Origin of the sequence: Stenotrophomonas sp. (assembly GCF_035634915.1) — a bacterium.
Classification (GTDB): Bacteria; Pseudomonadota; Gammaproteobacteria; order Xanthomonadales; family Xanthomonadaceae; genus Stenotrophomonas.
In genome coordinates, this window is the sequence record NZ_DASQCB010000010.1 from 172,563 (window position 1) to 230,233 (window position 57,671).

Genomic DNA, 57,671 nt, shown 5'->3' on the forward strand with positions numbered 1-57,671 from the left:
GCTTGCGGGCGAAGTTGCCGACCATCGCGTCCTTCGGCTCGTCACCATAGGGCGAGGGATAGTTGCCGGCGATCCTGTGCGGCATCGCCTGCACACCGGGCAGCAGCGTGCGGATCGGCGAGCGGAACACGACCAGCAGTTCGTTGTCCCTGGCGCGCAGCTGCCCCTCGACACGCGCATGCCAGGTGCGGTGCGCGTTGTCCGCACGCAGCAGCGGCCTGCCGTTGAGGGAGACCTCGGCATAGGTGTCCAGTCCATCGAAGCGCAGTTCGGCATTGCGCTTGGCCAGCGTGGCCGCGTCCACATCGAAGCGCGCGCGATACTCCCAGTCGGCCAGGCCGATCCACTGCAGATCGGCTTCGGCGGCGCCCACGTAGGGATCGCGGATCAAATCGTGGGCCAGCAGGTCGGTGTGCACGCTGCCGGGCACCGTGGCCGTCCGCCACTGCTGCAGGCCCGGATGGGCGGCGCCTTGGGCATCGCCGGGCAGCAGGCGGAATTCCCACTGCGCCTGCAAGGGCGCAGCGGCGGCGGGGAACGCAACCGCCGTGATCAGCAGCAGGAGCAGACGGACAACGAGGGAAAGGCGATGCACGTGATGCTCCTGGTGGTATCCGGCAGCGCCGGGCCATGCCCGGCGAACCTTCCTCAACGAACGACGTTCAACACTTCGTAGCACGCGCCCATGGTGTGGTAATCCACCTTGCCGGCCGGGCTCTTCTCGTCGCTGTACTTGCGGTTGTCGGCATCGAGGATGCGGAACCAGGCGCCGTACTGGTGGTCGACGAAGTGCTCCCACGAGTACGCCCAGATGCGCTCGTACCACTGCCAGTAGCGGTCATCGCCGGTGCGCTGGGCCATCAGCGCGGCGGTGGCCAGGGTTTCGGCCTGCACCCAGAAGTACTTGTCGTCGTCGCAGACGAAGCTGTCGCCCCCGATCGGCGCGCCGTCCATGCCCGGCTGGCGGCGCGATTCCGGCGCGAAGCCGTAATACAGGCCACCACGTGCCTCGTCCCAGCTGCGCTCCACGGCCACATCGAACAGATGCTGCGCGGTCGGCACCAGCCAGTCGGCCTGCACGTGGCGGTCCAGGATCAGCAGCAGCTTGGCCCACTCGGTCTGGTGGCCAGGCTGGAAGCCCCACGGGCGGAACAGGTGCTTGGGATTGTCCAGGTTGTAATCCCAGTCGATCTCCCAGTTCACATCGTAGTGTTCCCAGACCAGGCCACCGGCCTTGGCGGCCTGGCGTCGGGTCATGTTGTCGGCCAGCTGCAGCGCACGCTCGACGTAGCGCTGTTCACCACTGGCCTCGAACGCCGCCAGCATCGCCTCGCACATGTGCATGTTGGCGTTCTGGCCACGGTAGCCGGTGAAATTCCACTGGCCATCGGCCTCATCCTTGTACAGGCCGTGCTGCGGCTCCCAGAAGCGCGCTTCCAGCAGCTGCCAGGTCTCGTCCATCCACGCGCGGGCCTGCTCGACACCCGCCTTCAGCGCGCAGCTGTAGGCCAGCAGCACGAAGGCCACGCCGTAGCAGTGGTTCATGTCGTCCTCGACCTTGCCGTCGCGCAGGGTCCAGGCGTAGCCGCCGGTAGCCGGGTTGCGGTGCACCTCGCGCAGGTAGCGCACGCCGTGCTCGACCGCCTCGCGGTATTCGGCATTTCCGAATTCGCGGTAGGCCATCGCATAGTTGAAGACGAAGCGCGTGCTGCTCACCAGGTGGCGGTGGCCGGCATCGTAGATGCTGCCGTCATCGCGGAAGTAGTGGAAGAAGCCACCGTCCGGATCGATGCAGCGGGGGTGGTAGAACGCCATGGTGTCGGCGATGTGCGCGCGCAGGAAGGCGGGCGAACGGAAATCGGGCGAGGTGCTCATGCGGAAAAGTCCTGTGCGTGCAGCAGCTGCTGCACTTCAGCGAGCGAGGGCATCGCGGCGAACGCGCCCTTGCGGGTTACGGCCAGCGCGCCCACCGCGGCGCCGAAGCGCAGCGTGGCGGCGATGGCCTGCGGGTCCTGGCAGAACGCAGCGAAGCCTGCACCTGCCCCGCCGCGCTCCAGCAGGCCGACCAGCACACCACCGACGAAGGCATCGCCGGCCGCCGTGGTGTCGACCGTGGCGACGTTGAAGCTGGTGACCTGGCCCTGCTGCTCACGGGTGTACCAGTGCAGTGTGGCGGCACCATCGGTGACGATGACCCAGCGCGCCTGTGCGGCCAGCAGGCGCTGCAGGACCACCTGGTCACCCTCGGTGCCGTACGGCGCGGCAAGGTAATCCAGTTCCTCGCGCGACAGCTTGACCAGGTCGGCACGTTCCAGCGCCTGCCACAGCCACGGCGTCGGGTCGACATCCGCCGGCCACAGCGCCGGGCGCAGGTTGAGGTCCAGACTGACCACCGCACCGGCCGCGCGGGCGCGGTCCATGCCGGCGAAAGTCGCCTCGGCGATGGCCGGTTCGGTCAGGCTGTTGGAGCAGACGTGGAAGCACTGTGCGCTGTCCAGGCAGGCGGACTGGAAATCGCTGTCACGGAACAGCAGATCCGCCGCCGGCGGGCGGTAGAAGCTGAAGCTGCGCTCGCCGGTCGCGTCCAGGGCGACGAAGGCCAGCGCGGTCTTGGCCGCGTCGGTACGCACGATGTAGTCGGTGCCCACACCGTGCTCGACCAGGCTCTCGGCCAGGAAGTCACCGAACATGTCGCGGCCGAGCATGCCGACGAACTGGGTGGTCGCACCCAGCCGCGCGGCGGCCACGGCGACGTTGGCCGGCGCACCGCCGGCGTACTGCAGGAACGCGCGCGGCGTGTCGGCCGAGACCGGCGGCTGCGCTAGTAGATCGATCAAAATTTCGCCGAAGCAGACAATGGCACCCATTCCGGACTCAGCCTCCCTGCGCTGCGGAGGCCGGCGGGCGCGAGCCCACCAGACCGTAGAAGATGATGTAGACGTAGCAGACCACCGGCAGCACGAAGCTCAGGTGCAGACCGATGCGATCAGCCAGCATGCCCTGCAGCAGCGGGATCACCGCGCCGCCGACGATGGCCATGATGAGCAGGCTGGACGCCTTGTTGGTCAGCGGCCCCAGGCGTTCGATGGCCAGCGAGAAGATGGTCGGGAACATGATGGAATTGAACAGACCCGTCGCCACGATGCCGTACAGCGCGACCTTGCCGCCCGACGCCAGGGTGACCGCCAGCAGCACCACATTGGCCACCGCGAAACCGGCCAGCAGGCGGCGCGGCGAGAACTTGGCCAGCAGCCATGCGCCAGCGAAACGGCCGACCATCGCGCAGCCCCAATAGGCCGACACGTACTGCGTGGCCTGCTGTTCGGTCATGCCGCCAATCTCCGGCAGCGCCAGGTAGTTCACCATCAGGCTGCCGATGGACACTTCGGCGCCGACGTAGAAGAAGATGGCGAGGACGCCGAACAGCACGTGCGGGTGCTTCAGGGCATCGAGCAGCGTGTGGTGGCTGGTATCGGCCTGCTCGGTCGATTCAGTCAGGCTGGGCAGGCGGAACAGGTAGACGAACACGGCCAGCAGCGCCAGCGCGATCGCCAGGCCCACATACGGGCCCTGCACCGACTGCGCCTCGGCGGCACGGTAGGCAATCTGCTCGGCCACCGGCATTGCGCCGATCTCATCGCCGCTCTTCACCGCGGTGCTGAGGATCAGGAAGCCACCGAACAGCGGCGCCAGTGTGGTTCCCAGCGAGTTCAGCGCCTGCGCCAGGGTCAGACGGCTGGAGGCGGTCTGTTCCGGGCCGAGCAGCGCGACGTAGGGATTGGCAGCGACCTGCAGCACGGTGATGCCGCTGGCCAGCACGAACAGCGACGCAAGGAACGCTTCATAGGTGCGCAGCGCCGCCGACGGCCAGAAGCCCAGCGCGCCTACACCGGCAATCAGCAGGCCGGCGATGATGCCATTCTTGTAGCCCAGGCGCGCCACCAGCCGACCGGCCGGCACCGACATCAGGAAGTACGCGCCGAAGAAGGTGAACTGCACCAGCATCGCGCGGGTGTAGTTCAGCTCGAACACCGCCTTCAGGTGCGGAATCAGCACATCGTTGAGGCTGGTCAGGAAACCCCACATGAAGAAGATGGTGGTGGCGACCGCCAGCGCAGAACGGGCGTTCATGACCGGAACCTGGCTGCTGGAGGAGCCCGATGGGCGGGGCGTTGCGGAGATCGGCATGCGGTTCGCGCCTCGATGCGCGGAAGGTCGTTGTTGCGTGGAAGGAGTGTGCGTTGAACAGGATCAGGTGGGTCGGGCCGCGCTGCTTTCGCGGATGCGCAGCTGCACCGGGGCGACCGTGCGCCGCGGCGGCGCATCCGGGTCGTCCAGCCGCTGCAGCAGCAACGCGGCCGCCTGCCGGCCACGCTCGCGCGGGTCGGCGGTCAGGGTGGTCAGCGGCGGCACCGCCACCGATGCCTCGGAAATATCATCGAAGCCGGTGACCGCGAAATCGCCACCGGGACGGATGCCGCGCGAGTTCAGGCCCAGCATCAGGCCCAGCGCGACGGTGTCGTTGTAGCAGACCGCCGCGCTCGGCCGGTGGCCATCGACGAACAGCTCATCGGTACGCGCTGCGGCTTCCAGGCGGTTCGGTGCAGATTCGATCATCCAACCCGGCGGCAGCGTCAGCCCGGCCTCGGCCAGCGCCTGCTGGAAACCAGCGCGGCGCTGGTGGCACGAGCTGGAATCGGCATGGCCGCCGAAGAAGGCGATCTGGCGATGGCCGCGTTCGATCAGGTGGCGGGTGGCGAGGTAGGCACCGTGCTGGTTGTCCAGGGTCAGGAAGTCCCAGTCGGCGCCGCCCAGCTCACGGTTGAACAGCAGCACGTTGGCATTGGCACCCAGCGCCTGGCGCACCAGGGCGGCATCGCTGCCCTCGGCCGGCGACAGGATCAGGCCGGCCGGGGTGTGTTCCATCAACGTGGACAGCACCGCCTGCTGGCGCTCGGGCGATTCGCCGGTACTGCCGAGCAGGGTCACATAGCCGCGCCCACCCAGTGCCTCGTCCACGCCAGAGGCGAATTCGGCGAAGAACGGGTTGGACAGATCGTTGATGACCAGCGCGATGCTCGACGAGGTACGACGGCGCAGGTTGGCCGCCGCACGGTTGTAGACATAGCGCTGGCGGCGCAGCTCGGCCTCGACCTTGGCCCGGGTATCGACGTTGACCAGCGGGCTGCCGCGCAGCACCAGGGACACGGTCGCGCGCGAAACGCCGATGGCACGGGCGATGTCGGTCACCGTCACCGCCTTGCCGGAACGCTTGCTGGAACTGTCGCTGGTGTCGTTCATCGTCTTCCCGGACTCCGCTGGAAGCTCAAGCGTAATGGATCGGGGCCGCCTCATGGCGTGCCGTTCGCTGGGTTGCCTGCAACGGCACCGCCCCGATCATCGCAGCTGGCTGCCTGGTGCAGCGCACCAGGAGACCGGCAGGTCGGCCACGGCCGTGCCCCAGCCCTGGGTCGGTGCCTTGCCATCCAAGGCGAAACGCAGGCGCGGACCCTGCTGCAGGCGGTTCCAGTCCAGCCACACCGGTGCATGGGCCTGGCCATCCACCTGCACGCCCTGCACATACTGCAGCCGGCGGCCATCGGCGCCCGGCGCGTCGATGCGCAGGGTGCGGCCGTTGCCCATGTCCACTTCCACCTTGGCAAAGCGCGGCGTGTGCAGCAGGAACTCGCCGCTACCCGGCACCGCCGGGTACATGCCGATGGCGCTGAACAGGTACCAGGCCGACATCGTGCCCAGATCGTCATTGCCGGTCACACCATTGGGCGCGTTGGTGAACAGCTGCTGCGCGGCACGCAGCACGTTGGCGGTCTTCCACGGCTGGCCGATCAGGGTGTACAGCCAGGGCGAGTGCAGGTCCGGCTCGTTGTTGGGGTTGTAGCGGAACTGGTTGTAGTAGCTGTACGGCCCCACCACCCACTCCTTGCGGGCGGCATTGAGCGGATCGGCTTCCAGCGCATCCATCGCGAAGAAGGCATCGAGGCGGCGGCCGGCCTGTTCGCGGCCGTCCATCGCTTCGACCAGGCCCGGCACATCCTGCTGCGCCAGCCACTGGTACTGCCACGCGGTGCCCTCATGGAAACCATGCTGCGAACGCGGGCTGTAATGGCCGTCGGCCGGGGTGTACCACTGGCCGTCCTCGGTACGCGGGCGCGGGAAGCCGGTGAAGCCGGTCTCGGCGTCACGCACCTGTGGGTCCCACACCTTGTGCCAGTTGCGGCCGCGTTCGCGCAGCGTCGCCGCATCCTGGGCGTGGCCGAGGCCATCGGCCATCTGCGAGAGCGCGCAGTCGGCCACCGCATACTCCAGCGTGGCCGAACCACCGTGATGCGGATCGACATCCATGCCCTTGGAGGGGAAGGCGCGGTCGTAGGCCACGTAGCCCTTGTCCAGGTAGGTGGGGTTGCCCGAACGGCCGGCCATGCGCGAGTTCAGCGGCGGCGTACCGAAGGCATTGCGGCGCAGCGCATCCCAGGCCTGCGATTCACGGCCCTTGAGCGCGCCGAAGCGCCACAGGTCGACCATGAAGGGCGTGACCGGGTCGCCGGTCATGATGTTGGTTTCGAAGTTGGCATAGCCCCAGCGCGGCAGCCAGCCGCCCTGCTCGTCGATGGCCAGCAGGGTGCGGCCGATGTCGCGTGCCACGTCCGGGCGGGTCAGCGCCAGCCACTGGTTCTGCGCGCGGTAGGTGTCCCACAGCGAGAAGTACTCGTAGTAGGTCCAGCCATCGGCGCGGTGGATGCCATCGTCGTAGCCGCGGTAGCGGCCGTCGGCATCGCTGCCGGTGAGCGGCTGCAGCAGCGCGTGGTACAGCGCGCTGTAGAACACGGTGCGGTCATCGCCGCTGCCACCCTGCACGCGCACCCGCGCCAGCTCCTGGCGCCAAGCCTGCTGGGACAGCGAGCGCATCTTCTCGAAGCCGATCAGCGCCCCACCCTGCATGCCCTCGGCGCGCAGGTTGGTGCGCGCCCCTTCGGCATCCACGTGCGAGATCGCGCTCACGGCGGTGACCGACTGGCCCTTGGCCAGGTCGAAGGTCAGCCAGGCACCGTTCGGCTTCTGCTCGCCTTCCATGCTGTGCCGCGCGTTGGGCAGGCCACCGGTCTCGCCCCAGGTGCCGTGCGCCTTGAACGGGCGATCAAACTCGACGCGGAACCAGGTGGTGTACTGGTGGCCGCCGCAGAAGCTCTTGGTGACCAGCTTGCCTTCGACCACGCGGTCGCCGACTACGTCGACCACGCTGCCGATGACCGAATGGCGCTCATTGGCCTGGCCGACGTTGATCATCAGATGGCCGTCGCCGCTGCGCTGGCTGAAGGTGTAGCGCTCGGCCGCTGCGCGGGTACGCGCGGTGGCCTCAGCGTCGATGCCGCCGTAACTGGTCAGGCGCACCTTGTAATAGCCGGCCTGGCCGACCTCACCGTCGTGGGTGTAGCTGGAGGCGTAGGCCTTGTGATCGAACTGCTTGGCGTTGGCGGTATCGAAATCGCCGCCCGGGCCGATGCTGCCGGTGACCGGCAGGATCGAGACCTGGCCGCCCTGCTCCCAGCAACCGGCGCCGGACAGGAAGGAATGGCCGAAGCCGCGGATCTTCTCGTCGTCGTAGCGCCAGCCCGAGTAGTGGCTGCCGATCGGGCTGACCTGGATGAGGCCGAACGGTGCCGAGGCGCCGGGGAAGGTGTTGCCGTCATCCTTGCCGCCGATGAAGGTGTTGACCTCGCGCTCCAGCGCGGCCGGTGCGGCCTGCAGCCAGGGCGTGACGGCCAGTGCCAGCAGGCAGGCGATGCGCGCCAGCGGGCGATGGGACAGTGCCGGCGAGCGGCGGGCAGACAGACGGCGGGACAACCTGGTCACGGACAGGACTCCTTGGCGGCAGGGCGGCATCGAAGCGCCGGCCGCGGTGGCCGAACGCCTCGTTTCCATCGGTACAAATCCGCACCCCGGCGGATTTAGATCGATTGAAGTAAAGCAGGGAGCGCCCATCCATGCATTCTGCGCCGCAGCAAAAGAGGGGGTTTTCTCTCTGAAGGGCTTGCAGCCCTGCACCTGCTTCAAGCCGGAGCCGAAGCAAAAGCAGAAGCTGGCTTTCCGTGGGTTGGCGGGGTGGGTCCGGTTGAGGGGGACGCCGTAAACCCATCCATGGGGGCTTGGTCGCCGCATCCATGCGGCTCACACCCCCTCATCCGGACCCACCCCGCCTTCGACAGTTTTCTGCGATCTGTCGGACTTCAAACCTTCAATTTCGACGTCTGACAGATTTCACCGACGAATGGAGCGATGTTCCAACCGTCACCAGGAAACTGTCGGGGGTGGGGCGGTGTGGGCTGGCAGGACCGCAGGCGCCATGGATGGCGCCTACGAGCCCCCATGGAAGGGTTTACGGCGTGTCCTGCCGGCCCACACCGCCCCGCCCATCCAGCAGCAAGCCAGAGCTGCCTTTGAACTTGAAGTTGACGTTGCCGTGGCTTGAAGCAGGTGCAGGGCTGCAAGCCCTGCCGAACCACCCTCCCCTTTGCGCATGTAAACGATTCCAGCGCATTTCAGCGAATCATCATTCGGCAGACACGTCACTGCAATATTGCGCAGCAGCATGCGCAACCCCGCCAGCCATGCTAAAAATCGCCCCGCCATCGCTTAGATCGATCCAAGCGAATTCAGGGATGGCCCGGAGTTGGGGACCGGAACAGCACGTACCCGAGCACCAGCGCGCCGCCCCAGGCAGCCGCGCGGCTTAAGCAGAAATCGGCACCACAGATTAGATCGATTCAAGTTCCGCGTCAGTCACCGGATCAATCCAGGAGAGAGGGAGAGATGGCAATGAAGCATTCAACTCGCAAGCACGGTCGCGACACCTTGTCGCTCGCCGTCGCGCTGGCCCTGGCCGCAGCCGTCGCGCCGACCGGCGCCGCTGCCCAGCAGGCCCCCGCACAGCCGACCACCGGCGGCAGCGATGCCACCACCCTGGACAGCGTCCAGGTCACCGGCTACCGCTACGCGATCGAAAAGAGCCTGCAGCAGAAGCGCGACGCCAACGCCGTGGTCGAAGTCATCACCGCCGAGGACGTAGGCAAGTTCCCCGACAAGAACGTCGCCGATTCGCTGCAGCGCGTGCCCGGCGTGGTCATCACCCGCGACGGTGGCGAAGGCAAGAGCGTCAGCGTGCGCGGTCTTGACCCGGATCTGACCCTGACCCAGTTGAACGGCAACTACATCGCCACCTCCGAAACCAATGACGAGGCCAGCCGTTCGTTCAACTACACCCTGCTGCCGTCGAACATGCTCTCCAGCGCCGAGCTGTTCAAATCGCCGGAAGCACGCATCGATGAAGGCGGCATCGGCGGCACGGTCATCCTGCACACCCGCCGTCCGCTGGAGATGGAATCCAACTCCGGCTATGTGACCCTGGAAGGCGTCTCCTCCGATACCCACCAGGATGTCGATCCGCAGGCGTCGGCGCTGTACTCGTGGCACAGCAAGGACGAACGCTTCGGCGTGCTGGTCGGCGTGACGCAGCAGAAGCGCACCAGCCGCACCATGGAAGTGACCACCGAGAACTACCAGTGGTATGGCACCGACGTCGACGCCCGTGATGTCAACGGCAACGCCCTCACCCAGGGCGGTATCAACTACTGGTGGGGCAATTCCGGCTTCAACGACCAGTACGGCAACAACTACAGCGACTTCTTCATGCCCACTTCGGTGAACTTCGCCGTGAAGGAAGAGAAGCGCGAGCGCAAGGGCGGCCAGCTGACGTTCCAGTTCAAGCCGGTCGACAACCTGACCCTGACGGCCAACTATTTCCGCTTCCAGCTGGACGGCGACTATACGCAGAACATGCTCAAGGTGCCGGAATGGAACATGGCCCGCTACAACGGGGACGGCAACTGGGCCGGCGGCCGCCTGCTCAATGGCCTGACCTTCGACCCCAGCGGCACCGTGGTCACCGGCGCACAGTTCGAGAAGCTGCCGGGCAAAACCTACTACTGCAGTGAAGACGAAGCTGCAGCCGCGGGCCTGGCCCCGGGTGGCTGGGGTCCGGACGACTGCACCATCCCGACCCCGCAGCTGACGGGTGGCTACAGCCGTGAGAAGGCCCTGTCGCAGACTGCCGACCTGACCATCGACTGGGACATCAGCCCGCTGTGGAAGGCCTCCTTCAGTGGTGGCCGTACCTGGTCCGAAGGCGGCCCGTCGATGAACTTCCGCATGTCGGCCAAGCCGCGTCGCCGCGTCAATGGCGTGTGGGAATCGGGCAACCAGTACACCGCGTGGGACTTGACCGGCACGCCGACGCTGACTGTCTCGCCGAACCTGCAGGAGGTGCTGATGAATGGCATCGCCGAGGTGGACACCGGATCGACCGATTCGTCGTGGATGCAGACCGAGGTCAAGCAGAGCCACTTCCAGGCCGACGTCACCAAGATGTTCGAAAGCGGCTGGCTGGATTCGATCCAGTTCGGCGCCAAGTACCGTGATGGCAAGGTCCATCGCAACACCGGCAACACCTACTGGGTCTGCCAGGGTGCTGATCCGAGCGACTACGACAGCCGCTACCAGGCCGGCTGTGACAATACCGCCGGCATCGCCCAGCCCGGCTTCTTCCTGTCCAACCCGATCAGCGGCCTCGGCCACGGCTTCAATGCCAACGTGTTCCCGGGCATCAACTACCCGGCCTACATCGATTACCTGAACAGCACCTACGGCCAGTCGCACAACCGCGTTGAGGACGATTTCGTCTACAACGTCAACGAAAAGATCTATTCCGGCTACCTCCAGGCGAACTTCCGTACCGAACGCCTGCGCGGCAACGTCGGTGTGCGCGTGGTGCGTACCGAGCAGTTCGCCCAGTCCAGCGACTCCATCGAACGCTTCAACGATTACTTCCTGGACAATGCCTCCGGCGCACCGATGTCCTGTGATGATCCGGCAGCGGCCGCCTACCCCACCTACGGCTGCGAGAGCGGCTTCGTGCGCCTGCCCGACAATCTGGCCCGCGAAAAGACCTACGAGCTGATCGGCTCGGACCGCACCTACACCGACGTGCTGCCCAGCTTCAACATCGCCTGGGACATCACCGATACGCTGGTCCTGCGCGGCGCAGCGTCGAAGGTCGTGGCACGCCCAAGCTACACCAGCATCGCCTCGCCGGGCAGCCTGAGCTATTACAGCGCCGAGTACGTCAACGACCGCCGCGTCGCCGGTGGCGCACCGACCGAAGGCTGGGCCGGCAGCGGCAGCAACAAGAACCTCGAAGCCTTCAAGGCCACCCAGTACGATCTCGGCCTGGAGTGGTACTTCATGCCGGGCGCGGTCGCCGGCGTCGGCCTGTTCCGCAAGGACATCAGCAACTTCACCGTGCCGATCGTGCGTGACGTGCAGATGGAAGTCGGCGGCGAGATGGTAACGGTGCAGGACTACAGCACCCAGGCCAACGGCCGTGATGCGGTATCGCAGGGTGTGGAACTGTACGGCCAGTACACCTTCGATTTCGGCCTGGGCGTGCAGGCCAACTACACCTACAACGACACCAACCTGGCGTCGATCGAACTCAATGGTGAGAACCTGGGCGCATCGCCGCTGGTGGGCAGCGCCAAGAACCAGGCCAACCTGACGGTGTTCTACGAAACCGACCGGTTCCTGGCCCGCGCCTCGTACAACCGTCGCGGTGAAGTGGTTGGTGGCCTGGTCAATGGCATGACCCAGTACACCGAACCGTACGATCAGCTGGATCTGAACGTGGCCTACAACTTCACCGAAGCGCTGACCTTCACCGCCTCGGTGCTCAATGCCACCAAGTCCGAACAGCGCATCTACCTGGGCAACGACACGCAGTCCCGCCTGATCTCCAACCTGTATTCGGGCCGGCAGATCTACTTCGGCGCGACCTACAAGTTCTAAGCCCCAGCGCAACGGTCCTCCACGGCAGCCACGCTTTCACAGGTGGCTGCCGTTTTGTTGTGCGCGACCGCGGAAATACGCCGTTGTAGAGCCGAGCCCATGCTCGGCTGCGCTTCGCTTTTTGTAGAGTCGAGCCATGCGCGACCGATCGTCGAACAGCAGTCGAGCATGGCTCGACTCTACAAAAAAAGCGGGTTACAGCGCGGCGTCCAATGCCTTGCGCAATGCCGCCACCGTGGCGGTGCTGGTCTGGCTCCAGTCCGGGTCGAGCCCGCGCAGCACCGGGTTCTGGAACTGCATGGCCGAGCGCCGCAGGGCCTTGGCCGAGGCGTGCAGTTCGCTGCAGCCGGTCTGCCGGGCGACGCCGGCGATGTTGGCCGGGCCCAGACCGGCACCAGCCATCACGCCGATACGCCCCGCCGACTGGATGACGAGCGCGGCGAGCACCTTGCTGCCCGCCTCCGCGCTGACCTCCCCACCCGATGTCAGCACACGCTGGCAGCCCAACCCGATCACCTGCTCCAGCGCCGCGGAAAGATCACGGGTGGCATCGAAGGCACGATGGAAGGTCACCTGCAGCGGACCGGCGGCCTGCACCAGTTCGCGGCACAGCGGCAGATCGATGTCCCCCTTCGCGTCCAGTGCGCCGATCACCACGCCATCGCAGCCCAATGCGCGGCACTGTGCGATGTCACGCAGCATCAGTTCGGTTTCAAGAGCGTCATAGTGGAAATCACCGGCGCGCGGGCGTACCAGCACGAACAGCGGAATGGTCAGCCGCTCGCGGGCCATGGCGATGCTGGCAAACGACGGCGTGGTTCCGCCCTCGGCCAGGTTGTCGAACAGTTCGATCCGGTCGGCACCGCCCGCCTGTGCGGCAAGCGCCGAGGCCACCGAATTGCTGGCGATCTCCAATCCCAGCCGCGCGCTCACGCCTGGGTGCTCGTGTAGATCGACGGCGAATCGCGCAGGTCATCCTGGCGCTGCGCATCGCATACCGCATAAACGAAGCCGCGATGCAGCGCGTACGCACCCACCTCGCCCCGCTTGTTCATCGCCAGGAAGCAGACCTGCAGTGTCCTGCTGGCTTCCGGCCGCTTGCGCACCACCCGGTCGATGGCCTCGCGGCAGGCCTGGGCCGGCGTACGGCCCTGGCGCATCAGCTCGACCACCAGGAACGAGGCCGCATTGCGGATCATTTCCTCGCCAACGCCCGAGGCCGTGGCTGCGCCCACCTCGTTGTCCACATACAGGCCCGCGCCGATGATCGGGCTGTCGCCCACCCGGCCGTGCAGCTTCCAGGCCATGCCACTGGTGGTGCAGGCGCCTGCGAGGTTGCCCTTCGCATCCAGCGCCAGCATGCCGATGGTGTCGTGGTTGTCGCTGTTGCCGGGGATGCCGCGGCGCTCGGCGTTGATCTGCGGCTGGTACTTCTCGGTTTTGAGCCACTCGCGCCAGGCGGCTTCGGCCTGCGGCGTCAGCAGGTGCTGGCGCTCGAAGCCCTGCTGCACCGCGAACTGCTGCGCGCCCTCGCCCACCAGCAGCACGTGCGGGCTGTTTTCCATCACTTTGCGGGCCACCGATACCGGGTGCAGGATGTCGACCAGCGCGGCAACCGCACCACAGCGGCCATCGCCATCCATGATGCTGGCGTCCAGGCTCAGCACGCCGTCGCGATCCGGGTTGCCGCAATGGCCGACGGTGGGATTGCACAGCTCGCTCTCGGCCCAGCGCGCACCTGCTTCGACTGCGTCCAGGGCGCTGCCACCGCTGGCCAGCACCGTCCACGCCGCCTGGTTGGCCGGCACGCCGAAATCCCAGGTTGAAACGACCTTCGCCCCGCCCTGCGCGCGCGCCTGCACGCCCGGCAATGCCGCCATGCCTGCGGCAAGTGCTCCGGCCTGAAGGAACTGCCTGCGATCCAACATGTCCGCCTCCGTCGTCCGTTCGGCCGTCGGCAGGCTGCCGGCAGCCCTTGCTGTTGTTCTTATGCCGGCGTGCGTGCCGCGTGCCAGACCGCCGCGCCGAGTACGCCCAGCTGGCCGTGCTCGACGCGCCACACCGGCACCTGGCGCAGCACGCCGGTCAGCACGCCCTTGTTGAGGAAGCGCTCGCGGAAGCGGCCATCGGCGAGGAAATCCTGCACGTGCGCGGAGATGCCACCGGCCAGATAGACCGAGCGCGCGCCCACGGCAATCGCCGCGTCACCGGCCAGGCTGCCCAGCCACGCGCAGAACACCTGCAGGGTCTCCACCGCCAACGCATCCTCACCGCTGCGCGCCGCGCCGATCAGTGCCTCGGTGCTGCTCCACTGCGGGGTAACGCCACGCAGTTCGCACAGGCAGGGATAGAGATTCATCAAACCGCTGCCGGACAGCACGCGCTCGTTGTCCACGTGCGGCCAGCGCTGCAGCAGCATGCCCAGCACCTGCAGTTCCAGCGCGTTGCCGGCACCCAGTGCCGCGTGGCCCAGTTCGCTGGCCAGCACCGGCCGCTCGCCATCGGCAAAGCGCAGCGCAGCGCCCAGGCCGGTACCTGCGCCCAGTACCAGCGCCGGGAACGCCTGCGCCGGATCGGCATCGCCGTTCAGCGGCACCAGGGTGTCCGCCTGCAGATAGGGAATGGCCAGCGCCAACGCTTCGAAATCGTTGATCAGCTGCAGCGCCTGCAGCCCGGACTCGGCACGGGTTGCCGACAGTGACACTTTCCAGGACAGGTTGGCGTTGATCAGAACATCGCCATCGAGCACGCCGGCAATCGCCACCACCGCCGAGCGCACCGGCTGGCCGAGGCTGGCGGTGAAATCGGCCAGGATCGCGGCCAGGCTTGAGTGGTCGGCGCAGGCGTAGGTGCGATAGCTGCCCAGGCGCGGGGTCTGGCCCGGCATCGTCTCAGCCAGGGCCAGGCGGGCAAAGGTGCCGCCGACGTCGGCCACCACCAGATGATCGGGCGCGCCGTGGATGGCGGAGCTGCCGGCGGAAGTGCCGACAGAACAGGGACGTACCGGGGACGCGGCTGCAACGTTCACTCTGGCCTGCTTGAAGCGGTTCAATCGTACCGATTCTCAGGCATTGCAGTGCTGTTTGCCATCACTGGGGGGTGGCGCAGCGCAGCAGTGCAGCAGCGCGCACCCGATGTGGCGCTGCTGCCTGGCCACCCGGCAGGCTCAGGGCTGCGCCGTCTGCAGGCTGTAACGGGTGGTGGCGGTGAACACCGCGCCATCAGGCTGGGTCGAGCGCACCTCCACCTTGTGGCTGCCCACCTCGAGGTTGGTCGGCAGCGCGCCACGCCACAGGTGCGGCGATGCGGTGGCTTCTGGCGAGCGGTCGTAGCCACGCAGCGCGTCGGCGGTATCGTCGGCCACGTTCTCCACCAGCAGGCGCGGATCAGGCTGGCTGACCTGCTTCATCGGCTGCCAGGCGCCGCCGTCGACACGGAACTCGACCACGCTGGTGTCTTCGCCCATGTACACGTTGGCGTACACGCCCCATGCCGGGTAGGCGCCCTGGCGCAGCACCTTGGGCGCATGCAGGCCGATCTGCTCGCTGGCCGGGGCACCGGCCACGCGGTACTGCAGGCGGTAGCTGCCGTTACCGGCCACGTCCAGCAGCGCGTAGCCCTTCGGCGTGCCATCGCTCATGGTGCTGTCCGGCACGCCCGCAGCATTCTTCACGCCCGACCAGAACGCGCCGCAGTTGGCACCGACGTTGTATTCGTGCAGCGGCTTCTCACCCTGCCAGCCCTCGGCCTTGCCGTGGTAGACGTGCTGCTGGGTGTGGCTGTGGCCGCTCAGCACCAGCACGTTGCGGAAGTCCTTGAGCAGGTCGAACAGGCGCTGGCGGTCGGCGTGGCGGAAGGTCTCGCGACCCGGCGCGGCGTCGAACAGCGGGATGTGCATGCCCAGCACCAGCAGGCGGTCCTTGCGCAGGCCCTTCAGGTAGCCGGCCAGGAAGGCGAACTGGTCCTCGCGCACGCCACCGACGTACTTCGGCTTGGCGTTGGGGTCATAGACCACGTCATCGAGGAACACGAAGCTGGCACCGCCCTCTTCCACCGCGTAGGTGTCCGGGCCGTAGATGTTGCGCCAGCTGTCCAGCGAGTGGTCGTCGTTGGCGGCATCGAAATCCAGGTCGTGGTTGCCCGGCACATGGAACCACGGCACGCCCAGTGCGGTGGTTACCTTGTTGATGGCCGGGTACAGGCTCAGGTCGTCGTTGACGATGTCGCCCAGGGTGGTGCCCAGGCGCGCCTTGGTCTGGCCCACCAGCGGCGCCACGATGGACTGCTGGTAGTAGCCGATGTCCTTCAGGCTGGCCGTCTGCGAATCGGTGAAGACCAGCATCTGGAAGCCGCGGCGGCTGTCATGGCGGTCGGACTGCAGGGCGAAATCCCAGCCACGGTCGGCCGCGCCGGTGGAGGCGATGCCGCCGTACTTCAGCGCCGGCGAACCATTCGGGCGGTAGTGGCGCCAGAAGGTCGGCAGGCCGTCGGCCGCCTTCGGGAAGCTGTAGGCATCGGGCTTGATGACGAACACGGTCTGCCCGTCGCGCACCGGCAGGCTGTAGCTGCCATCGGCAGCGGTCTTGACGATGGTTTCGCCGTTGGAGACCTGCACTCCGGCCAGGCCCGGATCGGTCGCGCCGCGCCCAGGCCTGCCGTCGCGTTCGAGATAGACCTTGCCACTGACCACCGTGTCGGCGGCCCAGGCCGGCGAAGTCAGCAACAGGCAGCACAGCCAGGCGGCGGGCAGTTTCATGGGGGCGGTCCGGGAAAGAAAGACCGCCCATTGTAGATTCCGTTGATGACATCGCGCACGCGGTGTCGCCCGGTAGGTGCGGACCGTTGTTCCGCACGCCCCCATCAACGATGGCGCATTTCCAGCACATCGCGGGCGTCCTGCAGCGACAGCCCGCGCGCGCGCAGCAGCACCAGCAGGTGATACAGCAGGTCGGCCGACTCGCCCAGCAGGGCCTCGTCGTCCTGCGCCACCGCGGCCAGCGCGGTTTCCACGCCCTCCTCGCCCACCTTCTGCGCGATGCGGCGGATGCCGCCTTCGAACAGCGAGGTGGTGTAGCTGCCCGGCGGACGCTGCGCTTCGCGCACGGCCAACAGCTGGCCCAGGCCGCCCAGGAAGTCCTTCGGCGCGCCATCGAAGCAGCTTTCAGCACCGGTGTGGCAGGTCGGGCCGGCCGGACGTGCCAGCACCAGCACGGTATCGGCATCGCAGTCCACGCTGATCGACTGCACCGCCAGCACGTGGCCGGACTGCTCGCCCTTGGTCCACAGGCGCTGCTTGCTGCGGCTGTAGAAGGTCATGTGCCCGGTCACCCGGGTGATGTGCAGCGACTCGGCGTTGACATAGCCCAGCATCAGCACCTGCAGGGTGTCGGCATCCTGCACCACGGCCGGCAGCAGGCCGTCGCCCTTTGCCCAGTCCAGCGATTCCAGCGCCTGCGGCGACGGGCGTACTTCAATAGACATCTCGAACCTCGATCTGCTGTTCGCGCAGGTAGCGCTTCAAATCTGCGATGGCGATAACGCCGCTGTGGAACACGCTGGCAGCCAGCGCGCCGTCCACGTCGGCCTGGTCGAACGCCTGGGCGAAATGCTCCATCGCACCGGCACCGCCAGAAGCGATGAGTGGCACGTTGCACAGCGCACGGGCCTGGCGCAGCTGCTCGACATCGTAGCCACGGCGCACGCCGTCGCTGTCCATGCAGTTCAGCACGATCTCACCGGCACCGCGGCGCTGCGCCTCGACGATCCAGTCCAGCGTGCGCAGCGGCACGGCCTGGGTCTTGCTCGGGTCACCGGTGAAGCGGCGCACCCGCCACTGGCCATCGGCCTCGCGCACCGAATCGACACCGACCACCACGCACTGCACGCCGAATTCCCCGGCCAGTTCAGTGATCAGTTCCGGGCGTCCCAGCGCGGGTGAGTTGATCGACACCTTGTCGGCACCGGCAAACAGCACCCGGCGCGCGGTCTCGACGCTGTCGATGCCGCCGGCCACGCAGAACGGGATGTCGATCAGGCGTGCGATGCGCTCGATCCAGGCCACGTCCACCGAGCGCGCCTCGGGGCTGGCGCCGATGTCATAGAACACCAGCTCGTCGGCGCCCTGGTCGCGGTAGCGCTGGGCCAGCTCGGCGATGTCGCCCATGTCGACGTGGTCGCGGAAGCGCACGCCCTTGACCACGCGGCCATCGCGCACGTCCAGGCAGGGAATGATGCGGCGGCTCAACATTCCAGTGCCTCGCCCAGGTCCATGCGCTGTTCCAGCAGCGCCTTGCCGAGGATGGCACCGCCGCAGCCGGCCGCGCGTGCTTCGGCCACGTCGGCCACGTCACGGATGCCACCGGAGGCCTGCACCGCCACGCCCGGCAGCAAGGCCGCCAGGTGCGTGTACAGGCTGATGTTGGGGCCGGCCAGCATGCCGTCGCGGGCGATGTCGGTGCACAGCAGGTGACGCATGCCGGCGCGCGCGTAGCGCTGGGCCAGGTCGTCCAGGGTCACCCCGGCATTCTCGGTCCAGCCGTGCACCGGCAGCTGCCACTGGCCCTGCGCGTCCTGGCGGGCATCGAGTGCAATCGTGATGCGTTCGGCGCCGAACTCATCCAGCCAGCCCAGCACTTCATCGGGGCGGCGTACGGCCAACGAGCCGACCACCACGCGGTTGGCACCGGCATCGAGGATACGTGCCACGTCATCACGGCCGCGCACACCGCCACCGGTCTGCACCTGCAGCGACGTGTGCTGGCGGATTGACGCCAACAGCGGGGCCAGGGTGTAGCCACCGGCACGGGCCGCATCCAGGTCGACCAGGTGCATCCACTGCGCGCCCTGCGCGGCAAACGCCTGCGCGCGCGGCAGCGGATCGTCGCCGTAGGAGGTCTCCTGCGCGTAATCGCCCTGGCGCAGGCGCACCACGCGGCCTTCGCGGATATCCAGTGCGGGGTAGACGGTGAAACTCATGCAGCAGTGCCCTCGAGGAAATTGCGCAGCATCAGCGAACCGGTATCGCCGGAACGCTCGGGGTGGAACTGGGCGCCGAAGTAGCGCCCCTGTTCGATCACGGCGGTGAACAGGCCGCCGTGGTCACAGGCGGCGACGGTGTGGGCGTTCAGCGGCGCGGCATAGCTGTGCACGAAGTACGCGCTGGAACGGTCCGGCACGCCCTGCAGCAGCAGCGACGGGCGCAGCGCCAGCAGCCGGTTCCAGCCCATGTGCGGCACGCGGATGCCACAGGCCGGCACCAGCTTGCGCACCGTGCCGGGAATCAGGCCCAGCGCATCCACGCCGGTCTCTTCGGAGCGCTCGAACAGCAGCTGCATGCCCAGGCAGATGCCCATCAGCGGCACCTCCAGGCGGCGCAGCGGTTCAACCAGGCCCTGCGCATGCAGGCGCTGCATACCCGGTGCGGCCGCACCGACGCCGGGCAGGATCACCCGCTGTGCGCCGACCAGGCCATCGGCATCGCGTACCAGGCGCACGTTGGCACCCAATCGCTCCAGCGCGTAGCGCACCGACCCGAGGTTGGCACCGCCGGCATCGATCAGTGCAACCTCGCTCACAGCGCCCCCTTGGTGGTCGGCAGCGCGGTGCCCTGTCGGGCCAGCGCCGGGCGCAGTGCACGTGCCAGCGCCTTGAAGCAGGCTTCCACCTTGTGGTGGTCGTTGTCGCCGCGCACCTGCAGGTTGAGGTTCAGGCCGCTGGCATCGCACAGCGAACGGAAGAAGTGCGGCACCAGCTCGGTCGGCATGTCGCCCACGCGCTCGCGCTTGAACTCGCCTTCGAACACGAAATACGGGCGGCCGCTGAAATCCAGCGCGGCGCTGGCCAGGGTCTCATCCATCGGCAGGGTGAAGCCGTAGCGGCCGATGCCGCGCTTGTCACCCAGCGCCTCGCGCAGCGCCTGGCCCAAGGCCAGCCCGGTGTCTTCGATGGTGTGGTGCTCGTCGATGTGCAGGTCGCCCTCGGCCCGGATGTCCAGGGCGAAGCCGCCGTGCTTGCCGATCTGCTCCAGCATGTGGTCGAAGAACGGCAGGCCGGTCGAAATGTGCGCGTCGCCGACGCGATCCAGGTCCAGTTCGACGCGGATCTTGGTTTCCTTGGTATTGCGCTGGACCACGGCGGTGCGCGGTGCATCGGCCAGGGCGTGGGCGATGCCCGCCCAGTCCCACTCGCCACCGAACTGTTCGGTGCGCAGCTGGAAGCCACGGATGTTGAGGTTGTCGGCGAACTGCAGGTCGGTGATGCGGTCACCGACCATTCCCGAACGCGCCCAGTCGATGCTGCGGTCCTGCAGGTAGGCGGTCATCAGGCCGATGCCCGGCTTGCGGGTGGGTGCGTTGTCCTGCGGCCAGCTGCAGTCCACCAGCACGTCACGGAAGCGGATGCCCTGGCTTTCGAAGATCTGCAACATCAGATCGTTGGGGCCATCGAAACTGGCGCGCGGGTAGCTCTCGCTGCCCAGGCCGTCCTGGTTGGTGACGATGACGAACTGGTAGCCGGCGTCGCGCAGCTTCAGCAGCGCCGGGATCACCTGCGGCACGAAGCGCAGCTTTTCGTAGGCGTCGATCTGGAAGTCGGCCGGCTCCTCGATGAGGGTGCCGTCGCGGTCGATGAACAGAATGGGGGTCATGCAGCAGCCCTCCGGGCCGACAGGGCCGCGAGCACGCGGTCGTTTTCTTCGGGGCTGCCGATGCTGATGCGCAGGGCATCGCCCAGCTGCGGTGCGGCGCGCTGGTCACGCACCACCACGCCGGCGGCCAGCAGCGTATCGAACGCGGCCTGCGCATCGGCGAAGCGCACCAGCAGGTAGTTGCCGGACGAGCGGTACACGCGGCGCACGCCGGGCAGGCCCGGCAACGCGGCGAACAGTCGGTCGCGTTCGGCGATGACCGTGGCCACGCGCTCGGCGGTACGGGCCAGCGCCGCCGGCCGCAGGGCCTGCACGGCCAGCTCGGCACACGGTGTCGGCACCGGGTACGGCGCTTGGCAGCGACGCAGCACGGCAATCAGTTCCGGCGCAGCAATCAGGGTGCCAATGCGGGCCGCAGCCAGTGCGTGCGCCTTGGACAGCGTGCGCAGCACGGCGAGGTTGGCGTGCGCGGCCAGTAGCGTGGTCGCCGACGCGCGCTGCGCGTATTCGACGTAGGCCTCGTCGACCACCACCAGGGCCTGCCCGCGCAGCGCGGTGGCCACGCGTTCGATTTCGGCCAAGCCTATATCGCTGCCGGCCGGGTTGGACGGCGCGCACAGGAACACCAGCTTGGCGCCCTGCGCCTGTGCCGTGCCGATGACCGCGTCGAGGTCGGCACGCAGGCCGTCTTCGCCATCGACCAGCGGCACGTCGATCAACGGCGCACCCTGCAGGCGCGCACAGACCGCGTACATGCCAAACACCGGCGAGGTCATCAGCACACCGTCGCGGCCGGGCACGCACAGGGCGCGCACCAGCAGGTCGATGGCCTCGTCGCTGCCCCGCCCGACCAGCAGCTGCTGCGGCGGCACGCCGTACAGCGCCGCCAGGCCTTCGCGCAGCGCCAGCGGCTGCGGCTCGGGGTAGCGCCGGCTGCTGCCGGCACTGTCGGCCGGATTCGCCCAGGCCGATTCGTTGGCGTTCAACCACACCTCGCCCTGCACGGTCGCGCTGCGCGCCGAGCTGTAGCCGGCGAAGGCCTGCAGATCCGGGCGCACCAGCGCCAGCACGTCATCGATGGCGGCGCTCATGCGGCGGCCTCCATGCGCAGGGCCACCGCGCGCTCATGCGCATCCAGGCCTTCGGCGCTGGCGATGATGCGCGCGCAGCCGCCGATCGCGGCCAGGCCGGCAGCGCTGGCGCTCTGCACGCTGATCAGGTTCTGGAAGCTGGCAACGCTGACGCCGCTGTAAGCACGCGCGGCACCGGCGGTGGGCAGCACGTGGTTGGTGCCGCTGCAGTAGTCACCCAGTGCTTCGGGGGTGTAGTCGCCGAGGAACACCGAGCCGGCGGCCTGCACCTGGCCCAGCCAGTCACGCGGTTCGCGCAGGGCGAGGATCAGGTGCTCGGGTGCGTAGCGGTTGCTGATCGCGAAGGCATCCGCCAGCGTATCGACCTGGATCAGGCGCGAGGCCGACAGGGCCTGACGTGCGATCTCCTGGCGCGGCAGCAGCGCGACCTGGCGCTCCACTTCCGCCTCGACCGCCGCCAGCATCGCCGCATCGTCGGTCAGCAGCAGCACCTGCGAATCCGGGCCGTGCTCGGCCTGCGACAGCAGGTCCGCTGCCACGAACGCCGGATTGGCGCCGGCATCGGCGATGACCAGCACTTCGGAAGGACCGGCCGGCATGTCGATGGCGGCGGCGCCATCCTGTGCGACCTGCTGCTTGGCTTCGGTGACGAAACTGTTGCCCGGCCCAAACAGCTTGTCGCAGGCGGGAATGCTGGCCGTGCCGTAGGCCATCGCGGCGATGGCCTGGGCGCCGCCCAGCTTGAACACGCGCTGCACGCCGGTCAGGCGCGCGGCCACCAGCACCGCCGGATCGGCCGTGCCATCGGCGCGCGGCGGCGTGCACAGCACCACCTGCGGGCAACCGGCCAGCTGCGCCGGCACACCCAGCATCAGCGCGGTGGACGGCAGCGGTGCGCTGCCGGCCGGCACGTACAGGCCGACGCGACCGATCGGCCGCAGCATGCGTTCGCAGACCACGCCGGGCGCGGTTTCCACCGCATAGCCCTTGCCCATGCCCGCTTCATGGAAGCGCGTGATGCGCGCGGCGGCGTCGACCATGGCCTGGCGCAGTTCGGCCGGCACGGCGGCTTCGGCCGCGGCGAACTCGGCCTCGCTCACTTCAAACGACGTCAGTTCGACGCGATCAAAACGTGCGGTGATGGCACGCAGCGCCTCGTCGCCCTCTGCGCGTACCTGCGCGATCAGCGCGGCCACGGCATCACGGGTCTGCTGCGCCACGGTCTGCACCGGGCGGGTCAGCGCCGCGCTGCGGGCGGCTTCATCGAGTTGTGACCAGATCAGACGATTCATGCCAGCGACCGCTCCACGCTCAGTACCATCAGGCCCTGTGCGCCGGCGCGCTCCAGTTCTTCCATGCGCTGCCAGGTCAGCGGACCCGGGCACATGGTCTGCAGGCGAAGTGCACCGCCATCTGCAGGCAAACGCACCAGCGGTTCGGCATCGGCCAGCAGCTGCGCCAGCGCATCCACGCGGTCCTCGCTGGCGCGGAACATCAGCAGCTTGCGATCCTGCTTCTGCACCACGCCGTCCAGGCGCCGCAGCAGCATGCTCCGCAGCCCGGCGCGGGCATCGTCCGGCACGCGCACCGCACCGGCCAGCACGGCTTCGCTGTCCAGCAGGTTGTGCACCGGGGTGAGCTGGTTGGCGCGCAGGGTGGCGCCGCTGGAGACCAGGTCGCAGATCAGTTCGGCGGTGCCCAGGCGCGGGGCGATTTCCACCGAGCCGGAGAGTTCGACCACCTGTGCGTCCACGCCCTGTTCGGCCAGCCACTGCTTGAGGATGGCCGGGTAGCTGGTGGCGATGCGGGTGCCGGCCAGCTGCGCCGGGCCTTCCCACTGCCATTCCTCGGGCACGGCCAGCATCAGCCGGCACTGGCCGAAGCCCAGCCCGCGCAGGGCCTGGTAGGCGTCGGGCAGGCCGATCTGGCGGCGCGCGGCGGCCTGCTCGTCCAGCTCGTTGCGGCCGACGATGCCGAGGTCGCAGACGCCATCGGCGATCAGGCCGGGGATGTCGTCGTCGCGCACCAGCAGCAGATCCACCGGCAACGATTCGCCATAGCAGAACAGCTTGTCGCGGCTCTCGCGCCAGCTCAGGCCACAGGCGCTGAGCAGGTTACGGGCGGGTTCGGCCAGACGGCCACTCTTCTGGATGGCGATACGCAGCCGGTCACGTGCCGGCGCTGCCTGGGTTGCACTCATGGGGGAGGTCTCGAAGTTCGGTACGGGGCGCGGATCAGCGCGAAGCAAGGCGGTCGACGGCGGCGGCATAGCCTCGATGGCCATGCTCGAGGGTGCGTGCCACCCGTCCGGTGGTGGTCACGCTGACGCCGGTGCGCTCATGGATCTCGCGGTAGGGCACGCCCTGCTGCAGCAGGGGGACGACCTTCCAGCGGTCGGCCATGGCTTCAAGCTCGGCGGGGGTGCAGAGGTCGCGCAGGAAGGCGAGCACCTGGTCGGGTTCGCGCAGGGCGGCAAAGGCCTGGGCCAGGGATTCAAGGTCGGCCTGGGGGTCTTTGGCGGCGATGTCGGGGCGGGCTTTCACGAGGTGGAGTTCTTGCATCAATGTAATAGCGCGCTAGTACATTAGCGCATTCTTGCGCAGTGCGTCAATTTTTGAGGTTGGTCGCGGCAGGGCTGCGCCCTGCACCTGCCGAAGCCGAAGCCACGGCAAAAGCTGGTTTACTGGGGGATGGCGGGGTGGGTCCGGTGGCAGGGGACGCCGTAAACCCGTCCATGGGGGCTTGGTCGCGGCATCCATGCCGCTCACACCCCTGCCACCGGACCCACCCCGCCTTCGACAGTTGGCTGCAAGCTGTTGGGAGAGCCTGGGGTCGGATCCGTTTTCCGGAGGAAAACGGCTCTGACCCCGGAGCGCGGTCCGGAAACGACAACGCCCACCGGGTGGTGGGCGTTTCGTTCAACCTCTGGATGCTGCCAGAGGCAGTTACATCACCTTCGACTGTTCCAGCTCGACCTGCAGGGTGCTGGCCAGTTCGTCGCGGGAGACTTCGAACTGCTGCTCGCGCACCAGGTCCTTCACTGCGACCACGCCACGAGCCAGCTCGTCCTCACCCGCCAGCACCACGAAGCGGATGCCTGCCTTGGCGGCGTATTGGAACTGCTTGCCGATCTTCTTTGGCTCCATCTGCACTTCGGTGTTGATGCCACCGCTGCGCAGGCGGCGGGCGATGTCCAGCGACTGCGCCATGCCCTGCTCGTCCATCAGCGCGACCAGCGCCTGCACGCTGCTGGCTTCGATGCCGTCGATCAGGCCGGCTTCGCGCAGCTGCCAGAACAAGCGCGACAGGCCGATGGAGATGCCCACGCCCGGCAGCTTGGACTTGCTGTAGTGGCTGGCCAGGTCTTCATAGCGGCCACCGGAGCAGATCGAACCGATCTGCGGGTGGTCGGTCAGCGTGGTCTCGTACACGGTGCCGGTGTAGTAATCCAGGCCGCGGGCGATGGAGAAGTTCAGGCAGTACGCGGTTTCCGGCACGCCCAGCGCCTGCACCAGCTGCAGCACCTCGCGCAGCTCCGCCACACCGTTGCGCAGGGTTTCCGACGATGCGGCACCGGCTTCCAGCGCAGCCAGCTGCGCCAGCGCGTCTTCGTGGCCCTTGGAGCGCACGGCAACGAACGCCAGGATCTTCTCGACCTGCCCGGCCGGGATGTCGAAGTCCTCGCCCACCAGCGTTTCGCGCACGTAATCGGCGCCGCGCTTGTCCAGCTTGTCCACCTCGCGCAGCACGGCCAGCTGGCGCTCGCCCTCGGCCACGCCCAGGCTTTCAAAGAAGCCGCGCATCAGCTTGCGGTTGTTCAGCTGGATGCTGAAGTCACCGATGCGCAGTTCGGAGAACACCGCATGGATGACAGCCAGCACTTCGGCGTCGTAACGCACGCTCAGGCTGTCCTTGCCGATCACGTCGATATCGCACTGGTAGAACTCGCGGAAACGCCCGCGCTGGGCGCGCTCGCCGCGATACACGCGCTGCATCTGGTAGCGGCGGAACGGGAAGGTCAGCTCGTGCTCGTGCTCGGCCACATAGCGGGCCAGCGGCACGGTCAGGTCGAAACGCAGCGCCATTTCCGGCAGCGAACGGTCGCCCGATTCGGCCGCGTTGGCCAGCGCACCGGTGGACTGCACGAAGTACACCTGGCGCTCGGTCTCGCCACCGGACTTGGTCAGCAGCACGTCAGACAGCTCGAACACCGGGGTTTCCACCGGCAGGAACCCGAAGCGCTCGTAGTTGCGGCGGATGACGTCCAGCATGCGCTGGAACGCAATCTGCTCGCGCGGCAACAGTTCAAGGGTGCCGGGCGGGGTACGGGGCTTGATCACGGGCGGAACTCCTGCAGGAACGGGAACGTGGGAGGGGGCGACATTCTACCGCCCCGCATCACTCAGCCGCCGATCAGGGGCCATCAGGCCGCATGAAGTATCATAAAGCCCTCCCCGCCCGTGATACGCCCCCGCACCATGTCCCGGCCTGCCGGCGCCCCGACCGCCACCCACGACGCCGCCGCGCCGTCCTGCAGCACGCTGGACTGCCTGCACTGCTCGGTCCGCCACCTGGCGGTCTGCTCGGCGCTGTCGCCCGATGAAGTGCAGGCACTGGAACAGGTGACCGTGCCGCAGCAGGTGGGCATGGGCAGTACTCTGGCCCGCACCGGCGAGGAACGGCAGCATGTCTATACATTGACGGCCGGCGCGCTGCGCCTGGTGCGCACGCTGCCCGATGGCCGTCGCCAGATCCAGGGCTTCGTGTTGCCCGGCGATTACCTGGGCCTGAGTGGCAGTGACCACCACCGCCACGATATCGAGGCCATCGCTGACAGCCGCGTCTGCCGCGTCGCCCTGCCGCAGATGAAGGCGCTGCGCGGCCGCTACCCGCACCTGGAGCGCAAGCTGCTGCAGCGCGCCTGCCAGGAACTGGATGCCGCACAGGATGCCGCGCTGGCCCTGGCCCGCCTGCAACCGGCGGAAAAACTGGCCGACTTCCTGTTGCGCCTGGCCGCACGCGAGGCCAGGCTCGGTGGCGATGGCCTGCGCGTGTCGCTGCCGATGGGCCGCGGCGATATCGCCGACCACCTTGGCCTGACCATGGAAACGGTCAGCCGCACCTTCACCAAACTGCGGCAGCAGGGCCTGATTGCCCTGCCCCATCTGAACGTGGTGGAGATCCTCGACGAGGACGGGTTGCGCGCACTGGCGGGCGAAGGGCTGGCCTGACGGTCGCGACGCTCGCCGGGCATGGCCCGGCGGCGTTTGATCAACGCAACAACACCCCGCGCAGCGCCGCGTAATCCGCTGCCAATGGCTCGGCATGCGCCGGCCGCTGCAGCAGCGCCTCCAGTGCCGGCGGCACTGCCACGGGCTCGCCGATCAACGGCTCCACCACTGCTTCGAACTTGGCCGGGTGCGCGGTGGACACCACCGCCCAGTCGCCCTTGGCCCCCCGCGCGCGCAGATCCTGCAGCACCTTCACCGCAGTAGCGGTGTGCGGGCAGAACAGTTCGCCGCTGCTGGCATGTGCGCTGGCAATGGTGGCACGGATGGTCACATCATCCACCGCGAACGCACGGAACGCCGCGCGCAGCTCGCCATCATCCTCGGCATACAGCCAACGCAGGCGCTCGAAATTGCTTGGTGCCCCCACATCCATCGCGTTGGCCACGGTGGCCACACTGGCCTGCGGCTGGTAGTCGCCACCGTTGAAGTAGGCCGGAAGCACCGCATTGGCATTGGTGGCCAGCACGATCTGGCCGATCGGCACGCCCAGTGCACGTGCCAGCACGGCGGCCATTGCATTGCCCAGGTTGCCGGTCGGCACCACCAGGTTGAGGCGGCGTCGCGTGCGCGCGTGATGGGTCAGCGCCGCGTGCGCGTAGTAGCTCATCTGCGGCAGCAGCCGGCCCAGGCTGATGCTGTTGGCCGAACTCAGCGGCACCTGTGCCTGCAGGTCCGCATCGGCCAGTGCCTGCTTGACCATCGCCTGGCAATCATCGAACGAGCCGGCCACGCGCAGCGCCTGGATGTTGTCGCCGAAGCAACCCAGCTGGTGCGCCTGGCGGGGCGAAACACGGCCATCGGGATACAGCACCACCACGCGCACACCGGGCTGGCGATGGAAGGCCGCCGCCACTGCGGCACCGGTATCGCCGGAGGTGGCCACGACTATCGTCAGGTCACGATCCTTGCCCGCCTGCAGGCGCGACAACGTGCCGGCCAGGAAGCGCGCGCCGATGTCCTTGAACGCGGCGGTCGGGCCATGGAACAGCTCCAGCACATGATCGCCGTCGCGGCCAAGCGGGCGCAGCGGCACCGGGAAATCGAACGCCTCCTGGCAGATCGCCGGCAGTGCGCCCTGCAGTGGGTCGCCTTCGAAGAACGGCGCCAGCAGATCGGCGGCGGTCTCGGCGAGGGTGGCACCGGCGTGCAGTTCGCGCGGCGCAGGCAACACCTCAGGTACGTACAGGCCGCCGTCCGGGGCCAGGCCGGCGGCGATGGCGGCACTCAGGCCAACAGCGGGTGCATGGCCTCGGGTCGAAACGAATTGCATGAGATCGGTATCCAGCAAGGGGGAAGGATTCAGCACAGTCGCGCTCCGGCAGCATCCAGCGGTGATACCCAGGCATCACTGCCGAAACCGGCTGCGGCAAAGGCCGCGCGCACCGGCGCCGCAGCGGCATGGGCCTGGTCTGCATCTTCAAACCAGGCAAAGACGCTCGGGCCGGCACCGGAAATGCCCGCACCCATTGCATTGGCTGCCAGTGCGGCATCGCGCGCAGCCTCGAAGCCGGCAATCAGCGCGGCGCGACGCGGCTCCACCAGCACATCACGCAGGCCGGCACGCACCAGACCCGCATCGCTGCGATGGCAACCACTGAGCACCAGCGCAAGGTTGGCGCTCTGCGCGACGAATTCGCCCAGCGCATAGCTGCCCTGCAGTGCCGCACGCGCGCGTCGGGTCTCCAGCACCGCATGCGGATGCACCAGCAGGCTGTGCCAGCTGGCCGGCACCGGGATCGGCAACAGGCGCTCGGCCGTGCACAGCGCCAGCCCGCCCAGCAGCAGCGGGCCGACGTTGTCGCCGTGGCGCCCACCGCTGGCCACCGCCTCGCCATCCAGCGCATGCGGATACAGCGCCTCGCGCGACAGCGGCGTGTCCAGCAGGGCATTGGCAGCCACCAGTGCCGCCACGCACGAGGCCGCCGAACCGCCCATGCCCGAGCCGAACGGAATGCCCTTGTCGATCTCGACCGCGAAGCCATACGAAAGACCCAGGCCCTCGCGCAGCGAGATCAGCGCGGCGCCGGCTGTGTTGCCCGGCGCATCCAGCGGCAGCTCGACGGCACTGCCGCGGATGGCGTCGATGCGCACGGTGGGCTCATCGATGCGGCGCACCGTCACGGTATCGCCGATGCCGGCAATCGCATGGCCGAGAATGTCAAAGCCCACCGCCACGTTGGCAACGGATGCGGGCGCGAATGCGCATGCAATCACAGCCGCGCTCCTTCGCCGGCGGCCACGCGCAGCAGATCGGCGAACACGCCGGCAGCGGTGACCTCCGGTCCGGCTCCCGGGCCCTGCACCACCAGCGGGTTGTCGCAGTAACGACGGGTGCGGAACTGCACCACGTTGTCGGTCAGGCGCAGGTTGGCGAAGGTATGGTCGGCCGGCAGTTCCTGCAGGCCCACCGATGCACCATCGGCACCCAAGCGGGCGACATAGCGAAGCACCGCACCACGCGCCCGGGCCGCTTCAAGGCGCTGCAGCAGGCTGGCATCGGATTCGCCCAGGCGGGCCATGAAGTCGTCCACGCTGCCATCGCGCAGCAGCGCTGGCACCAGGCTTTCCACCTGCACCTGTTCCAGGCTGAGTGCGTGGCCGGCCTCACGGGCGAGGATCACCAGCTTGCGGGCCACGTCCACGCCGGACAGGTCGTCGCGCGGGTCCGGCTCGGTGTAGCCCATCGAACGCGCCTGCGCCACCAGCTTGGAGAACGGCTGGCTGCCATCGAAGCGGTTGAACAGCCACGCCAGCGTGCCGGAGAAGATGCCCTCCACCGCCAGCACTTCATCGCCGGTATCGACCAGGTCGCGCAGCGTGGTGATCACCGGCAGGCCGGCGCCTACCGTGGCTTCGTAACGGAAGCGCGCGCCACTGGCGGCGGCAGCGGCGCGGATGCGCTGGTAGCGCGACAGCGGACCCGAACCCGCCTGTTTGTTCGGGGTGACCACATGGATGCCGGCCGCCAACCAGCCCTCGTAACGCTCGGCCACTTCGGCGCTGCCACTGCAGTCGATCACCACCGCATGCGGCAGGTGTGCGGCCAGCAGGTGCTCGGTGAATCGGTCCAGATCGCTGGCCTGCCCATCGTCGTGCAGCGCCTGCCGCCAGTCGGCGTGCAGACCATCGGCCTCCAGGCGCATGCGCGAACGCGACGCCAGTGCCCGCAGGCGCAGGTCGACGTTGGCCTTGGCCAGCAGCTGCGTGCGCGCGGCCAGCAGCTGGTCCAGCAGCGCCGCACCGACATTGCCCGGCCCGATCACGCCCACCGCGAAGGTCTGCGGCGAGAGCCAGAAGCCGGCGTGCGCGGCACGCAGGGCGCGCGTTGCATCCGCGCTGGCCACCGCAACCGAGATGTTGCGCTCGGACGAGCCCTGCGCGATCGCCAGGATGTTCACCTGGGCCCGGCCCAGCGCCTCGAACAGGCGCGCGGCCACGCCGGGCTGGCCGGCCATGCCATCACCCACTGCCGCCAGCACGCTGACGCCCTCGCTCACCTGCACGCGCTGCACCTGGCCCACCGCCAGTTCATGGGCGAAGGCATGCAGCAGCGCCTCGCGGCCACGTGCGGCTTCAGCGGTGCGTACCACGCAGCAGATCGAATGTTCGGAGGACCCCTGCGAGATCATCACCACCGACACCTGGGCCTGGCGCAGTGCCGAGAACACCCGTTCGGCCGTGCCCGGCACACCCATCAGACCGGTGCCTTCCAGGTTCAGCAGGGCCAGGTCGGGACTCAGCGTCAGGCCCTTCACCGGCCCGCGCGGCGAGCGCTCGGCGCTGATGCGTGTGCCCGGGTGCGCCGGATGGAAGGTGTTGCGGATGAAGATCGGCAGGCCCAGGCGGATGGCCGGCGACATCGTCTGCGGATGCACGACCTTCGCGCCGAAGTAAGCCAGTTCGCAGGCCTCGTCATAGCTCAGCGCTTCCAGCTGCACGGCCTCGGGCACCAGCCGCGGATCGGCCGAAAGCACGCCATCGACATCGGTCCAGATATGCAGTTCGTCGGCGTTGAACAGCGCAGCGAAGATCGCACCGGAATAGTCACTGCCGTTGCGGCCCAGCGTGGTGATGCGGCCCTCGCGGTCGCGGGCGACGAAACCGGTGGCGACCACGCGCGACTGCGGGTGCTGCAGGCGCCATTTCGCCAGGCGGTCGGCACTGGCCTCCCAGTCCACGTCCACGCCCAGTTCGCCGTGGCCCACCACCAGCACATCGCGGGCATCGAGCACCGCGCAGTCTTCGCCGAGCGCCTGCAGATGCATGCCCAGCAGCTGCGCGGAAAACACTTCGCCCAGCCCCTGCACGCGATCCAGCACCTCGCGCGGCAGCTCACCGATCACCGCCAGCGCGCCGAGCACTTCGGCCAGGTGGTCGAAGCGCACGTCGATCCATTCCACGGTCTCGCCCACCTGCTCGCCGAGCAGGGCCACGGCCGCCCCGCGATGGCGCGCACGCAGCGCATGCCAGGCTTCGCGCCACCCTGCATCACCGCGCGCGGCCAGTTGTGCCAGCTCGATCAGGGCATCGGTGACGCCCTTCATTGCCGACACAACGGTGACCTGCAGCGGCTCGGGCCGGGCCAGCAGCAGGCCGGCCACATGGCGGTAGCGTTCGGCATTGGCCACCGAGGTGCCGCCGAACTTGTGCACGACGGTGGACGGCGCGGCCAGGTCGGCCGGGGCAGCGGGATGGGCGGGGGCGTGGAAAGACATGCAGACCTCGGTAGGAGGCCCCGTCGCATGCAGGTGGAGGGTTTCCCCGTCACCTGGATGGTGCGGGGCCGTTGTTTTCGGGAGTTACACGAAGACGACGGGCCGCACCAGGGCAGTGGTGACGGTGGTGGTAATAATGGTGGTGGTGGCGACCGGCGCAGTCGACCCGCCCGCAGAAGCGGGGGCAATCAGGCTGGCAAGGGCGGCATCGAAGACCATGGCGCACAGAAAACACCGTGCGCCGGGGGGCTGTCAAGTGCTGCGATGCAAAAATCGTTTGTTTCGATCATCGCCCAACGTGCAGCCATTTGGTTGCAATTGAGACAAAGCGGGCATCAGGGCGTTTGAGGCCGCCAATCAGCCGGCATGTTCGGCGATCGCACGCGGGGCGCGGTGCGCGTGGGCGCACAGCAGCACGCCTGCCACCAGGAACACGATCGCCAGCGCCTCCATCAGGCTCGGCCAGCGCCACTGCCAGGCAAAGGCATACAGCAGCGCGAACAACGTTTCAAACACGATCATCTGCCCGGTCAGGGTCAACGGCAGCAGCCGGCTCGCGCGGTTCCAGAAGGCGTTGCCGATGATCGACGCAATGACCGCCACACCGGCACTGATGGCCCAGAACAGGCTCCACTGCGCCGGCGTGTGGCCGGCGGTCTGGCCGATGAAGGCCATCGGCACCAGCAGCAGCGCCAGGCCGCCGGTGGTGACGCCGGTCAGCAGCGACCAGTCATGGCTGGACAGGTCGGCGCGCCGGGCCAGCCAGCGACTGTTGCCCACCGAGTACAGCGCCCACGAGAACAGCGCGCCAAACGCGCACAGCAGACCGATCAGCCGCTGCCGCCACGGCGTGGCCAGGTGCTCGGACATCAACGATTCCCAACCGACCAGGGCCACGCCCAGCACGCACAGCCCCAGCGCTGGCAGCAGCGCCTTCAGCGGCACGGCGCCCTTCTCGCGCACACCCACCAGTGTCACCACCACCGGGATGAGACCCACGATGAGCGAGGCCGCCGCACCACCTGCCCACTGCACGGCCGTGGCCAGCAGCAGGAAATACACCAGGTTGCCGGCAAGGCTGAGCCACAGCAGCCCGATCCATTCAGCGCGTCCCAGCTTCGACGCCAGCCGCTTCCAGCGCGGCAGCAGCAGCACCACGGCAATCAGGCCGTAAACCAGGTAACGGCCCGCAGACAACTGCAGCGCATTGAACGAATGCAGCACGGCCGGCGCGAGGAAGACCACGCCCCAGAGCGCACCCGCGGCAACGCCATTGGCAATGCCCAGGGCCATCGGGTTGTTGCGCATATCAGGTTCTTCGGGGGAGAGAACAGGCTGCGCACTCTAGGCGGCGATGGGCGCGGCGTCTTGACCGAGGCTACTGCCCGATCTCTTCGTAGAGTCGAGCTTGCTCGACTGCTCTTCGCGGAAAGCCAGTCGAGCAAGCTCGACTCTACAAAGGCGCTTCGCCACGCCGCCAGGCGCTCGGGGTCTGGCCGGTCTCGCGCTTCAGTGCGCGGGTCAGCGCACTCTGTTCGGAATACCCCGCCGCCAGCGCGATATCGCTGATCGGCGCTGCACTGGTCAGCAGCGCATGCTTGGCCCAGCGCAGCCGGCTGGCGCTGAGCCAGGCCTGCGGGCTGACCCCGAATTCGCGCTGGAACAAGGCATGCAGCCGGCTTTCGCTGACGCCAACATGGGCCGCCATGCGCGCCACCGGCCAGGCCTGTCCGGGCTCGGCCTGCACGACCGCGCACAGGGCCTGCAGCCGCGCGCCACTCCCCGCGGGGGCAAACACACGCAGCAGGTCGGGCAGCAGCTCCGGCATGCAGCCACCCACCCGCACCTGGGCCAGACGCTGGCGCAGTGACAGCGGCAGGTGCAGCCAGCGCTGGCGACTGAGGTGTTCCTGGGTCAGGTCATCGAGCACACCCGGCCCACAATCGACGATCACGAAACCGTTCGGCCCGTGCGCCATCTGGTCGTGCGCCTCACCGGCGGCGACGAATGCACCCTGCAGCAGGTCCAGGCGGCCGCCACGGCCCTCCAGCTCGAACTGCAGCTCGCCCTGCAGCGGCAGCACCCACTGGGCATAGTCGTGGCGGTCCAGACCGGTGGCCTGGCCGTAGTGCCGCAGATGGAAGATGGCGCCCATCGACGAAGTGTGCGCGCGCAGCCAGCGGCCCGCAACGCGGTCATCAAGGTGGACGGGGCGCGTGCTACCTTCGCGGGGAGCTTTACCCCGCATGGATTGCATGATGAATGTCCGACCGCTGCTCCTCGCGCTGGCCCTTGCCAGCTCCGTCGCAACCACTCTGCACGCGCAGGACGTGCGGACGCCACCAGCGCCGGACTGCCTGGATGCGCGCAATGTGCAGCAGGTGGAACAGGACACGCCCGGCGCCATCGCTGTCGTCGACAGCACGGGTCGAGCCTTCCGCATTGAATTCACCGCCGCCTGTCCCGGCATCAACGAAGCCGACACCCTCAGGCTGGAAGCACCCCGAGGCTGGGCCTGCGGCCAGCCGGGTGAGCGGGTGGTGGTCGACGGTCGCAGCTGCGCGGTCAGCACGGTCACATCGATCGACGCCCGTAGTTTCGCCACCATCGCCCGCGAAAGCAGCCGTCAGTACGCGGCCACCCTGCCCGGTGTTACCGTCACCGCAAAGGGCCGGGGACGCCGCAGCAGCGACGCCCGGCATACTTTCCAGACCTCGTCCGCCGTCTGCTTTGCTACCCGCAATGTGCGCGGTTGGAGTGAAAGCCCGGAAGGCGTGGTGGTGGAAACCAACCCACGCCGCAATGGCGGCCACCGCTACTACCACGTGGAACTGGCCAGCAGCTGCTCGATCCTGGCCGGAGCGACCGACGTGGAATTCCAATCCGGCCTGCAGAACGGCCTGATCTGCGGCAACCCCCGCGACCGCATCGTGCTGATGCCCTCGGGCATCGAGGGGGACGGCCGCACCTACACCCCCAGCTTCGCCCGCCCAGGCTGCGACATCCTCGCGGTCTATCCGAAGGACGACAATCGCGCCCCCTAGCCGTCGGTGCCGAGGAAAGCGAACGGCCTGCTCGGCACGAACTGCGACAGCGCATCACCGGAGAACGTGTTGCGCTGATCCCGGCCGAGGTCGAGCTTCAACACCTGGCCGCCGAAATCCACCTTGTTCAGATCGACCCAGAACGTATTGGGCGTCAACGCCGACTCGAAGAAGTACAGCCGCCGCTTGTGGTCGGCCACCGTGCGCCAGCGCGTGGACGAGATGTTCGGCTCGCCCGGCGTAGTGATGCCAAACGGCACCGACACGTTGCGGATGACGCTGAACACACTGGCCAGCGCCTCCACCGGGTCCTCGGCCTTGGGAATGGCATTGATGTAGAACGAGGCACGCGCGAAGCGATCGGCCGAGCGGTTGGTGCCCGGCAGCATCACCGTGCCACCGATGCTCTTCCAGTACGCATTGAGCGCCAGCTGCTGATCGAAGATCGGCGAGTTGGTCATCACCTGGTAGCGGCGGTCATGATGGATGACCTGGCGGCCACCGATATATTCAATGATGGCGCTGTCGCCACTCGCATCGGACATCGACAGGTGCAGGGTCGCCTGGCGGTCCTCGCCCGGCACCTTGTCGGTGACGATGGCGAAAGGCTCCTTCTCCAGCGCAGCCACCGCTTCAGCCACGCTGCCGAAGTTGTCCAGGACGTACTGTGCCCACAGCGAGATCGCCAGCCCGGGCTTGTTGCCACGCTGCTGCGGATACTCCGATTCGACCAGCCACAGCAGATTGGCGACCAGCCCCTTCTCGTTCATGCCATCGGTGGTGGATACGTCGTAGCCGGTGGCCACCACGCTGCCGTAGCGCGCCGTCCATGCAGCCGATTTCGGCCCGGCCTGGCCGGTACGCGCGATGCCGCGCGGCAGGACATACAGGTTGGTGGCCACATCCACCTTCCAGTCCATGGAACGCGCGGTGATCACATCGCCGTTGTCCCCCAGGTAGACCGCCCGCGTGCAGGCCCATGCCGGCGTGACCGCCGTCGCCATCGCCAAGGCCAGTGCCACCCTGCCCTGCCACCTGATCCGCTTCATGCCGCGCTCCTTTCCCCAGGGAGCCTCGATGGGAACCCGGCAACGGTGACAGCGGGGTGAAAACCGGGTGCGTAGCGTCGAGCTTGCTCGACTACCGGCACCCGCAGTCGAGCAGGCTCGACTCTACCTGGCGCTGAGCATCGGGCGCACGAGGGCGCTCAGCAGATCGACTGCCGTGGGAGCAGCATCATCGCTCTCCACCGTGCGCGAGAAGCCTGACCAGTCGCTGCTGGCCAGCTGGCGCAGCTTCGAAGCATCGACCGGAAGCGCGCGCATCGACCAGTAGGGAAACTGGCGCTGACCGAGATGGCTGCGCGCCAGCTCGACGATGTCCACATGGCTGCCTGCCTGCAGGATGCGCTCGTACACCGAGTCGAGCCCGTCGGGTGGGCCCTCGATGTACTGCAGGAAACGCTGCCCGTCATGCAACAGCACCCCGGTTACCCCGGCCAGCCTGTTGAAACGGGCAGCATCCTCGACCACCGTCTGCAGGCGTGCGACGGAAAGCTCCGGCGAAGCCTGGCTGACGTAGGCGATGGCGCGCAATGGCATGGGGCATCCTTGTCAACGTGAGGCGCCACGTTAACAGGTGCGGACGAGCACGTCTCAGTCCGTGTCAGCGCTTTCTGAAGAATTCAGAAAGCGCCCATCGCACGTGCGTCGACGCGACGCGGCAGCACGGCTTCGAAGACCACCTGGCCCGCCTCATTGCGTGCAGTCAGGCTGCCTCCGTGCGCGGCAACGAACTGATCGACGATGTACAGGCCGAGGCCAAGGCCCTTGCTCTGGTGGAAGCTCGCCTTGAACGGTTCGAACAAGCGCGGCAGCAGCGCGTCCTCGATATGACCGGTGTTGCGCACGCGCAGGGTCACTGCGCGCGCATCGCTGCCATCTACAGCGACCTGCACCATGTCCTTGCCACCGTGGGTCAGTGCATTGCCAACCAGGTTGGCAACGACCTGGCCCAGACGATCCATGTCACCGTGCAACATCGCGTCGCCGCGTGCATCAAAGGTGATACGGCTGCCACCATGCGCGCTTCCCGCCTCGGCAATCACCGCGCGGGCCAGCTCCTCCAGGTCGCAGTTGCTGGCGTCCAGGCGCAGGCCGCCACTGCGGATGCGTGAGAAATCCAGCAGCTGCTCGACCATGCGCGCCATGCGCACGGTGCTCGCCTCCAGGTGCTGCAGGGTCTGCTGCGCGCTGGCGTTGCCCGGCGGCAGCTCCAGCGACAGCTTGTCGGCGCACAGCAGGATCGCCGACAGCGGCGTGCGCAGATCGTGGGTCAGCACGGCCGCCATCGTCTCGTTCAACTTCAGCGCACGCTCCAGCGCATCGTTACGCCACTTCAGCAGCTGCCGCTGCTGGTACAGCTCGATGAAGACATTGACCTTGCTGAGGATCACCTGCGGTGCCACCGGCTTGTGCAGGAAATCGACCGCACCACTTTCGTAGCCCTTGAACGCACGCACCGGGTCATCCGGCGACGCGGTCAGGAAGATGATCGGCACATCGCGGCTGCGCTGCGAGCCACGCATCAGCTCGGCCAGGGTGAAGCCATCGATCTCCGGCATGTGCACGTCCAGCAGCGCCAGCGCCACTTCATGCTCCAGCAGTAGTTCCAGCGCCTGCGCGCCCGAGCCGGCCAGCAGCAGGTTGACGCCTTCGCGGCGCAGCAGCGCCTGCATGGCTACCAGGTTCTGCGGCACGTCATCGACGATCAGCAGGTTGACCGGGGTCTGCGACTGCGCAGGGTCCGGTGGCAGCAGGTTCATGCGAACAACTCCTTCAAGCGACGGCACATCAGATCAAGAGGCAGGACGGCATCAGCGCCGGCATGCTGCAGGGCGGAGGCCGGCATCATCGATGCCTCGGCCTCTTCGGGGCATTGCAACCAGGCGCGGCCACCGGCGGATCGCACCGCGGCCACGCCTTCACTGCCATCGCTGCTGGCACCGGTCAGCAGCACCGCCAGCAGCTGCGGCCCGAACACGGCCGCGGCGGATTCAAACAACGGGTCGATGGCCGGTCGCGAAAACAGCACCGGCTCGTCCATCGACAGCGCGATGGTCTGTGCGTCCTCCACCAACAGGTGGTAATCGGGCGCAGCGAAAGTCACCGTGGCCGCCTGCAGCGGCTGCTTGTCCTCGGCCTCGCGCAGCGCCAGCGCGCAGTAAGGCGCCAGCACTTCAGCGATGCGGCTGCTGCGGTCCCGCGGCAGGTGCAGCACCACCAGCACCGGCACTGGCAGGCCTGCAGGCAGTGCACCCAGCAGCGCCTGCAGTGCAGCCACGCCGCCGGCCGAGGCACCGACCACCAGCAGCTGCGGGCGCACTGCGCCCATCAGACCACCTTCCGGTACACGCGGTGTTCGCGTGAGCAGGCTTCAAACGCATCATGGTGGCGGCCGAACTGCAGCGATTCCTTGCTGCCCAGGCCAAGGAAACCACGATGCACCAGCGCTTCGCGGAACAGGCCGACGGCACGGTCCTGCAGATCACGATTGAAGTAGATCAGCACGTTGCGGCATGACACCAGGTGCACTTCGGAAAACACCGTGTCAGTGGCCAGGCTGTGGTCGGCAAACACCACGTTGCGGCGCAGCTGGCGATCGAACACCGCACCGTCGTAGGCGGTGGCGTAGTAATCGGACAGCGAGCCGGTACCACCGGCGGCCAGGTAGTTGCGACTGAACTGCGCCAGGCGGTCGATGCTGTAGGCACCGGCCTCCGCACTGGCCAGCGCGGTCGGGTTGATGTCGGTGGCGTAGACGATGCTGCGCTCAAGCAGGCCTTCTTCATGCAGCAGGATGGCCAGCGACCACACTTCTTCACCCGTACTGCAGCCAGCCACCCACAGCTTCACCGATGGGTAGGTGCGCAGCACCGGCACCACCTGCTCGCGCAGCTGCTTGAAGTAGGCCGGGTCGCGGAACATCTCCGACACCTGCACGGTGAAGAACTGCATCGCCTGGGCGAACAGCTCCGGCTCGTGCAGCAGCCGGTGCTGCAGATCCACCAGGCGCTCGCAGTCGTAGCGCTGCATCGCCTGGCGGATGCGCCGGCGCAGCGAGGACACCGCATAGCTGCGGAAGTCATAGTGGTAGCGCTGGTACAACGCCTCCAGCAGCACCTTCAGTTCCAGGTCGAACAGCGCCTGTTCGTTCATTGCCGCGAGCACCAGACCCGGCACAGCGAGACCAGCTTGTCCACGTCGATGGGCTTGGCGATGTAGTCGTTGGCACCGGCCTGCAGGCAGCGCTCGCGGTCATCGGGCATGGCCTTGGCGGTCAGCGCGATGATCGGCAGATCCTGCAGATGGCGCTGCGCGCGGATCTCGCGCATGGCGGTCAGGCCATCCTTCTCCGGCATCATGATGTCCATCAGCACCAGGTCGACCTCGCGCTGGGCCAGGCGGTCAACCGCTTCCTGGCCGTTGCGTGCAATCTCCAGGGTCACCCCCAGCGGTTCCAGCACGCTGGACAGGGCGAAGATGTTGCGCACATCGTCCTCGGCCAGCAGCACGGTACGGCCATCGAGCACGGTATCGCGACGGCGCGCCTCCCGCAGCAGGCGCTGCTGGTCGCTGGGCAGGCTGGCCTCGACGCTGTGCAGGAACAGGGTGACCTCGTCGAGCAGGCGTTCGGGCGAGCGTGCGCCCTTGATGATGATGCTCTTGGAATAGCGGCGCAGGCGCTGCTCTTCCTCGCGGCTCAGAGCCCGGCCGGTGTAGACGATCACCGGTGGGAAGCCGACGTCATCATTGCCGGCCATGTGTTCCAGCAGGTCGTAGCCACTGCCATCGGGCAGGGACAGATCCATCACCATGCAGTCGAAGGTGACCGTGCTCAGCTGCTCGATCGCAGCGGCCAGGGTGCCCACGGCCACGATCTGCAGCTGGTCGCGGCCCAGCAGCAGCTCCAGGTTGTGGCGCAGGTCGCTGTCGTCCTCGACGATCAGCAGGCGCCGCACATCGCGCTGGCTGGTCTGCTCCAGCTGCTCGATGGCCGCGGCCAGACGTTCGCGGGTGGCCGGCTTCACCGCATAACCGATCGCACCCAGCTCGCGCGCGACCTGGCTGCGGTCCATGGCCGAAACCACGTGTACGGGTATGTGGCGGGTTTCCGGGTTGCGCTTGAGGCGTTCAAGCACGCTCAGGCCGGAGACGTCGGGCAGGCCGATGTCGAGCAGGATGCCGTTGGGGCGCAGCTCGCTGGCCAGTGCAAGCGCTTCTTCGGCAGTGGTGGCCACCACGCAGTCGAAGTCCAGCTCATGGGCCAGCGACACCAGCGCCTCGGCGAAACTGGCATCGTCTTCCACTGCCAGGATCAGGCGCCCGGCGCGCTGGCGGCGGCCGCGGTCGTCGGCAACGCTGGCGACAGCCACTGGCGCAGGAACCGCTGCTGCAGCAGGCTCGCTTGCCGCCCGCACCGCCGCCGGCGCGATGGCCGCATCGGCCACACGCGGCTCGGCCATTTCGGCGGCCGGCGCACCCTGCAGCGGCAGTTCCAGGATGAAGCAGCTGCCACGCCCCGGCTCGCTGTCGACCTGGATGTCACCGCCCATGCGTACGGCCAGGTCGCGCGAGATCGACAGGCCCAGGCCGGTGCCACCATAGCGGCGGCGGGTGCTGCCATCGGCCTGTCGGAACGCCTCGAAGATCACCTGCAGCTGGTCACGGGCGATGCCGATGCCCGAGTCGCAGACCTCAAAGCGGATGCGGCCATTGCCACCGGCACGCACGTGCAGGCTGACGTTGCCGTGCTCGGTGAACTTGAGCGCATTGGCCAGCAGGTTCTTCAGGATCTGCTGCATGCGCTGGTTGTCGGCCACCAGCTGGGTCGGTGCCAGCGCATCGGCTTCGATCTGCAGTGCCAGGCCCTTCTGCCGCGCCATCGGCTCGAACGTTTCGCGCAGGCGCTGCAGCACGCTGTCGACCACCACCACTTCGTCAGCCAGTTCGACATGGCCGGCTTCGATGCGCGACAGATCGAGAATGTCATTGATCAGCGCCAGCAGGTCGTTGTTGGACGACAGGATCGCGCGGGCGTACTTGACCTGCTCGTCGGTGAGCGTGCCATCCTTGTTGTCGGCCAGCAGCTTGGCCAGGATCAGCGAGCTGTTCAGCGGCGTGCGCAGCTCGTGCGACATGTTGGCCAGGAATTCGGACTTGTAGCGCGAGGTCGCGGCCAGTTCGTTGCTGTTGCGCACCAGCTGGCCCTGCGCCACCAGCAGCGCCTGCTTCTGCGCTTCCAGCTCGTGGGTGCGCTCCTCCAGCTGCACGTTGCTCTGTTCCAGCTCGGCCTGCTGCTGCTCCAGGTGGCCCTGCGACTGCATCAGGCTGCGGCTCTGCTCTTCCAGCTCCTCGTTGGCCACGCGCAGTTCTTCCTGCTGCGCCTGCAGTTCTTCGCCCTGCCGCTGCGATTCCTCCAGCAGCACGACCAGCTGCGCGCGCAGCAACGAGGCACGCAGCGCCATGCCGATGGTCTCGGCGCAGCGATCCAGCAACTCCACGTCCAGCGCCCGCTGGTCGATCCCCTGCGAGCGGCCCAGCTCGACCACGCCCACCATCGCTCCGTCACTGCTGATCGGCGCCAGGATGCGCTCACGAACCGGCACCTGGCCCAGGCTGGACTGCAGCTGCAGCGCCTGGGCGTCATTACCCTGCACATGGCGGATCTGCTGGTCGCGCGCGGCCTGCCCGAGCAACCCCTCCTGCAGTCCGATGGACGCAGGCAGGCCGGTCGGCAGCGACACACCGCCGGTCAACTGCAGCCGCCCGCCCTCCAGGCGGTACAACACACCCACTTCGGCCTGCAGCTGCGCAGCCAGGCTGGTCATCGCCGCATCGGCAATCTGTTCAGGCCCCAGATCCCCGCGCAGGCTCATGGCCACCGCGTTCTCGGCCTCCTGCAGCCACAACGCCCGCATCGCCTCGCGCCGCGCCGTGATTGCGCGGGAAACGATCAGCGCGATCATCAGGAAGCCAACGCCACCAATGGTGCGGTTGACGAACGAGAACGAGGAGTTGGTGCTCGCCGGGGCGATGTTGTAGCCGATGGCCAGCAACCCGCAGGCGATGACCGCCACCATGAACGGAGCCCGGGCGCTGCGCTGGAACACCGTCACCCCGATCGCCATGAAATACGTCAGCCATACCGCATAGCCCAGCGGAACGACCACTTCCATCGCAATGGTCGTTGCCAGCAGCACGGCGGCAGCCGTCCAGATCCAGCGGTCACGCGTAGTTGCACCAGGACGCATGCAAATGGGTTCCAGATCACAAAAGGTGGGTGATGGTACCCCGTGTCGCATTCAGCCGCATACGACCAATGGCACAGGCGATCCGTGCACAATTCCTTCACACTGATGTGCCTACGGTCGCATCCCTTACAGGGGTATTGCTCATTTCCACGTGGACGCAACCGCATCTACGCCCTCCGTGCTGACGGACACGTCTCGCCAATTGCGATTGCTGATCGACAGCGTGCGCGACCATGCGCTGTACCTGCTCGATCCGGAAGGCAGGGTCTGCAGCTGGAACCCTGGCGCCGAGCGGATCAAGGGCTACCGCGCCGACGAGGTCATCGGCACCCACTTCAGCCGGTTCTACCTGCCCGATGAACGCCAGGCCGGCGAGCCCGAGCGCCTGCTCCGGCTTGCCGCACAGAACGGCCATGTCTCCAGCGAAGGCTGGCGGGTGCGCCGCGATGGCGCCTCGTTCCGCGCCAGCATCGTCATCGAAGCGGTCGTTGAGAACGGCGAGCTGCTCGGCTTCGTCAAGATCACCCGTGACATCACCGAGCAGTGGCAGGCCCAGCGCCTGCTGCGCGATGCCCAGCGCGCCCTGCGCCAGACCCAGCAGTTCGAGACCGTGGGCCGCCTCAGCCGCGGCCTTTCGCACGAGTTCAACAACCTGCTGACCACCGTCGGCAACGCGCTGGACCTGCTGTCACTGCGCGTGGGCAGCGATGCACGCGCCGCCGATCTGCTGGCGACCGCCCAGGCAGCGACCGACCGCGGCGCGCTGCTGACCCGGCAGCTGCTGGCCTTCAGCACCGGCCAGACCCTGATCCGCGAGCCGCTGGACATCAACCAGCAGATCCAGCAATGGCTGCCCGGCCTGCGCAGCGCTTGCCCGCCCGGGGTGCTGGTGGAGGCCGCACTGACCCCGGGGCTGCCGCTGCTGAACAGCGACCCCGTGCAGCTGCAGACCGCCCTGGCCAATCTTGTGGCCAATGCCGCCGATGCCACCCTGGACGGCGGACGTGTGCTGGTGGCCACTGCGCTGGAGCATCGACTGGACCCCGATGCGGACAACGCCCGGCAACGCCGATATGTGACACTGAGCGTCTGCGATGAAGGCCATGGCATGGCCCCGGACATCGCGGCACGGGCCACGGAACCCTTCTTCACCACCAAGGACATCGGCAAAGGCAGCGGCCTGGGCCTGAGTCAGGTGTTCGGCTTTACTACCCAGAGCGGCGGCTTCGTCGATGTGTCCACCACGCCCGGTGTCGGCACCACGGTCAGCCTGCTGCTACCTGCAATGGAGGACCCTGCCCATGACTGATGACCCGATCCGCGTACTGATGGTCGAGGACCAGTCCGATCTGCGAGAGATGATCGGACTGGCGCTGCGCGATTTTGGCATCGATGTGGCGACGACGGCCGACGGCCATGAGGCCGTGGCCCTGATGCAGGGCGGCGAGCGTTTCGATGTGGTGTTCAGCGACGTCAGCATGCCCAATGGCATGTCCGGCATCGAGCTGAGCGAGCATGTCGCCCGTGACCAGCCGCACGCACGGATGATCCTGTCGTCCGGGTACGCGCGGTCACAGCTGCCGCCATTGCCCGACCAGGTTGAATTCCTGCCCAAGCCCTATCGCCTGCGCCAGCTGGTGGAGCTGCTGCAGCAGAGCTGATCCCCGGCCCTGGCCGTTGCCCTTCGTAGAGCCGAGCCTGCTCGACTGCTCCTGGTCCATCCGTCGAGCAAGCTCGACGCTACGCCGCGGCGGCAAACGTCTCGTGATTGAGGTCCACCCAGCCTGCCCACATCAGCTGGATGCCGATGCACAGCAGCACGAACGCCACCAGCTGCTGCATGACCACCGCGCCGGTCGGCCCCAGCCGTGCAACCAGCACGATCGAGTTGCGCAGGATGAGGTAGATCACCGACACCACCAGCAACGCCCCACCCACCGCAACGACCGCGCCGGACAACAGGTGCAGCGGCGTCACCGATTCAACATGGGTGCCCAGCGTAATGCAGGCTGCGATGGTGCCTGGGCCCGTGGTCAGCGGAAACGTAAGCGGGAAGAAGCTCTTGCGCTGCAGCTCGTGGTCCGCCATGGCCGAAGCCTGCTCCTCGGCCGCCGTGGGCGGATCGTCCACCCGCGCCCCCAGCATCCGCCAGCCAGCCGCCGCGACCAGCAGGCCGCCGCCGATGCGAACCACCGGCAGCGAAATGCCGAACAGTGACAGCACATAGGTGCCGACCAGCATCGCCACCACGATCACGATGAAACTGTTGAACGCGATCTGCCGCGCCAACCGCTTGGCCACCTGCCGGCGACCGCCCACGGTGGATACGAAGATCGACGCGGTGCTGAGTGGATTGATGATCGGCAGGAGGGTGACTGGCACCAGGATCAGTTCACCGGCCACCGTCGCAATCAGATCGGGCAAAGGCATGGCTGAGCTTCCACTTGGTAGAGTCGAGCTTGCTCGACCATGGCCTATGTAGCGTCGAGCCGTGCTCGACTGCCCTGGCCGACGCTACCACAACGGGCGCTGCACCCTCACCAGCGCAGGAACAGCGTCACCACGAAGATGGCCAGGGCCACGCCGATGACGATCCACAGGCCTTTGCTCTGTCGCCAGGTGGGTTTACGGGTGCCGGGATTGTTCATTGCTTGCTCCATCGAAGTCACAGGAATGAAGCGAGCTTCGCGTTGCGGGCGTGCAGTGCGTGTGCATGCATGCGGCGCAGGTGTGCAGGCAGTTCAGCTTTCGTGCGCGCGGTCCACCCGCAGCCGGCTGACCCGCCAGCCCCCGTGCGACGGAAAGCGCCCGGTGTCTCCGGTCAGGCCATAGCGAAGCGCCAGCCAGCCCGCGCGGACCGCACCCACATGCCACTCCCGCACTTTCCGGTACGCATAGCGAAATCGACGCGCGTACATGAGCAGCCCCAAATGTGATGTTGGTCACGATTTGCGGACATTAGCGCGAATTCATGGGGACCGGAAGTCCACCCCGCCCCCTTACCGCTTGCGGCGGCGCCAGACCCGTTCGGCAACATGCACCAGCCCCAGCAGGCAGACGAACACCAGCACTACCTCGCCGATGGCAAGCAACAGATCCACGGGATGCTCCGGACTGGAGGGAACGCGGCCAGGCGGTTGCCGTGCGAAGGAGCGGCCGACCTGCGCTGCAGCTTTACCCTAAGGGCAATCGTGGCTGCCGTTCTGCAGGGTGATACACATTTCCGGCAATGGGATGCGGATGGATGTTGGGAAGCTGCGGGCGCGAGGACGAAGCCCTGACGACTTGGTGACCCCGGCCCGATTCGAACGGGCGACCTTCCCCTTAGGAGGGGGACGCTCTATCCAGCTGAGCTACGGGGCCATCTGCAGCAGGGAAGGATACCGCGTCTGGCTGAATGGACCAAGTCGCGCGCTGCCGCGGATGCGACCGGCCCCGCTATCCTGTGCGACCCCACCCGCTCCAGCAGCACGGCCACCACATGATGATCGCCTGGGAGAGTCTGTCCGCGATTGGCGACAGCCGCGCCCTCCTCCCCCTTGCTGCCATCCTGGCGGTGTTCCTGCCAACCGTGCACCGCCGCCTGCTCTGGCGGTGGTCGGCCGCCATCGGCGTTGTGGCCGGCATCACCCTGGTCAGCAAGATCGCGTTCATGGGCTGGGGCCTGGGTATCGAGTCGCTGGATTTCACCGGCATCTCCGGCCACGCTGCAATGTCCAGCACGATCTACCCCATCGCGCTCTGGCTGCTGGCGTGCGGCCGCAGCCATCGCCCTTGGGCATGGGCACTGGCAGGCGCCCTCCTCGCCGTTGCCATTGCCGCGTCCCGCCTTCCGCTGCGGGCGCACTCCCTGTCCGAGATCCTCATCGGCCTTGCCCTGGGGTTGACCGCGACCGCCTGCGTGCTGCGCAACGCGCAGGCGTCTGCACGTTCTGTAGCCGTGCGCGGACGCACTGCGCTGCTGGCCATTGCAGTGGCCACAGCTTTCCCCGTTCTGCTCGCAGATCTGCATACCCATGACCTAGTGAAAGCCACCGCGAAGGCGCTGTCCGGGCGCGAGCGCGCACTGGACAGACACGACCTCCGCAGCCAGCCCGCAGCGACCAGACGGCATCATTGACACCGAATGTCACAAACCTTGACAGCCACGGTTCCGCACCCGAACATACGGTTGGAATTTTCCCTGACGGAGCAGGCCTCCCATGTTCAAGAAGACGATCTCAGTTATGGCCCTGGCGGCCTTTTCCGCCTCCCCGATGATGAGCTTCGCGCAGGACGCGCAGGCAACGGCTGGCGCAGAGTCCTCCTCGGATGCAGCCGCAGCTGAAGTTGCCGGCGCGGAGGCTGCGGGCGTCTCGACCGCTGCCGTGGTTGGCACCACCGTGATTGCGGTCGCGGCGGCTGCCGTGGCCTACAGCGTCGGCGGCGACAGCACCAGCGGCAGCAATGATGGCGGCGGCGGCACCGATCCCGGCGGCCCGGGCCCGGGCGGCCCCGGCACCGGCGGCACGGGTGGCACCGGCGGTACCGGTGGCACGGGCGGCACCGGTGGTACGGGCGGCACCGGCGGCTGATCGGCGCACCGCGTACCACACAGGCCCTCGCCGGGCGCGACCCGGCGGGGGTTTTTTATGCCTGCCAGAATTTACCTTCTCATGACTATCACCACCCCTCGCCTCCTTGCTGCCGCCCTCACCGTGCTGGCCCTGTCCGGCTGCGCACTCGCGCCGGGCCAGCACCTGCGCCGCAGCGACGTGGCCGTTGACCGACACAGCGGCGACGGCCAGCTGGAAATCGTCACCATCACCCCGAAACTGATCGCACAGGAAAATGCTTCGCGCGCGCAGAAGACGCTGCCGGCAGCGCTGTTCGATTACCAGCCCGAGCCATACAAGGTCGGTGTCGGTGACATCCTGTATGTCACCGTCTGGGATCATCCGGAATTGACCGTGCCGGCCGGCCCGCAGCAGCAGGGCACCTTGGCAGGCCGCCTGGTGCAGAGCGATGGCACGCTGTTCTACCCATACATCGGCAAGGTGACGGCCTCAGGCAAGACGCCCGTGGAGATCCGCGAAGAGATCAGCCGCCGCCTGGCAAAGTACGTGGAGTCACCACAGGTTGACGTGTCTGTCCTCACCTACGGCAGCCAGCGCGTCTGGGTCACCGGCGCTGCCGAGCGCTCCTCGCCGATTGCCCTGGGCACGTCACCACTGACGCTGGCCGATGCGATCAGCCAGGCTGGACTGAACAGCGCACAGGCCGACCTGTCGGGCATCCAGCTCAGCCGCGATGGCACCACCCATACCATCAACCTGGAAACCCTGGCCCGCGAGTTCGGTGGCCGCCAGCTGTTCCTGAAGGATGGCGACTCGATCTTCGTTCCGTACCTTGATCGCAAGGAGATCTTCGTCGTCGGCGAAGTGAACCTGCCGGGCGCTTACAGCTTCCGCACCGGCGACGTCTCACTGAACCAGGCACTGGGCCGTGCACGCGGCCTGCTGCAGCAGACAGCCAATGGCAACGCCGTGTACGTCATCCGCGGCAGTACCGACCTGCTGCAGGAGCCCTCGATGGTCTACCAGCTGGAGGCGCGCTCGCCCACCGCATTCGCGGCCGGCAGCCAGTTCCATCTGCAGCCGGGCGACGTCGTGTTCGTCGGTGCTGCCGGCGTCAGCCGCTGGAACCGCTTCGTGAACCAGCTGCTGCCTTTCACCAGCATCCTGTACAACGCAGCGCGTACCGGCACCGAAGTCAGGGACAACTGACGTGACCCGCATGGATGCGGCCAGCAAGCGGTCGGCATGGCCCGCGCGCGGCGCGCTGCTGCCCGCCGTCCTCGCGGCTCTGGTGTTCACTGGCTGCACCATTGGCAGCCGGTCCACGGCGGACACGTTCCGGCTGATCACGTACCGCCCGGCGCAAGCTACAGCCGAGGGCGTAGCCAGCAACCGCTTCCCGCAGATGCAGGTGGAGACACCTGACATCGTGGCGGTGGCCGTGCTGGGCTACGTCGATGGGGGCCGCCAGCAGTGGTACGCCGGCTCGCACGCCGTGTTCGAGCTGGACCGCCACGGGCTGCTGCTGGGTGGCAGCGGCCTGGGCCAGCAATGGCACGCCCGCATTGAAGGCGCCTCGCCTTTCGACGACCTGCGCACGGTGACGACGCCGGTGACGGTGCAGCGCCGTTACGACTGGGTGCCGGCCTACCAGGTCGACGTGGCCGTGACCGGCACCCTGAGCAAGGGCGCGTTGGAAGAGGTGGATATCCTCGGCACCCGTCGCACCCTGCAACGGTTCGACGAACAACTGCAGGGCGGCCTGCGCGGTCGCAATGTCTACTGGGCCGATCCGGCCACCGGCTTCATCTGGAAGAGCCGCCAGCATCTGGCGCCCGGCCGCATCGCGGAGCTGACCCAGCTCAAACCCTATCGCCCGGCCAAGGACTGAGCCATGACGTTTCGACTTTCCGGCGCGGTCATCTTCGCCGCACTGCTTGCAGCGGGCGGCACCCAGGCCGCCCAGGTACGCATTGAAGGCGCCGCAGAAGCGAGCGGCACGCACGACATGGCCACCAATGCGCGCCTTGCCGATGCACTGCTGCTGGCCCGCCCAAGCGCTGATGCCTACCTGCTGGGCGCCAGCTTCGAACGGCCACAGGCCCTGGAGAGCCAGGTGCGCCTGCGCGCAGGCCTGCAGTACGGCACAGGCAAGCTGACCGAATCCAGCGACACCCAGGTTGCCACCCTGGGACGCACGCTGCAGGACTGGCTGGGCACGCATGCTGCTACCGGTCGTACGCCCATCGCCAGTGCCGCGCGCCTGATCCAGGTACAGCCTGTAAACAATCCGGTACTTGCTGCCGGCGACACGCTGCGCTTCCCACTGAAACCGGGCACGATCACCGTAATGGGCGCCGTCGAACAACGCTGCACCCTGCCCCACGTGCCGCAGCGCGACGCGCGCGACTATCTTCGCGACTGCCAAGCGAGCGACCTCGCCGACCGCAATGACATCTTCGTGATCCAGCCCGACGGACGGGTCCAGCAGTTGGGCATCGCCCTGTGGAACCGCGCCGATACCCAGGCCATCGCGGCCGGCGGCACGCTGTTCGTCCCCCTGCGCGCCTCACTCCTCAAGCACATCGATCCGCTGTTCAACAGCGATTTTGCCGCCTTCATCGCTACCCAGCCTGTCAGCCCGTGATGACCCAGCCCAACCCGCGTGCGCGCCTGGAGCGCCCCGCCCGTTTCGCGCTGAGCGCGCTCGCCCTTTCGCTGTCCTGCGCGCTGCACGCACAGGAGGCGCCGCCCCCGACCGCCAGTGAATGGGGTGGCATCGGCCTGCTGCAGACGCCGACCGCGCGCATGGGTGACGACGGCGACCTGAGCTTCACAGCGTCCTACAACGCCCCGTATGCACGCTACAACCTGACGATGCAGCCTCTGCCTTGGCTGGAGGCCTCATTCCGCTACATCAACGTCAACAACCTGCTGTACGGTCCCAGTGTTGCCGGTGACCAGCACTACAAGGACAAGTCGATCGACTTCAAAGTGCGACTGTGGCAGGAATCCCGCCTCCTCCCGGAGGTCGCCTTCGGCGTCCGTGATCTCGGTGGCACCGGCTTCTTCTCCAGCGAATACGTCGTGGCCAACAAGAATTTCGGCCCAATTGATGCCTCGCTCGGTTTTGCAACCGGCTACATAGGCAACCGCGGCGATTTCTCCAATCCGCTTGGTGCCATCGATGATCGCTTCAAGGATCGACGGCCGATCGCCAGCAGTGATATCACCCAGGCGGGTAAATTTGGCCTCAGCAACATGTTCAAGGGCCCGGTCGGCATCTTCGGCGGCATCACCTACCAGACGCCGATGGACGAACTGCTGCTCAAGGTCGAGTACGACGGCAACGACTACCGCCGCGAGCCACGCAACAACAACCTGCGCCAGCGCACCCCCATCAACGTGGGACTGGTCTATGTACCGAACCGTAACGTCGAACTGACCGCCGCCTGGGAACGCGGCGATGCAGCGATGTTCTCGTTGACGCTGCGCGGCAACCCGGGCAATACACCGGCGGCACCGAAACCGTTCGACCCGCCGCCGCAGCGGTTGCTGCCCGAAGCGGACGTGTCTGCTGCCCGCACGGCGGGAGCCGGCGATCGCGCCACCGCAACCGGGTCGACGGAGACTCCTGACTGGGCAGCGCTCAGCGCAGAACTGCAACGCAATGCCGGCTTCCGTGTCGAACGCATTTCCCGTCGCGGCGACGAGCTGTACATCGACGGCTACCAGCTGCGCTATCTGCATGCCGCAAAGGGCCTGGGGCGCGCGACGCGCATTCTCGCCAACGCAACCGGCGACGACTACGACTGGTTCACCCTGCGCACCACCCGCGTGGGCATGCCCATTGCCGACCTGTCGATCAACCGCGAGGCGTTCGCGGGCTACCTCGACGGTACGGTCAGCGAAGATGTCCTGCGCCGAAGCACCGAGCTGCAGGCACCGGACATGCGCGCACGCGAAACGCTGTACAAGCCCAAACGGTCCCCGTACGGCGGCGGTTTCAACATCGGTTACCGGCAGAACCTCGGCGGTCCCGATGGTTTCATCCTGTACCAGGTGGCGGCCAACTACTCAGGCAGCCTGTTCCTGCGTGACAACATCTGGCTGACCGGCACCGTCAGCGCCGACATCACCAACAACTATCACAAGTTCAAATACAACGCCCCGAGCCGCCTGCCCCGCGTGCGCACGGACATTCGTCAGTACCTGACCACGTCCGACGTCATGCTGCCAAACCTGCAGGCAAACATCGCAGGCCGACTGGCGCCAGACCTGTATGGCATCGCCTACGCGGGCTACCTGGAGTGGATGTACGCCGGCGTCGGTGGTGAACTGCTGTATCGACCCAGCGGCGAACGCTGGGCTGTCGGCGCCAACCTCAATCGGGTGCAGCAGCGCGACTACGACCAGCACTTTGGCCTGCGCGACTACCGGATCACTACCGGCCACGCCACGTTCTTCTACGCCTTCGACGCACGCGAGCGCATCGTCGGATCGCTGTCGGTTGGCCAGTACCTTGCCGGTGACAAGGGCGCCACGCTGGACCTGGCCCGCGTATTCGACAACGGCGTGACCATGGGTGCGTATGCGACCAAGACCAATGTCTCGGCACGCGACTTCGGCGAAGGCAGTTTCGACAAGGGCATCTACTTCAGCATTCCGCTTGACGGCTTCCTGCCCCGTTCCACGCGCGGCCGTGCAGCGTTCAACTGGAACCCCCTCATTCGAGACGGCGGCGCGATGCTGGGTCGCAAGTATGGCCTGTACGGCATGACCGGCGACCGTGACGAACGCTTCTTCTACGACAACCTGCGCAACGTAGGCGAATGAAAAAGGCCGGGAGCCTCACGGCTCCCGGCCTTCCATCTGCAGCACACCCTAAAGCCTTCCGGGCCTTCAGAGGTAGCGCACCCAACTCTTCACGCCCTCGTCCATCAGCGCATACACGTGCTCGAAAGCAGCGCGCTGCTGGCGGTACGGATCGGGAATCTCGCGGTCGGACTGCCACTTGCCGAGCAGGAAGGTCTTGCCCGACGCTTCAGGCGCGATCTCGATGATGCGATGAACGTGCTTGCGCTCCATCACCAGCACCAGGTCAGAAGCCGCCAGGATGCCGCGGTCGATCTGCCGCGCACGATGGCTGCTGCCATCCAGACCATGCTCGACCAGCAGTGCCTGCGCAGTGGCATCGACCCCATGGTTGACCAGAGCACCCAGACCGGCAGAGGACACCGTGATGCCCTTGCCCTGTACCGCTTCACGCAGCATCACCTCAGCGGAGGGACTGCGGCAGATGTTGCCGACACATACAACCAGAATATTCTTGAACACGGACAACGGATTCCATCAGTTCTTCAGTACGTGAAACGCAGCACCCGGCCACTACTGCGGGCCGCGCGCTTCCAGGCAGCCAGTGCCGGCGCGTCGCCGGCAGCAGCCTCGATTCCTAGTATGCCGACTTCTGCCCCAGCACCTTGAATGCGGTCATCACAATGATGCGCAGATCGAGGGTTGGGCTCCAGCGGCGGATGTAATCGATGTCGTACTGCACGCGCTTCTTCATCGAGCGCAGCTCGGGGGTCTCGCCGCGCAGCCCGTGTACCTGCGCCCAGCCGGTGATTCCGGGCTTGACGTAGTGGCGATGCATGTAGCGGTCGATCAGGCGCTCATAGTGATTGTTGTGCTGCACGGCGTGCGGCCGCGGCCCCACCACCGACATGCTGCCGCCCAGCACATTGAAGAACTGAGGCAGCTCATCCAGGCTGCTGCGGCGCAGGAACGCGCCAAAACGGGTCACGCGCGGATCATTGCGCGTGGCCTGGGTGATCTTGTCGGAGGAGCCCTCGGCATGCACCCGCATCGAACGGAACTTCAGCATCGAAAATTCCTTGCCCCCCAGGCCATGGCGGCGCTGGCGGAACAGCACCGGGCCGGGCGAACTCAGCTTCACACCAATCGCCAGCACCGCGAACACCGGCGCCAGCATGATGACCGCCAGACCGGCCACAAGGATGTCTTCCACCCGCTTGGCCAGGCGGAAATTGTGGTCCGCCAGCCCTTGGCGCACACCGATCATCGGCACGTCGCCAACCTGGTGCACGCCCGGGTTCAGGGTGCCCCAACCGGTCGTGTCCGGAATCAGCCGCACCGGCACCGGGAAACGCTCGATCTGCTTCAGCATCGCCTTCATGTCACCGGCGTCGCCCGGCGTCATCGACACCCACAGTTGATCGAACTCGCCACGATGCTGGTCCATGTAGCGCGGCAGGTCAGCCAGCGCCCCCAGGCAGCGGGGTGCATCGCCGCCACGGCGGACAGCCAGATCACCCGCGGCGGAGAAGTAGCCGATCACTTCCTTTCCCAGCTCAGGCTTGCCACGCAGCAGTCGGTGAAGTTTCAACCCTGAAGAACGCAGACCCACCAGCAGCACGCGCTCGCGGTCCAGGCCACGCGCACGCAGGCGGTGCAACTGCACCCGCAGCAGAACGCGCACGCCGACCATGCCGAGCAGGCCTGAGACATACCAGGCCAGCAGCCAGCGCGTCGGAACAGCACCTGCCATATCCACCAGCACGGCGTAGAACGAGAACAAGCCGAAGGTGCACGACCACGCCAGCAGCAGTATCCACAGATCCACCACCAGGCCACGCCCACGCCAGCCGCGGTAGACCGGGCCGATCATGAAGCAGACCATCGCGCTCAGCAGGACCGCGCCAAATACCACGCGCTGCGACGGGTCCGGCGCTGCCGAACCATAGAACGCCACATGGGAAACGATGGCCATGATGGGGATGACGACCATATCCCCCAGGCGCAGGGCCAGCTCGAGCGCGGCACGGGCCTCGACACGACGACGTGATCGGCCGGGATGGCTGGAAAGACTCTCTACAGATCCATGTAGCACACAACTTCTCCTCAGGCGGTTCCGCGGATCAGGACATGATCCCGAGCTGCGCCGGGCTTCCCAGCCCATGCGCGCATCTGAATGCGGTTTGATTGACTTCGTCAGGATTGTGTCTGAACTCCGTCACAAAAGATAGCAGAAAGCGGGCGTCAACTTGTCGCAATCGGCTCGGCAAGCGAGACATAGGTGACTGATTTTTATCAGTTGTGGCGCGTACGCCCCCCTGCGAAATCGTGACGCCCGCCGTCAAGGAATTGACGCCCCACCCCGCACTGCACCAAAGCCCCGCCACAGCCCTCTGCTACCATCGCCGGTTCAGTCCGCCGCGACCCCCACCTGCCCGCGGTGGCGCCAACAACGTAACGAAACACAGGAGTCTGCATGTCTTCCGAGCTGCTCAAGTCCCTTGGTCTGGACGCGATCAACGCTGGCACCTACCTGGGCAACGGGGAATGGTCGAGCGCTATCGGCGGTGAGCTGATCACCCCGGTCAACCCGACCACCGGCGAGCCGATCGCGCAGGTCCGCGCCACCACCGAGGCCGAGTACGAGACGGTCATCGCCCGTGCGCAGGAGGCCTACAAGACCTGGCGCACCACCCCGGCCCCGCGCCGCGGCGAAGCCGTGCGCCTGTGCGGCGAAGCGCTGCGCAGGCACAAGGACGCGCTGGGTTCGCTGGTCGCCCTGGAAATGGGCAAGAGCAAGCCCGAAGGTGACGGCGAAGTGCAGGAGATGATCGACATCGCCGATTTCGCCGTCGGCCAGAGCCGCATGCTGTATGGCTACACCATGCATTCGGAGCGCCCCGGCCACCGCATGTACGAGCAGTACCACCCGCTGGGCCTGGTCGGCATCATCTCGGCCTTCAACTTCCCGGTCGCGGTGTGGAGCTGGAATGCCTTCCTGGCCGCCATCTGCGGTGACATCTGCATCTGGAAGCCGTCCAACAAGACCCCGCTGACCGCCATCGCCTCCATGCGCATCTGCAACGACGCGCTGCGCGAAGCCGGTTTCCCGGACATCTTCTTCCTGGTCAACGACGCCGGCACCGCGCTGTCGGAAAAGCTGGTGGACGACCGCCGCGTGCCGCTGATCAGCTTCACCGGCTCGACCCAGGTCGGCCGCACGGTCAACGAGAAGGTCGCCCGCCGCCTGGGCCGCTGCCTGCTGGAGCTGGGCGGCAACAACGCCATCATCCTCGACGAGACCGCCGACCTGAAGCTGGCCGTGCCGGGCATCGTGTTTGGCGCCGTCGGCACCGCCGGCCAGCGCTGCACCACCACCCGCCGCCTGATCGTGCACCGCTCGATCTACGCCGACGTGCTGGCCACCCTGGTCAAGGCCTACAAGCAGGTGGAAGGCAAGATCGGTGATCCGACCGATGCCGCCAACCTGATGGGCCCGCTGAACAGCGACGGCGCCGTGCAGCAGTTCCTCGATGCCATCGCCCAGGCCAAGGCCGCCGGCGGCACCATCGAAACCGGCGGCACCCGCATCGATCGTGCAGGCAACTTCGTGCTGCCGGCCATTGTGTCGGGCCTGAAGAACAGCGACGCGGTGGTCCAGCACGAGACCTTCGCGCCGATCCTGTACGTCATGCCGTACGACAGCCTCGATGAAGCCATCGACATGCAGAACGGCGTGCCGCAGGGTCTGTCGTCCTCGATCTTCACCCAGAACCTGAAGACCGCCGAGAAGTTCCTCTCGGCCGCCGGCAGCGACTGCGGCATCGCCAACATCAACATCGGCACGTCCGGTGCGGAGATCGGCGGTGCCTTCGGTGGCGAGAAGGACACCGGTGGTGGCCGTGAGTCGGGCTCCGATGCATGGAAGGTCTACATGCGCCGCCAGACCAACACCATCAACTACTCGGATTCGCTGCCGCTGGCCCAGGGCATCAAGTTCGACCTGTAACGCTGTTTTGTAGTGCCGAGCCATGCTCGGCAGGACGGGCCATGAACACTGCAGGAAGTGCAGCCGAGCATGGCTCGGCTCTACCGGTGATTGACTTCAGCGGCCGCCGCGTGCTCATCGCCGGCGGCAGCAAGGGCATCGGCCGTGAACTGGCGCTGGCGTTTGCCGGCGCCGGGGCACGGGTGTCGGTCTGTGCCCGCGGCCTGCCCGGGCTGCAGGCACTGCAGGCCGACGCCGAGGCACAGGGCACGCCGCTGCATGTTGTGGCGGCCGATCTGGCCGAGATCGAGCAGATCAGCAGCTGGCTGCAGACCGCCGCCGAAGCGCTCGGTGGCATCGACGTGCTGGTGAACAACGCCACCGGCTACGGCATGGCCGATGACGAGGACGGCTGGGCGGCGAGCCTGCAGATCGACCTGATGGCGGCCGTACGTGCCTCCCGCCTGGCCCTGCCCTGGCTGCGGGCCTCGGATGCCGCCTGCATCCTCAACCTGTCCTCGATCGCCGCCCAGCAGCCCCGCCCCGGCGGTGCACCGTATGCGGCGGCCAAGGCCGCACTCTCGCACTACACCACCTCGCAGGCGCTGGCATTGGCGGCGGACCGCATCCGGGTCAACGCCATCGCACCGGGCTCGATCGAGTTTGCCGACGGCCTGTGGGACCGTCGGCGTGTGGACGATCCCGCGCTGTACCAGGCCACCCTGGCGCGGATTCCCTTCGGCCGTTTCGGCCACCCGCGCGAGATCGCCGATGCCGCGCTGTTCCTGTGCTCGCCGCTGGCGCGCTGGATCACCGGCCACGTGCTGAACGTCGATGGTGGCCAGGTGTTGATGGGCTGATGTTTCCGCCCCGGTCGCTGCCAACCTTGGTTGGCGCTTTCCGTCGACCAAGGTCGACGCCTACCAAAGCCGAAGCTGCCATTCCCCGGTAGCTGCCAACCTTGGTTGGTGCTCTCCGTCGACCAAGGTCGACGCCTACCAAAGCCGCAGCTGCGATTCCCCGGTAGCTGCCAACCTTGGTTGGCACTCTCCGTCGACCAAGGTCGACGCCCACCAAAGCCGCAGCTGCGATTCCCCGGTAGCCGCCAACCTTGGTTGGCGCCCTCCGTCGACCAAGGTCGACGCCTACCAACGCCGCAGCTGCGATTCCCCGGTAGCTGCCAACCTCGGTTGGCACTCTCCGTCGACCAAGGTCGACGCCTACCCCTGCGCCGCGCTGCCGCCCATGGGCTTGGCGGCCCGCAGGCACTATCATGTGCGCACTGCCAAGGAGGATCCCCATGAGCGTGGCACCCCGACAGACAAGCGGCCTGGCCGTCCTCAGCCTCGTGTTGGGCATTGCCAGCTGGACCGTGCTGCCCTTCGTCGCCAGCATCGTGGCCATCATCACCGGACACATGGCACGCAGCGAAATCCGCCGCCGCCCGGCCGAACTCGAAGGCGATGGCCTGGCCCTGACCGGCCTGATCCTGGGCTGGCTGAACGTGATCATGCTGGGCCTGGGCCTGCTGGTCATCGTCCTGTTCTTCGGCGGCCTGGCCTGGCTGGCCACGCTGTCGAACTGACCGCCATGAGCGCGTCGGACAGCACTGAACGCTTCAGCAGCCGGGTCGCCGACTATGTGCGCTACCGCCCGGACTACCCCAGCGCCCTGATCGACTGGCTGCACGGCCCGATGGCGGTACCGGCCACGGCGCGGGTCGCCGACATCGGTGCCGGCACCGGCATTTCCAGCCGCCAGTTCCTGGCTTCGGGCCATCCGCTGGTGGCGGTAGAGCCCAATGCGGCCATGCGCGCGGCCGCCGAGGAGTGGCTGGCACCGCAGTTTCCGCTGTTCCGCGCCGTCGATGGCCGCGCCGAGGCGACCGGGCTGGCCGATGCCAGCGTCGATCTGGTCAGCGCCGCGCAGGCCTTCCACTGGTTCGACACCGTGGCGGTGCGTGCCGAATGGAAGCGCATCCTGCACCCGGGCGGACTGGCCCTGGTCTACTGGAATTCGCGCCTGCTCGATGCCAGCCCGTTCCTGGTCGGCTACGAGCAGCTGCTGCTGGACTACGGCACCGATTACACCGCGGTGGCAGAGCGCTACCAGGACGATGCCACCATGCAGGCCTGGTTCGGCCCCGGCCTGCGCGGCATGATCGAGCTGCCCAACGTGCAGCACCTGGACTTCGACGCCCTGCGCGGGCGCCTGCTGTCTTCCTCCTACGCACCGCAGCCTGGACACGAGCGCCATGCGCCGATGCTGGCTGCGTTGCAGGACCTGTTCAACACCCATG

50 protein-coding genes and 1 tRNA gene (2 of these 51 cut by a window edge) are annotated in these 57,671 nt (G+C 67.3%); 15 read left to right on the plus strand and 36 right to left on the minus strand.

Annotation, left to right across the window (positions count from 1 at the left end; translation table 11 throughout):
• The 6 genes from VER16_RS08585 to VER16_RS08610 form a co-directional block, all read right to left on the minus strand.
• A protein-coding gene (locus VER16_RS08585) for a beta-mannosidase (protein WP_324807188.1) crosses the window boundary here: on the minus strand, window positions 1-595 show its 5' end (the start). The gene continues 2,024 nt to the left of window position 1, outside the view; only the first 595 of its 2,619 coding nucleotides appear in the window; the start codon lies at window positions 593-595; the stop codon falls past the left edge of the window.
• 53 nt (window positions 596-648) lie between these two features.
• Complete coding sequence (locus VER16_RS08590; RefSeq protein WP_324807190.1) at window positions 649-1,875, minus strand: AGE family epimerase/isomerase; 1,227 nt, start codon at window positions 1,873-1,875, stop codon at window positions 649-651.
• Window positions 1,872-2,867 (minus strand): carbohydrate kinase, encoded by a 996-nt coding sequence (locus VER16_RS08595; protein ID WP_324807192.1) that lies wholly within the window; start codon window positions 2,865-2,867, stop codon window positions 1,872-1,874. The genes VER16_RS08590 and VER16_RS08595 overlap by 4 nt, the downstream gene beginning before the upstream one ends.
• 7 nt (window positions 2,868-2,874) lie before the next feature.
• Window positions 2,875-4,188 (minus strand): L-fucose:H+ symporter permease, encoded by a 1,314-nt coding sequence (gene fucP, locus VER16_RS08600; protein ID WP_414716033.1) that lies wholly within the window; start codon window positions 4,186-4,188, stop codon window positions 2,875-2,877.
• 63 nt (window positions 4,189-4,251) lie between these two features.
• Entirely contained in the window at window positions 4,252-5,301 is a 1,050-nt protein-coding gene (locus tag VER16_RS08605) for a LacI family DNA-binding transcriptional regulator (protein WP_324807196.1), read from the minus strand.
• Between the two features lie 96 nt (window positions 5,302-5,397).
• Window positions 5,398-7,902 (minus strand): GH92 family glycosyl hydrolase, encoded by a 2,505-nt coding sequence (locus tag VER16_RS08610; RefSeq protein WP_414716038.1) that lies wholly within the window; start codon window positions 7,900-7,902, stop codon window positions 5,398-5,400.
• Window positions 7,903-8,829: 927 nt separating this feature from the next.
• Here VER16_RS08610 and VER16_RS08615 point away from each other — a divergent pair.
• The gene (locus tag VER16_RS08615) at window positions 8,830-11,916 is read left to right on the plus strand and encodes a TonB-dependent receptor (RefSeq protein ID WP_324807198.1); all 3,087 of its coding nucleotides are present in this window, start codon (window positions 8,830-8,832) and stop codon (window positions 11,914-11,916) included.
• Between the two features lie 195 nt (window positions 11,917-12,111).
• Here VER16_RS08615 and VER16_RS08620 read toward each other — a convergent pair whose 3' ends face one another.
• The 14 genes from VER16_RS08620 to hisS form a co-directional block, all read right to left on the minus strand.
• Entirely contained in the window at window positions 12,112-12,849 is a 738-nt protein-coding gene (locus VER16_RS08620) for a copper homeostasis protein CutC (protein ID WP_324807200.1), read from the minus strand.
• Window positions 12,846-13,844: a N(4)-(beta-N-acetylglucosaminyl)-L-asparaginase gene (locus VER16_RS08625; protein ID WP_324807202.1), complete on the minus strand. Its 999-nt coding sequence runs from the start codon at window positions 13,842-13,844 to the stop codon at window positions 12,846-12,848. Before VER16_RS08625 ends, VER16_RS08620 begins: the two co-directional genes overlap by 4 nt.
• Window positions 13,845-13,903: 59 nt before the next feature.
• Window positions 13,904-14,944 (minus strand): glucokinase, encoded by a 1,041-nt coding sequence (locus VER16_RS08630; RefSeq protein ID WP_414716034.1) that lies wholly within the window; start codon window positions 14,942-14,944, stop codon window positions 13,904-13,906.
• A gap of 138 nt (window positions 14,945-15,082) precedes the next feature.
• Entirely contained in the window at window positions 15,083-16,672 is a 1,590-nt protein-coding gene (locus VER16_RS08635; protein WP_324807204.1) for a calcineurin-like phosphoesterase family protein, read from the minus strand.
• 104 nt (window positions 16,673-16,776) lie between these two features.
• On the minus strand, window positions 16,777-17,397 hold the full coding sequence (gene hisIE, locus VER16_RS08640) for a bifunctional phosphoribosyl-AMP cyclohydrolase/phosphoribosyl-ATP diphosphatase HisIE (RefSeq protein ID WP_324807206.1): 621 nt from the start codon (window positions 17,395-17,397) through the stop codon (window positions 16,777-16,779).
• Window positions 17,387-18,163 (minus strand): imidazole glycerol phosphate synthase subunit HisF, encoded by a 777-nt coding sequence (gene hisF / locus VER16_RS08645; RefSeq protein WP_324807208.1) that lies wholly within the window; start codon window positions 18,161-18,163, stop codon window positions 17,387-17,389. The genes hisIE and hisF overlap by 11 nt, the downstream gene beginning before the upstream one ends.
• Window positions 18,157-18,891 (minus strand): 1-(5-phosphoribosyl)-5-[(5-phosphoribosylamino)methylideneamino]imidazole-4-carboxamide isomerase, encoded by a 735-nt coding sequence (hisA, locus tag VER16_RS08650; protein ID WP_324807211.1) that lies wholly within the window; start codon window positions 18,889-18,891, stop codon window positions 18,157-18,159. Before hisA ends, hisF begins: the two co-directional genes overlap by 7 nt.
• Window positions 18,888-19,490 carry an imidazole glycerol phosphate synthase subunit HisH gene (gene hisH, locus VER16_RS08655; protein ID WP_324807213.1) on the minus strand — a complete coding sequence of 201 codons (603 nt, stop codon included), beginning with the start codon at window positions 19,488-19,490 and terminating at the stop codon, window positions 18,888-18,890. The genes hisA and hisH overlap by 4 nt, the downstream gene beginning before the upstream one ends.
• Window positions 19,487-20,560 carry a bifunctional histidinol-phosphatase/imidazoleglycerol-phosphate dehydratase HisB gene (hisB, locus tag VER16_RS08660; protein WP_324807214.1) on the minus strand — a complete coding sequence of 358 codons (1,074 nt, stop codon included), beginning with the start codon at window positions 20,558-20,560 and terminating at the stop codon, window positions 19,487-19,489. The genes hisH and hisB overlap by 4 nt, the downstream gene beginning before the upstream one ends.
• Complete coding sequence (hisC, locus tag VER16_RS08665) at window positions 20,557-21,651, minus strand: histidinol-phosphate transaminase (protein WP_324807216.1); 1,095 nt, start codon at window positions 21,649-21,651, stop codon at window positions 20,557-20,559. The genes hisB and hisC overlap by 4 nt, the downstream gene beginning before the upstream one ends.
• Entirely contained in the window at window positions 21,648-22,943 is a 1,296-nt protein-coding gene (hisD, locus tag VER16_RS08670) for a histidinol dehydrogenase (RefSeq protein ID WP_324807218.1), read from the minus strand. The genes hisC and hisD overlap by 4 nt, the downstream gene beginning before the upstream one ends.
• Window positions 22,940-23,851: an ATP phosphoribosyltransferase gene (gene hisG / locus VER16_RS08675; protein ID WP_079221702.1), complete on the minus strand. Its 912-nt coding sequence runs from the start codon at window positions 23,849-23,851 to the stop codon at window positions 22,940-22,942. The genes hisD and hisG overlap by 4 nt, the downstream gene beginning before the upstream one ends.
• 34 nt (window positions 23,852-23,885) lie before the next feature.
• The gene (locus tag VER16_RS08680; RefSeq protein WP_324807221.1) at window positions 23,886-24,194 is read right to left on the minus strand and encodes a YerC/YecD family TrpR-related protein; all 309 of its coding nucleotides are present in this window, start codon (window positions 24,192-24,194) and stop codon (window positions 23,886-23,888) included.
• 402 nt (window positions 24,195-24,596) lie between these two features.
• Window positions 24,597-25,991 (minus strand): histidine--tRNA ligase, encoded by a 1,395-nt coding sequence (gene hisS / locus VER16_RS08685; RefSeq protein ID WP_324807223.1) that lies wholly within the window; start codon window positions 25,989-25,991, stop codon window positions 24,597-24,599.
• Window positions 25,992-26,129: 138 nt separating this feature from the next.
• Here hisS and VER16_RS08690 point away from each other — a divergent pair, with 138 nt between their 5' ends.
• Entirely contained in the window at window positions 26,130-26,882 is a 753-nt protein-coding gene (locus VER16_RS08690) for a Crp/Fnr family transcriptional regulator (RefSeq protein WP_324807225.1), read from the plus strand.
• 40 nt (window positions 26,883-26,922) lie between these two features.
• Here VER16_RS08690 and thrC read toward each other — a convergent pair whose 3' ends face one another.
• The 6 genes from thrC to VER16_RS08720 all read right to left on the minus strand — a co-directional run bounded on the left by thrC (window position 26,923) and on the right by VER16_RS08720 (window position 33,812).
• The gene (gene thrC, locus VER16_RS08695) at window positions 26,923-28,212 is read right to left on the minus strand and encodes a threonine synthase (protein ID WP_324807227.1); all 1,290 of its coding nucleotides are present in this window, start codon (window positions 28,210-28,212) and stop codon (window positions 26,923-26,925) included.
• Window positions 28,213-28,241: 29 nt separating this feature from the next.
• Window positions 28,242-29,156: a homoserine kinase gene (locus VER16_RS08700; protein ID WP_324807230.1), complete on the minus strand. Its 915-nt coding sequence runs from the start codon at window positions 29,154-29,156 to the stop codon at window positions 28,242-28,244.
• Window positions 29,153-31,657 (minus strand): bifunctional aspartate kinase/homoserine dehydrogenase I, encoded by a 2,505-nt coding sequence (gene thrA, locus VER16_RS08705; RefSeq protein ID WP_324807232.1) that lies wholly within the window; start codon window positions 31,655-31,657, stop codon window positions 29,153-29,155. Before thrA ends, VER16_RS08700 begins: the two co-directional genes overlap by 4 nt.
• Before the next feature lie 84 nt (window positions 31,658-31,741).
• Entirely contained in the window at window positions 31,742-31,876 is a 135-nt protein-coding gene (locus VER16_RS08710; protein ID WP_324807233.1) for a hypothetical protein, read from the minus strand.
• A 138-nt stretch (window positions 31,877-32,014) separates the two neighbouring features.
• Window positions 32,015-32,965, minus strand: a complete 951-nt coding sequence (locus VER16_RS08715; RefSeq protein ID WP_324807235.1) for a DMT family transporter — start codon at window positions 32,963-32,965, stop codon at window positions 32,015-32,017.
• A 145-nt stretch (window positions 32,966-33,110) separates the two neighbouring features.
• Window positions 33,111-33,812, minus strand: coding sequence for an AraC family transcriptional regulator (locus VER16_RS08720; RefSeq protein ID WP_324807237.1), 702 nt, complete (start codon window positions 33,810-33,812; stop codon window positions 33,111-33,113).
• 103 nt (window positions 33,813-33,915) lie between these two features.
• On the opposite strand from VER16_RS08720, the gene VER16_RS08725 reads away from it, so the two are divergent.
• Window positions 33,916-34,701 (plus strand): hypothetical protein, encoded by a 786-nt coding sequence (locus VER16_RS08725; RefSeq protein WP_324807239.1) that lies wholly within the window; start codon window positions 33,916-33,918, stop codon window positions 34,699-34,701.
• Here the strand turns inward: VER16_RS08725 and VER16_RS08730 are convergent.
• The 6 genes from VER16_RS08730 to VER16_RS08755 all read right to left on the minus strand — a co-directional run bounded on the left by VER16_RS08730 (window position 34,698) and on the right by VER16_RS08755 (window position 42,013).
• On the minus strand, window positions 34,698-35,750 hold the full coding sequence (locus tag VER16_RS08730) for a linear amide C-N hydrolase (protein ID WP_324807241.1): 1,053 nt from the start codon (window positions 35,748-35,750) through the stop codon (window positions 34,698-34,700). The genes VER16_RS08725 and VER16_RS08730 overlap by 4 nt on opposite strands.
• 123 nt (window positions 35,751-35,873) lie before the next feature.
• Window positions 35,874-36,302, minus strand: coding sequence for a BLUF domain-containing protein (locus VER16_RS08735; protein WP_324807243.1), 429 nt, complete (start codon window positions 36,300-36,302; stop codon window positions 35,874-35,876).
• An 83-nt stretch (window positions 36,303-36,385) separates the two neighbouring features.
• Complete coding sequence (locus VER16_RS08740) at window positions 36,386-37,525, minus strand: hybrid sensor histidine kinase/response regulator (protein ID WP_324807245.1); 1,140 nt, start codon at window positions 37,523-37,525, stop codon at window positions 36,386-36,388.
• Window positions 37,522-38,094, minus strand: a complete 573-nt coding sequence (locus VER16_RS08745) for a chemotaxis protein CheB (protein WP_324807247.1) — start codon at window positions 38,092-38,094, stop codon at window positions 37,522-37,524. The genes VER16_RS08740 and VER16_RS08745 overlap by 4 nt, the downstream gene beginning before the upstream one ends.
• A complete protein-coding gene (locus tag VER16_RS08750) occupies window positions 38,094-38,918 on the minus strand; it encodes a CheR family methyltransferase (RefSeq protein ID WP_324807249.1) in 825 nt (274 codons plus the stop codon). The genes VER16_RS08745 and VER16_RS08750 overlap by 1 nt, the downstream gene beginning before the upstream one ends.
• Window positions 38,915-42,013, minus strand: a complete 3,099-nt coding sequence (locus tag VER16_RS08755; RefSeq protein ID WP_324807251.1) for a hybrid sensor histidine kinase/response regulator — start codon at window positions 42,011-42,013, stop codon at window positions 38,915-38,917. The genes VER16_RS08750 and VER16_RS08755 overlap by 4 nt, the downstream gene beginning before the upstream one ends.
• Window positions 42,014-42,164: 151 nt before the next feature.
• Between VER16_RS08755 and VER16_RS08760 the strand changes: the two genes are divergently transcribed.
• Window positions 42,165-43,322, plus strand: coding sequence for a two-component system sensor histidine kinase NtrB (locus tag VER16_RS08760; RefSeq protein WP_414716035.1), 1,158 nt, complete (start codon window positions 42,165-42,167; stop codon window positions 43,320-43,322).
• Complete coding sequence (locus VER16_RS08765) at window positions 43,315-43,674, plus strand: response regulator (RefSeq protein WP_324807255.1); 360 nt, start codon at window positions 43,315-43,317, stop codon at window positions 43,672-43,674. The genes VER16_RS08760 and VER16_RS08765 overlap by 8 nt, the downstream gene beginning before the upstream one ends.
• Before the next feature lie 79 nt (window positions 43,675-43,753).
• Here VER16_RS08765 and VER16_RS08770 read toward each other — a convergent pair whose 3' ends face one another.
• A complete protein-coding gene (locus VER16_RS08770; protein WP_324807257.1) occupies window positions 43,754-44,443 on the minus strand; it encodes a MarC family protein in 690 nt (229 codons plus the stop codon).
• An 856-nt stretch (window positions 44,444-45,299) separates the two neighbouring features.
• A tRNA-Arg gene (locus VER16_RS08775) sits at window positions 45,300-45,376 on the minus strand.
• A gap of 118 nt (window positions 45,377-45,494) precedes the next feature.
• On the opposite strand from VER16_RS08775, the gene VER16_RS08780 reads away from it, so the two are divergent.
• The 6 genes from VER16_RS08780 (at window position 45,495) to VER16_RS08805 (ending at window position 51,405) form a co-directional block, all read left to right on the plus strand.
• On the plus strand, window positions 45,495-46,133 hold the full coding sequence (locus tag VER16_RS08780) for a phosphatase PAP2 family protein (RefSeq protein ID WP_324807260.1): 639 nt from the start codon (window positions 45,495-45,497) through the stop codon (window positions 46,131-46,133).
• Window positions 46,134-46,215: 82 nt separating this feature from the next.
• Window positions 46,216-46,587, plus strand: coding sequence for a hypothetical protein (locus VER16_RS08785; protein WP_324807262.1), 372 nt, complete (start codon window positions 46,216-46,218; stop codon window positions 46,585-46,587).
• 81 nt (window positions 46,588-46,668) lie between these two features.
• Window positions 46,669-47,778 carry a polysaccharide biosynthesis/export family protein gene (locus VER16_RS08790; protein WP_324807264.1) on the plus strand — a complete coding sequence of 370 codons (1,110 nt, stop codon included), beginning with the start codon at window positions 46,669-46,671 and terminating at the stop codon, window positions 47,776-47,778.
• Window positions 47,779-47,788: 10 nt separating this feature from the next.
• Window positions 47,789-48,460 carry a YjbF family lipoprotein gene (locus VER16_RS08795; protein ID WP_324807379.1) on the plus strand — a complete coding sequence of 224 codons (672 nt, stop codon included), beginning with the start codon at window positions 47,789-47,791 and terminating at the stop codon, window positions 48,458-48,460.
• A gap of 3 nt (window positions 48,461-48,463) precedes the next feature.
• Entirely contained in the window at window positions 48,464-49,216 is a 753-nt protein-coding gene (locus VER16_RS08800) for a capsule biosynthesis GfcC family protein (protein WP_324807266.1), read from the plus strand.
• Window positions 49,216-51,405 carry a YjbH domain-containing protein gene (locus VER16_RS08805; RefSeq protein WP_324807268.1) on the plus strand — a complete coding sequence of 730 codons (2,190 nt, stop codon included), beginning with the start codon at window positions 49,216-49,218 and terminating at the stop codon, window positions 51,403-51,405. The genes VER16_RS08800 and VER16_RS08805 overlap by 1 nt, the downstream gene beginning before the upstream one ends.
• A gap of 66 nt (window positions 51,406-51,471) precedes the next feature.
• Here the strand turns inward: VER16_RS08805 and VER16_RS08810 are convergent, their stop codons facing one another.
• Together VER16_RS08810 and VER16_RS08815 are read right to left on the minus strand one after the other, a co-directional pair.
• Entirely contained in the window at window positions 51,472-51,906 is a 435-nt protein-coding gene (locus VER16_RS08810; RefSeq protein ID WP_324807270.1) for a low molecular weight protein-tyrosine-phosphatase, read from the minus strand.
• A gap of 115 nt (window positions 51,907-52,021) precedes the next feature.
• Window positions 52,022-53,377: an undecaprenyl-phosphate glucose phosphotransferase gene (locus tag VER16_RS08815; RefSeq protein ID WP_324807272.1), complete on the minus strand. Its 1,356-nt coding sequence runs from the start codon at window positions 53,375-53,377 to the stop codon at window positions 52,022-52,024.
• 483 nt (window positions 53,378-53,860) lie between these two features.
• Here VER16_RS08815 and VER16_RS08820 point away from each other — a divergent pair, with 483 nt between their 5' ends.
• The 4 genes from VER16_RS08820 to VER16_RS08835 form a co-directional block, all read left to right on the plus strand.
• Window positions 53,861-55,393, plus strand: coding sequence for an aldehyde dehydrogenase family protein (locus tag VER16_RS08820; protein ID WP_324807274.1), 1,533 nt, complete (start codon window positions 53,861-53,863; stop codon window positions 55,391-55,393).
• Window positions 55,394-55,434: 41 nt separating this feature from the next.
• Window positions 55,435-56,232, plus strand: coding sequence for an SDR family NAD(P)-dependent oxidoreductase (locus tag VER16_RS08825; protein WP_324807275.1), 798 nt, complete (start codon window positions 55,435-55,437; stop codon window positions 56,230-56,232).
• Window positions 56,233-56,672: 440 nt separating this feature from the next.
• Window positions 56,673-56,957: a DUF4190 domain-containing protein gene (locus VER16_RS08830; protein ID WP_150454371.1), complete on the plus strand. Its 285-nt coding sequence runs from the start codon at window positions 56,673-56,675 to the stop codon at window positions 56,955-56,957.
• A 5-nt stretch (window positions 56,958-56,962) separates the two neighbouring features.
• Window positions 56,963-57,671, plus strand: the 5' portion of a protein-coding gene (locus VER16_RS08835; protein WP_324807279.1) for a class I SAM-dependent methyltransferase. 62 nt of this gene lie beyond the right edge of the window; 709 of the gene's 771 nt are visible here — the first part of the coding sequence; the start codon lies at window positions 56,963-56,965; its stop codon lies off the right edge, out of view.

Bases quoted from the DNA above. Each gene is read 5' to 3' on its own strand.
- VER16_RS08590 (WP_324807190.1), bottom strand. From the start codon at position 1,875: ATGAGCACCTCGCCCGATTTCCGTTCGCCCGCCTTCCTGCGCGCGCAC.
- VER16_RS08595 (WP_324807192.1), bottom strand. From the start codon at position 2,867: ATGGGTGCCATTGTCTGCTTCGGCGAAATTTTGATCGATCTACTAGCG.
- fucP (WP_414716033.1), bottom strand. From the start codon at position 4,188: ATGCCGATCTCCGCAACGCCCCGCCCATCGGGCTCCTCCAGCAGCCAG.
- VER16_RS08605 (WP_324807196.1), bottom strand. From the start codon at position 5,301: ATGAACGACACCAGCGACAGTTCCAGCAAGCGTTCCGGCAAGGCGGTG.
- VER16_RS08610 (WP_414716038.1), bottom strand. From the start codon at position 7,902: ATGCCGCCCTGCCGCCAAGGAGTCCTGTCCGTGACCAGGTTGTCCCGC.
- VER16_RS08615 (WP_324807198.1), top strand. From the start codon at position 8,830: ATGGCAATGAAGCATTCAACTCGCAAGCACGGTCGCGACACCTTGTCG.
- VER16_RS08625 (WP_324807202.1), bottom strand. From the start codon at position 13,844: ATGTTGGATCGCAGGCAGTTCCTTCAGGCCGGAGCACTTGCCGCAGGC.
- VER16_RS08635 (WP_324807204.1), bottom strand. From the start codon at position 16,672: ATGAAACTGCCCGCCGCCTGGCTGTGCTGCCTGTTGCTGACTTCGCCG.
- hisIE (WP_324807206.1), bottom strand. From the start codon at position 17,397: ATGTCTATTGAAGTACGCCCGTCGCCGCAGGCGCTGGAATCGCTGGAC.
- hisF (WP_324807208.1), bottom strand. From the start codon at position 18,163: ATGTTGAGCCGCCGCATCATTCCCTGCCTGGACGTGCGCGATGGCCGC.
- hisA (WP_324807211.1), bottom strand. From the start codon at position 18,891: ATGAGTTTCACCGTCTACCCCGCACTGGATATCCGCGAAGGCCGCGTG.
- hisB (WP_324807214.1), bottom strand. From the start codon at position 20,560: ATGACCCCCATTCTGTTCATCGACCGCGACGGCACCCTCATCGAGGAG.
- hisC (WP_324807216.1), bottom strand. From the start codon at position 21,651: ATGAGCGCCGCCATCGATGACGTGCTGGCGCTGGTGCGCCCGGATCTG.
- hisD (WP_324807218.1), bottom strand. From the start codon at position 22,943: ATGAATCGTCTGATCTGGTCACAACTCGATGAAGCCGCCCGCAGCGCG.
- hisG (WP_079221702.1), bottom strand. From the start codon at position 23,851: ATGAGTGCAACCCAGGCAGCGCCGGCACGTGACCGGCTGCGTATCGCC.
- VER16_RS08690 (WP_324807225.1), top strand. From the start codon at position 26,130: ATGTCCCGGCCTGCCGGCGCCCCGACCGCCACCCACGACGCCGCCGCG.
- thrC (WP_324807227.1), bottom strand. From the start codon at position 28,212: ATGCAATTCGTTTCGACCCGAGGCCATGCACCCGCTGTTGGCCTGAGT.
- thrA (WP_324807232.1), bottom strand. From the start codon at position 31,657: ATGTCTTTCCACGCCCCCGCCCATCCCGCTGCCCCGGCCGACCTGGCC.
- VER16_RS08710 (WP_324807233.1), bottom strand. From the start codon at position 31,876: ATGGTCTTCGATGCCGCCCTTGCCAGCCTGATTGCCCCCGCTTCTGCG.
- VER16_RS08715 (WP_324807235.1), bottom strand. From the start codon at position 32,965: ATGCGCAACAACCCGATGGCCCTGGGCATTGCCAATGGCGTTGCCGCG.
- VER16_RS08720 (WP_324807237.1), bottom strand. From the start codon at position 33,812: ATGGGCGCCATCTTCCATCTGCGGCACTACGGCCAGGCCACCGGTCTG.
- VER16_RS08725 (WP_324807239.1), top strand. From the start codon at position 33,916: ATGAATGTCCGACCGCTGCTCCTCGCGCTGGCCCTTGCCAGCTCCGTC.
- VER16_RS08730 (WP_324807241.1), bottom strand. From the start codon at position 35,750: ATGAAGCGGATCAGGTGGCAGGGCAGGGTGGCACTGGCCTTGGCGATG.
- VER16_RS08735 (WP_324807243.1), bottom strand. From the start codon at position 36,302: ATGCCATTGCGCGCCATCGCCTACGTCAGCCAGGCTTCGCCGGAGCTT.
- VER16_RS08740 (WP_324807245.1), bottom strand. From the start codon at position 37,525: ATGAACCTGCTGCCACCGGACCCTGCGCAGTCGCAGACCCCGGTCAAC.
- VER16_RS08745 (WP_324807247.1), bottom strand. From the start codon at position 38,094: ATGGGCGCAGTGCGCCCGCAGCTGCTGGTGGTCGGTGCCTCGGCCGGC.
- VER16_RS08750 (WP_324807249.1), bottom strand. From the start codon at position 38,918: ATGAACGAACAGGCGCTGTTCGACCTGGAACTGAAGGTGCTGCTGGAG.
- VER16_RS08755 (WP_324807251.1), bottom strand. From the start codon at position 42,013: ATGCGTCCTGGTGCAACTACGCGTGACCGCTGGATCTGGACGGCTGCC.
- VER16_RS08765 (WP_324807255.1), top strand. From the start codon at position 43,315: ATGACTGATGACCCGATCCGCGTACTGATGGTCGAGGACCAGTCCGAT.
- VER16_RS08770 (WP_324807257.1), bottom strand. From the start codon at position 44,443: ATGCCTTTGCCCGATCTGATTGCGACGGTGGCCGGTGAACTGATCCTG.
- VER16_RS08780 (WP_324807260.1), top strand. From the start codon at position 45,495: ATGATGATCGCCTGGGAGAGTCTGTCCGCGATTGGCGACAGCCGCGCC.
- VER16_RS08785 (WP_324807262.1), top strand. From the start codon at position 46,216: ATGTTCAAGAAGACGATCTCAGTTATGGCCCTGGCGGCCTTTTCCGCC.
- VER16_RS08790 (WP_324807264.1), top strand. From the start codon at position 46,669: ATGACTATCACCACCCCTCGCCTCCTTGCTGCCGCCCTCACCGTGCTG.
- VER16_RS08795 (WP_324807379.1), top strand. From the start codon at position 47,789: ATGGATGCGGCCAGCAAGCGGTCGGCATGGCCCGCGCGCGGCGCGCTG.
- VER16_RS08800 (WP_324807266.1), top strand. From the start codon at position 48,464: ATGACGTTTCGACTTTCCGGCGCGGTCATCTTCGCCGCACTGCTTGCA.
- VER16_RS08805 (WP_324807268.1), top strand. From the start codon at position 49,216: ATGACCCAGCCCAACCCGCGTGCGCGCCTGGAGCGCCCCGCCCGTTTC.
- VER16_RS08815 (WP_324807272.1), bottom strand. From the start codon at position 53,377: ATGGTCGTCATCCCCATCATGGCCATCGTTTCCCATGTGGCGTTCTAT.
- VER16_RS08820 (WP_324807274.1), top strand. From the start codon at position 53,861: ATGTCTTCCGAGCTGCTCAAGTCCCTTGGTCTGGACGCGATCAACGCT.
- VER16_RS08825 (WP_324807275.1), top strand. From the start codon at position 55,435: ATGAACACTGCAGGAAGTGCAGCCGAGCATGGCTCGGCTCTACCGGTG.
- VER16_RS08830 (WP_150454371.1), top strand. From the start codon at position 56,673: ATGAGCGTGGCACCCCGACAGACAAGCGGCCTGGCCGTCCTCAGCCTC.